Source organism: Pseudoflavonifractor phocaeensis (genome assembly GCF_021531375.1).
Lineage (GTDB): Bacteria > Bacillota > Clostridia > Oscillospirales > Oscillospiraceae > Lawsonibacter > Lawsonibacter phocaeensis_B.
Genome location: NZ_JADYTU010000012.1, coordinates 1 through 57,671, shown reverse-complemented (window position 1 = coordinate 57,671; position 57,671 = coordinate 1). Strand labels below are relative to the sequence as shown.

The 57,671-nt window shown below is 60.1% G+C and carries 50 protein-coding genes, 1 tRNA gene, 1 pseudogene and 1 other annotated feature (1 of these 53 running past the window's edge); of the genes and pseudogenes, 42 read left to right on the top strand and 10 right to left on the bottom strand.

Annotation, left to right across the window (positions count from 1 at the left end):
• The 27 genes and pseudogenes from I6E39_RS05980 to I6E39_RS05850 form a co-directional block, all read left to right on the top strand.
• Window positions 1-423: the 3' portion of a sodium ion-translocating decarboxylase subunit beta gene (locus tag I6E39_RS05980; RefSeq protein WP_235380697.1), read on the top strand. The gene continues 729 nt to the left of window position 1, outside the view; only the last 423 of its 1,152 coding nucleotides appear in the window; its start codon lies beyond the left edge, outside the window; the stop codon is at window positions 421-423.
• A 193-nt stretch (window positions 424-616) separates the two neighbouring features.
• A tRNA-Arg gene (locus I6E39_RS05975) sits at window positions 617-693 on the top strand.
• Window positions 694-776: 83 nt separating this feature from the next.
• On the top strand, window positions 777-1,628 hold the full coding sequence (locus tag I6E39_RS05970) for a radical SAM/SPASM domain-containing protein (RefSeq protein WP_235380696.1): 852 nt from the start codon (window positions 777-779) through the stop codon (window positions 1,626-1,628).
• A gap of 169 nt (window positions 1,629-1,797) precedes the next feature.
• Window positions 1,798-2,937 (top strand): galactose ABC transporter substrate-binding protein, encoded by a 1,140-nt coding sequence (locus tag I6E39_RS05965; protein ID WP_235380695.1) that lies wholly within the window; start codon window positions 1,798-1,800, stop codon window positions 2,935-2,937.
• A 163-nt stretch (window positions 2,938-3,100) separates the two neighbouring features.
• Window positions 3,101-4,600, top strand: coding sequence for a sugar ABC transporter ATP-binding protein (locus I6E39_RS05960; RefSeq protein WP_235380694.1), 1,500 nt, complete (start codon window positions 3,101-3,103; stop codon window positions 4,598-4,600).
• A 15-nt stretch (window positions 4,601-4,615) separates the two neighbouring features.
• Window positions 4,616-5,671 (top strand): galactose/methyl galactoside ABC transporter permease MglC, encoded by a 1,056-nt coding sequence (locus tag I6E39_RS05955; protein ID WP_235380693.1) that lies wholly within the window; start codon window positions 4,616-4,618, stop codon window positions 5,669-5,671.
• 125 nt (window positions 5,672-5,796) lie between these two features.
• Window positions 5,797-7,404 (top strand): response regulator, encoded by a 1,608-nt coding sequence (locus tag I6E39_RS05950; RefSeq protein ID WP_235380692.1) that lies wholly within the window; start codon window positions 5,797-5,799, stop codon window positions 7,402-7,404.
• Between the two features lie 81 nt (window positions 7,405-7,485).
• On the top strand, window positions 7,486-9,303 hold the full coding sequence (locus I6E39_RS05945) for a sensor histidine kinase (RefSeq protein WP_235380691.1): 1,818 nt from the start codon (window positions 7,486-7,488) through the stop codon (window positions 9,301-9,303).
• On the top strand, window positions 9,300-10,256 hold the full coding sequence (locus tag I6E39_RS05940) for a sugar ABC transporter substrate-binding protein (RefSeq protein ID WP_235380690.1): 957 nt from the start codon (window positions 9,300-9,302) through the stop codon (window positions 10,254-10,256). The genes I6E39_RS05945 and I6E39_RS05940 overlap by 4 nt, the downstream gene beginning before the upstream one ends.
• On the top strand, window positions 10,213-11,280 hold the full coding sequence (locus I6E39_RS05935) for a galactose ABC transporter substrate-binding protein (protein ID WP_235380689.1): 1,068 nt from the start codon (window positions 10,213-10,215) through the stop codon (window positions 11,278-11,280). Before I6E39_RS05940 ends, I6E39_RS05935 begins: the two co-directional genes overlap by 44 nt.
• Before the next feature lie 145 nt (window positions 11,281-11,425).
• Window positions 11,426-12,463 (top strand): LacI family DNA-binding transcriptional regulator, encoded by a 1,038-nt coding sequence (locus tag I6E39_RS05930; protein WP_235380688.1) that lies wholly within the window; start codon window positions 11,426-11,428, stop codon window positions 12,461-12,463.
• 129 nt (window positions 12,464-12,592) lie between these two features.
• Entirely contained in the window at window positions 12,593-13,894 is a 1,302-nt protein-coding gene (locus I6E39_RS05925) for a galactokinase (protein WP_235380687.1), read from the top strand.
• A gap of 90 nt (window positions 13,895-13,984) precedes the next feature.
• Entirely contained in the window at window positions 13,985-15,475 is a 1,491-nt protein-coding gene (gene galT, locus I6E39_RS05920) for a UDP-glucose--hexose-1-phosphate uridylyltransferase (protein ID WP_235380686.1), read from the top strand.
• A gap of 429 nt (window positions 15,476-15,904) precedes the next feature.
• Complete coding sequence (gene aroF / locus I6E39_RS05915) at window positions 15,905-16,924, top strand: 3-deoxy-7-phosphoheptulonate synthase (protein WP_235380685.1); 1,020 nt, start codon at window positions 15,905-15,907, stop codon at window positions 16,922-16,924.
• 33 nt (window positions 16,925-16,957) lie between these two features.
• Window positions 16,958-18,016, top strand: a complete 1,059-nt coding sequence (gene aroB / locus I6E39_RS05910) for a 3-dehydroquinate synthase (RefSeq protein ID WP_235380684.1) — start codon at window positions 16,958-16,960, stop codon at window positions 18,014-18,016.
• On the top strand, window positions 18,013-19,266 hold the full coding sequence (locus tag I6E39_RS05905; protein ID WP_235380683.1) for a 3-phosphoshikimate 1-carboxyvinyltransferase: 1,254 nt from the start codon (window positions 18,013-18,015) through the stop codon (window positions 19,264-19,266). Before aroB ends, I6E39_RS05905 begins: the two co-directional genes overlap by 4 nt.
• A complete protein-coding gene (gene aroC / locus I6E39_RS05900) occupies window positions 19,247-20,350 on the top strand; it encodes a chorismate synthase (RefSeq protein ID WP_235380682.1) in 1,104 nt (367 codons plus the stop codon). The genes I6E39_RS05905 and aroC overlap by 20 nt, the downstream gene beginning before the upstream one ends.
• 30 nt (window positions 20,351-20,380) lie before the next feature.
• A complete protein-coding gene (gene pheA / locus I6E39_RS05895) occupies window positions 20,381-21,532 on the top strand; it encodes a prephenate dehydratase (RefSeq protein ID WP_235380681.1) in 1,152 nt (383 codons plus the stop codon).
• A 2-nt stretch (window positions 21,533-21,534) separates the two neighbouring features.
• Complete coding sequence (locus I6E39_RS05890) at window positions 21,535-22,767, top strand: shikimate kinase (protein WP_235380680.1); 1,233 nt, start codon at window positions 21,535-21,537, stop codon at window positions 22,765-22,767.
• A complete protein-coding gene (aroQ, locus tag I6E39_RS05885) occupies window positions 22,764-23,195 on the top strand; it encodes a type II 3-dehydroquinate dehydratase (protein ID WP_235380679.1) in 432 nt (143 codons plus the stop codon). The genes I6E39_RS05890 and aroQ overlap by 4 nt, the downstream gene beginning before the upstream one ends.
• A 111-nt stretch (window positions 23,196-23,306) precedes the next feature.
• Window positions 23,307-24,689, top strand: coding sequence for an MATE family efflux transporter (locus tag I6E39_RS05880; RefSeq protein WP_235380678.1), 1,383 nt, complete (start codon window positions 23,307-23,309; stop codon window positions 24,687-24,689).
• Window positions 24,690-24,885: 196 nt separating this feature from the next.
• Window positions 24,886-27,255: an endonuclease MutS2 gene (locus I6E39_RS05875; RefSeq protein WP_235380677.1), complete on the top strand. Its 2,370-nt coding sequence runs from the start codon at window positions 24,886-24,888 to the stop codon at window positions 27,253-27,255.
• 260 nt (window positions 27,256-27,515) lie between these two features.
• Window positions 27,516-27,779: an HPr family phosphocarrier protein gene (locus I6E39_RS05870; protein ID WP_023347782.1), complete on the top strand. Its 264-nt coding sequence runs from the start codon at window positions 27,516-27,518 to the stop codon at window positions 27,777-27,779.
• Between the two features lie 78 nt (window positions 27,780-27,857).
• Window positions 27,858-29,678 carry an excinuclease ABC subunit UvrC gene (gene uvrC / locus I6E39_RS05865; RefSeq protein ID WP_235380676.1) on the top strand — a complete coding sequence of 607 codons (1,821 nt, stop codon included), beginning with the start codon at window positions 27,858-27,860 and terminating at the stop codon, window positions 29,676-29,678.
• A gap of 716 nt (window positions 29,679-30,394) precedes the next feature.
• A pseudogene (gene rsmD / locus I6E39_RS05860) lies at window positions 30,395-30,958 on the top strand (16S rRNA (guanine(966)-N(2))-methyltransferase RsmD); the annotation flags it as partial.
• The gene (gene coaD, locus I6E39_RS05855) at window positions 30,955-31,452 is read left to right on the top strand and encodes a pantetheine-phosphate adenylyltransferase (protein WP_235380674.1); all 498 of its coding nucleotides are present in this window, start codon (window positions 30,955-30,957) and stop codon (window positions 31,450-31,452) included. The pseudogene rsmD and the gene coaD, both read left to right, overlap by 4 nt.
• Window positions 31,453-31,455: 3 nt before the next feature.
• Window positions 31,456-31,983: a hypothetical protein gene (locus tag I6E39_RS05850; protein WP_235380673.1), complete on the top strand. Its 528-nt coding sequence runs from the start codon at window positions 31,456-31,458 to the stop codon at window positions 31,981-31,983.
• A gap of 104 nt (window positions 31,984-32,087) precedes the next feature.
• On the opposite strand, the gene I6E39_RS05845 is transcribed toward I6E39_RS05850, so the two are convergent.
• Together I6E39_RS05845 and I6E39_RS05840 are read right to left on the bottom strand one after the other, a co-directional pair.
• Window positions 32,088-33,221 carry an aldo/keto reductase gene (locus I6E39_RS05845; protein WP_235380672.1) on the bottom strand — a complete coding sequence of 378 codons (1,134 nt, stop codon included), beginning with the start codon at window positions 33,219-33,221 and terminating at the stop codon, window positions 32,088-32,090.
• A gap of 3 nt (window positions 33,222-33,224) precedes the next feature.
• Complete coding sequence (locus I6E39_RS05840) at window positions 33,225-33,638, bottom strand: DUF3842 family protein (protein WP_235380671.1); 414 nt, start codon at window positions 33,636-33,638, stop codon at window positions 33,225-33,227.
• A gap of 126 nt (window positions 33,639-33,764) precedes the next feature.
• On the opposite strand from I6E39_RS05840, the gene I6E39_RS05835 reads away from it, so the two are divergent.
• On the top strand, window positions 33,765-34,010 hold the full coding sequence (locus tag I6E39_RS05835) for a hypothetical protein (protein ID WP_235380670.1): 246 nt from the start codon (window positions 33,765-33,767) through the stop codon (window positions 34,008-34,010).
• Here the strand turns inward: I6E39_RS05835 and I6E39_RS05830 are convergent.
• Window positions 34,000-34,851 (bottom strand): patatin-like phospholipase family protein, encoded by an 852-nt coding sequence (locus I6E39_RS05830; RefSeq protein WP_235380669.1) that lies wholly within the window; start codon window positions 34,849-34,851, stop codon window positions 34,000-34,002. The genes I6E39_RS05835 and I6E39_RS05830 overlap by 11 nt on opposite strands.
• 150 nt (window positions 34,852-35,001) lie before the next feature.
• Here I6E39_RS05830 and cysK point away from each other — a divergent pair, with 150 nt between their 5' ends.
• From cysK to I6E39_RS05815, 3 genes are all read left to right on the top strand, one after another.
• Complete coding sequence (gene cysK, locus I6E39_RS05825; RefSeq protein ID WP_235380668.1) at window positions 35,002-35,934, top strand: cysteine synthase A; 933 nt, start codon at window positions 35,002-35,004, stop codon at window positions 35,932-35,934.
• A 12-nt stretch (window positions 35,935-35,946) separates the two neighbouring features.
• Window positions 35,947-36,429 (top strand): GNAT family N-acetyltransferase, encoded by a 483-nt coding sequence (locus I6E39_RS05820; protein ID WP_235380667.1) that lies wholly within the window; start codon window positions 35,947-35,949, stop codon window positions 36,427-36,429.
• Window positions 36,430-36,506: 77 nt separating this feature from the next.
• A complete protein-coding gene (locus I6E39_RS05815) occupies window positions 36,507-37,826 on the top strand; it encodes an Ig-like domain-containing protein (RefSeq protein WP_235380666.1) in 1,320 nt (439 codons plus the stop codon).
• 76 nt (window positions 37,827-37,902) lie between these two features.
• Here the strand turns inward: I6E39_RS05815 and I6E39_RS05810 are convergent, their stop codons facing one another.
• The 5 genes from I6E39_RS05810 to I6E39_RS05790 form a co-directional block, all read right to left on the bottom strand.
• Entirely contained in the window at window positions 37,903-38,943 is a 1,041-nt protein-coding gene (locus tag I6E39_RS05810) for a uridine kinase family protein (RefSeq protein WP_235380665.1), read from the bottom strand.
• 3 nt (window positions 38,944-38,946) lie between these two features.
• Window positions 38,947-39,486: an ECF transporter S component gene (locus I6E39_RS05805; RefSeq protein ID WP_235380664.1), complete on the bottom strand. Its 540-nt coding sequence runs from the start codon at window positions 39,484-39,486 to the stop codon at window positions 38,947-38,949.
• 994 nt (window positions 39,487-40,480) lie between these two features.
• On the bottom strand, window positions 40,481-42,865 hold the full coding sequence (locus tag I6E39_RS05800) for a phosphoketolase family protein (protein ID WP_235380699.1): 2,385 nt from the start codon (window positions 42,863-42,865) through the stop codon (window positions 40,481-40,483).
• Window positions 42,866-43,182: 317 nt separating this feature from the next.
• Window positions 43,183-44,871 (bottom strand): 2-isopropylmalate synthase, encoded by a 1,689-nt coding sequence (gene leuA / locus I6E39_RS05795; RefSeq protein ID WP_235380663.1) that lies wholly within the window; start codon window positions 44,869-44,871, stop codon window positions 43,183-43,185.
• A 104-nt stretch (window positions 44,872-44,975) separates the two neighbouring features.
• Window positions 44,976-45,220: a binding site (T-box leader), on the bottom strand.
• Window positions 45,221-45,381: 161 nt separating this feature from the next.
• A complete protein-coding gene (locus I6E39_RS05790; protein WP_235380662.1) occupies window positions 45,382-45,573 on the bottom strand; it encodes a hypothetical protein in 192 nt (63 codons plus the stop codon).
• A gap of 1,237 nt (window positions 45,574-46,810) precedes the next feature.
• Here I6E39_RS05790 and I6E39_RS05785 point away from each other — a divergent pair.
• Window positions 46,811-48,031 (top strand): MFS transporter, encoded by a 1,221-nt coding sequence (locus I6E39_RS05785; protein WP_002584949.1) that lies wholly within the window; start codon window positions 46,811-46,813, stop codon window positions 48,029-48,031.
• 80 nt (window positions 48,032-48,111) lie between these two features.
• Here I6E39_RS05785 and I6E39_RS05780 read toward each other — a convergent pair whose 3' ends face one another.
• On the bottom strand, window positions 48,112-48,912 hold the full coding sequence (locus I6E39_RS05780; RefSeq protein ID WP_002575858.1) for a helix-turn-helix domain-containing protein: 801 nt from the start codon (window positions 48,910-48,912) through the stop codon (window positions 48,112-48,114).
• Window positions 48,913-48,990: 78 nt separating this feature from the next.
• Entirely contained in the window at window positions 48,991-49,254 is a 264-nt protein-coding gene (locus I6E39_RS05775) for a hypothetical protein (protein WP_002575859.1), read from the bottom strand.
• Between the two features lie 228 nt (window positions 49,255-49,482).
• Here I6E39_RS05775 and I6E39_RS05770 point away from each other — a divergent pair, with 228 nt between their 5' ends.
• From I6E39_RS05770 to I6E39_RS05730, 10 genes are all read left to right on the top strand, one after another.
• Window positions 49,483-49,896, top strand: a complete 414-nt coding sequence (locus I6E39_RS05770; protein ID WP_002575860.1) for a cysteine-rich VLP domain-containing protein — start codon at window positions 49,483-49,485, stop codon at window positions 49,894-49,896.
• Between the two features lie 111 nt (window positions 49,897-50,007).
• Window positions 50,008-50,403: a replication initiator protein A gene (locus I6E39_RS05765; RefSeq protein ID WP_002575861.1), complete on the top strand. Its 396-nt coding sequence runs from the start codon at window positions 50,008-50,010 to the stop codon at window positions 50,401-50,403.
• 173 nt (window positions 50,404-50,576) lie between these two features.
• On the top strand, window positions 50,577-51,521 hold the full coding sequence (gene mobV / locus I6E39_RS05760; RefSeq protein ID WP_002575862.1) for a MobV family relaxase: 945 nt from the start codon (window positions 50,577-50,579) through the stop codon (window positions 51,519-51,521).
• Between the two features lie 4 nt (window positions 51,522-51,525).
• Window positions 51,526-51,717, top strand: a complete 192-nt coding sequence (locus I6E39_RS05755; protein WP_321118048.1) for a hypothetical protein — start codon at window positions 51,526-51,528, stop codon at window positions 51,715-51,717.
• Between the two features lie 94 nt (window positions 51,718-51,811).
• Window positions 51,812-53,323 carry a recombinase family protein gene (locus I6E39_RS05750; protein ID WP_002575864.1) on the top strand — a complete coding sequence of 504 codons (1,512 nt, stop codon included), beginning with the start codon at window positions 51,812-51,814 and terminating at the stop codon, window positions 53,321-53,323.
• A 583-nt stretch (window positions 53,324-53,906) separates the two neighbouring features.
• The gene (locus I6E39_RS05745) at window positions 53,907-54,455 is read left to right on the top strand and encodes a hypothetical protein (RefSeq protein ID WP_235380661.1); all 549 of its coding nucleotides are present in this window, start codon (window positions 53,907-53,909) and stop codon (window positions 54,453-54,455) included.
• 42 nt (window positions 54,456-54,497) lie between these two features.
• Window positions 54,498-54,683 (top strand): spore coat protein, encoded by a 186-nt coding sequence (locus tag I6E39_RS05740; RefSeq protein ID WP_235380660.1) that lies wholly within the window; start codon window positions 54,498-54,500, stop codon window positions 54,681-54,683.
• 17 nt (window positions 54,684-54,700) lie between these two features.
• Complete coding sequence (locus I6E39_RS05735) at window positions 54,701-54,958, top strand: spore coat protein (protein WP_235380659.1); 258 nt, start codon at window positions 54,701-54,703, stop codon at window positions 54,956-54,958.
• Between the two features lie 377 nt (window positions 54,959-55,335).
• Complete coding sequence (locus I6E39_RS11075) at window positions 55,336-55,464, top strand: hypothetical protein (RefSeq protein WP_268842208.1); 129 nt, start codon at window positions 55,336-55,338, stop codon at window positions 55,462-55,464.
• Window positions 55,465-55,996: 532 nt separating this feature from the next.
• Window positions 55,997-57,671: pyruvate carboxylase subunit B (locus I6E39_RS05730; protein ID WP_235380658.1), on the top strand; the 1,675-nt coding region annotated here is incomplete at its 3' end.

The following is a 57,671-nucleotide window of genomic DNA, read 5'->3' as shown; positions in this document are numbered from 1 at the left end:
GGCAACCTGTTCCGTGAGAGCGGCGTCACCGAGCGTCTGTCCGACACTGCCCAGAACGCTCTGATCAACATCGTGACCATCCCCCTGGGTCTGTCCGTTGGCTTTAAGGCCACCTACGACAAGTTCCTGACCTTTGAGACCATCTCCATCATCGGCCTGGGCCTGCTGGCTTTCTGCCTGTCCACTGCCGGCGGTCTGCTGCTGGGCGACCTGATGTATGTTCTGAGCAAGGGCAAGATCAATCCTCTGATTGGCTCCGCCGGCGTTTCCGCCGTGCCTATGGCTGCCCGTGTGGCCCAGACCGTTGGTCAGAAGGAGAACCCCTCCAACTTCCTGCTCATGCACGCCATGGGTCCCAACGTGGCCGGTGTTATCGGTTCCGCTGTGGCTGCCGGCTTCATGATCAAGGTCTTTGGCGGCTGATCCATACTTATGGTTCAAGAATACGGTGTGCCTGCTTGTGCCGGCACACCGTATTTTTCGTTCAAAAGCAGGAAAATGATAGAGTTCAGGCCCGCTCCAAAAAAATTCAAAAAATTTGAAAATTCCTCTTGCTTTTTTCTTGAGGCCATGCTATACTAACCAAGCTGTTAAGAGAAATACCTCTTTTCGGTATGCGGCTGTAGCTCAGTTGGATAGAGTGACTGGCTACGAACCAGTAGGTCGGGGGTTCGAATCCCTTCAGCCGTACCACGTCGCCGTGAACGTTGATCGTTCGCGGCGACGTTTTTTTATGTTCTGAGATCCGTGGTTTTGGAGCAGGGAGGGCGAACCCTTTGAAGCAGCTGAAAAAAGTCTATCTGGAGATCACCAACCGATGTAACCTGAGTTGCTCCTTCTGTGCGGGGACAAAGCGAACCCAGGGCTTCCTGACGCCGGAGCAGTTCTGGACCCTGGCAGAGAAAATTCGTCCCTATACGGAATACCTCTACCTCCACCTGATGGGAGAGCCTCTGCTCCACCCCCAGCTGGGAGAGATTCTGGACTGCGCGGGGCAGCTGGGCTTTCAAGTGATGATCACCACCAACGGAACCTTGTTGTCCCGGCGGCGGGAACTGCTCTGCGCCAGCCTCGCGGTCCGGAGAGTCAGCATCTCCGTCCACTCCTTCGAGGGCAACGAGGGGGGCTGTCTGGAGGACTATTTGGACCAGTGCGTCTCCTTTGCACGGGCGGCGGCCGGAGCTGGGAAGCGGTGCGTCCTGCGCCTATGGAACCTGGACGGGGAGGATACCCGGGGCGCCAACGGGCAGAATTCGGCCATCCTAGAACGTCTGGCTCGGGAGTTTCCTCAGCCCTGGCAGGTCAACCCCCGTGGGACTACTCTGGCTGACCGAATCTATCTGGAGTGGGGGGAGCGGTTCGATTGGCCGGACCTCAGCGCTCCGGATGGGGGGGAGGAAGGCTTCTGCATGGGCCTGCGGGACCAGGTGGGCGTTCTGTTGGACGGGACGGTGGTGCCCTGCTGTCTGGACCACGAGGGGGACATTCCACTGGGGAACCTGTACCGCCAGACCTTGGAGGAGATTTTGAACGGCCCCCGGGCCAGGGAAATTTACGATGGATTTTCCCGCCGAAGGGCGGTGGAGGAGCTTTGCCGCCGGTGCGGCTACGCACGCCGGTTCCGGTGAGCAGTGGGATCTGAAAAAATATCCGCCCCATGGAAAGAGCATAGTTTTTTCCGGGTAGTTCGAAGATTTTTCTATCGTTTTTTTGCATCCCAGCGGCTAAAATAATATTTACCAGGCCATGTCCTGGAGAAGCAAAGGAAACCATTCAATTTTACTAGGAGGAACGATAATGAAGAAGAAACTTGCTCTTGCTCTGGCGGCCGTTATGATGATCGGCCTGTTTGCCGGCTGCGGCGGCAACAAGCAGCCCGCCGCCTCCGGCAGCAACGCAGGCTCCCAGTCCAGCGGCTCCGCCGTCCAGGCCGAGGAGCTGAACGTCGGCGTGTTCTACTATGACTTCTCCGACGTGTACATCTCCAGCGTCCGTGCCAGCATGGACGAGCAGCTGAACGCCATGGGCGTGAAGTTCACCAACTATGACGCCGCCGGCAGCCAGCCCTCCCAGACCGAGCAGGTCAACACCGCCATCACCGGCGGCACTAACCTGCTGATCGTCAACATCGTTGAGACCGCCACCTCCGACCCCGCCAAGGATATCGTGGACGCCGCCAAGGCTGCCGGCATCCCCGTTATCTTCTTCAACCGTGAGGTCGCCGACAACGACGTTATCAACAGCTATGACAAGTGCGCTTTCGTGGGCACCAACGCCCCCGACGCCGGCCATATGCAGGGCGAGATGATCGGCAACTACCTGCTGGAGAACTATGACACCGTGGACCTGAACGGCGACGGCACCATCTCCTACGTCATGTTCAAGGGCCAGGAGGGCAACGCCGAGGCCGAGGCCCGCACCCAGTTTGGCGTTGAGGACGCCGATGCCATCCTGACTGCCGCCGGCAAGCCCGCTCTGTCTTACTACGACGCCTCCGCCTCCACCAAGTACCTGGTGGATACCGCCGGCAAGTGGTCCGCTCAGGCCGCCAACGACTACATGGTCTCCCTGCTGGGTTCCTACAACGAGGATAACGGCAACATGGTCGAGGTGATCATCTGCAACAACGACGGTATGGCCGAGGGCGCCATCTCCGCGCTCCAGAACGTGGGCTACAACAACGGGGAAGGCACCACCATCATCCCCGTCTTCGGCGTGGACGCCACTGACTCCGCCAAGGCTCTGATCAAGGCCGGCAACATGACCGGTTCCATCAAGCAGGACGCCGTGGGTATGGCTACCACCATCATGACTCTGGTCCAGAACGTGAAGGACGGCGCTGAGCTGATGGCCAACACCGACAGCTTCACCGTGGACGCCGACGTGGCCAAGATCCGTGTGCCTTACGCCATGTATGACGCCAACACTCAGGACTAAGCCTGACAGACAAAGCTGAAAAGGCCCCCTGACATACGAAACAACAGTCAAGCGGGGCTGCCCTTATGGCAGCCCCGCTTGTCCCTGTGTGAAACCTCCGCTTTTGTTTTGCCCGCCGGGCAGTATGAAAGCGGTGGTTTCACCAAGCGAGAGGAGGAAGTATATGGAACAGCCGGCTCTGCTGGAAATGCGCAGCATCAGCAAGGAATTCCCCGGCGTGAAGGCCCTGGACAACGTGAACCTCACCGTCCGGGCCGGCACCGTCCACGCCCTGATGGGAGAAAACGGCGCGGGCAAGTCCACTTTGATGAAGTGCCTCTTCGGCATCTATAACAAGGATGGCGGCACCATCACGCTGGACGGCAAAGAGATCAATTTCAAAAGCTCCAAGGAGGCCCTGGAAAACGGTGTGGCCATGGTGCACCAGGAGCTGAACCAGGCCCTGACCCGCACGGTCAAGGACAACCTGTGGCTGGGCCGCTATCCCAAGGTGGGCGGCTTTATGGTCAGCGAGCGGATCATGGATCAGAAGACCAGGGAGATCTTCGACACTCTGGAGGTCAATGTCAACCCCAAGGCCATCATGTCCACCTTGCCCGTCTCCCAGCGGCAGATGGTGGAGATCGCCAAGGCCGTCAGCTACGACGCCAAGATCGTGGTCTTTGACGAGCCCACCTCCTCCCTTACCGAGGCGGAGGTGGAGCACCTGTTCCGCATCATCAATATGCTGAAGGCCAAAGGCTGCGGTATCATCTACATATCCCATAAAATGGAGGAGATCCTCCGGATCAGTGACGACGTGACCATCATGCGGGACGGCCAGTGGGTGGCCACCAAGGCGGCCAAGGATCTGACCATGGAGGAGATCATCAAGCTGATGGTGGGCCGGGAACTGACCAACCGCTTCCCGGAGAAGACCAACGAGCCCGGAGACGTCATCCTGGACGTCCAGCACATGAACGGCAAGTACACCCGACTGAAGGAAGTCACCTTCCAGCTGCGCAAGGGCGAGGTACTGGGCATCGCGGGACTGGACGGCTCCGGCCGTACTGAGGTGCTGGAGAATCTGTTCGGCGTCATGACCCGGGGCGGCGGCACCATCACCCTCCACGGGAGAGAGATCCAGAACCGCACCCCCCAGGAGTCCATCAAGAACGGCTTCGCACTTCTGACGGAGGAGCGCCGGGCCACCGGCATCTTCGGCATCCGGGACATCCGGGAGAACACGGTGATCTCCAACCTGAAAAATTGCCTGATGGGCGGCATTTGCCTCAACGACAAGAAGATGAAAGAGGACACCGACTGGGCGATCCAGGCCATGCACATTAAGACCCCCAGCCAGAAGACCCAGATCCGCTCCCTGTCCGGCGGCAACCAGCAGAAGGTCATCATCGGCCGCTGGCTGCTCACCAAGCCGGAGGTCCTGCTGCTGGACGAGCCTACCCGCGGCATCGACGTGGGCGCCAAGTACGAGATCTATCAGCTCATCAACGACCTGGCCAAGGAGGGCAAGGGCGTGATCATGGTCTCCTCCGAAATGCCCGAGCTGCTGGGTGTGTGTGACCGGATTCTGGTCATGTCCGGCGGCCAGCTGGCCGGCGAGGTAGACGCCAAAAATACCAGCCAGGAGGAGATCCTCACCCTGGCGGCCAAGTATGTGTAAAGAGGAGGAACTTCCATGAGTAATGAATCCAAGGCCCTTGCCGCCAAGTCCAAAAGACTGGACGCCAAGCAGGTGGGCAACGTCCTGCTGAACAACGCGCTGATCATCATCATGCTGCTGGTGGCCGCCTATGTGGCCGTCACCCAGCCTTCCTTCCTGAGCCCCCGGTCCCTGGTGAACCTGCTGTCCCTGACGGCGGCCTACCTGCCCGTGGCTCTGGGTATCGGCGGCTGTATCGTCCTCACCGGTACCGACCTGAGCGCCGGCCGCGCCGTGGGCATCACCGCCTGCGTCTCTGCCTCTCTGCTCCAGGCCAGCGATGCCGCCAATAAGATGTGGCCCAATATCGGCACCCTGCCCATCCCCGTGGTCATCCTGATTTCCGTGGGTCTGGGCGCTCTCATCGGCTGCTTCAATGGCTTCTTCGTGGCCAAGTTCAAGCTCCACCCCTTCATCGTCACCCTGGCTACTCAGCTCATTCTGTATACCACTCTGCTGCTCTATGTCCAGCAGGGCAACAACAAGGGCATGGCCATCTCCTCCCTGGACCAGGGCTACCGTGATTTCGTAGCCGGCTCCATTATCCAGAAGCTGGGCGGTCCCAACATTCCCAACTACGTCATTTACGCCCTGCTTCTCACCGCTCTGATGTGGTTCATCTGGAATAAGACCACCTTCGGCAAGAACATGTTCGCCCTGGGCGCCAACGAGGAGGCCGCCCGGGTCTCCGGCGTCAATGTGCTCAAGACCACCATCATGGTCTTTGCCCTGGCCGGCGCCATGTATGGCTGGGCCGGCTTCGTGGAGTCCGCCCGTATCGCCTCCAACACCGCCAACACCGGCGTCAACTACGAGCTGGACGCCATCGCCGCCTGCGTCATCGGCGGCGTGTCCTTCGTAGGCGGCATTGGTAAGATCAGCGGTATCGTCATCGGCGTGCTGATGCTCCGCCTGATCTTTGTGGCTCTGCCTCTGGTGGGCATGGACCAGAACCTGCAGTACCTCATTAAGGGCGGCATCATTCTCTTTGCCTGCGCTCTTGATATGCGGAAGTATCTGGTCAAAAAGTAAACAGGGACCCACGAACGCAAATGGTATTTTGGGGCGTCCGTCCGCCGGGAGGCGGGCGGACGCCCTGTTTTCAATTTGTGAAGACTGTGTTATACTGATCCTGACTTGGGAAGGAGGAGATGGCATTGGAGCCCTACCGCGTGCTGCTGGCCGATGACGAGGAAGAGATCCGTGTGGGCATCAGCCGAAAGATCGACTGGGCCGGCCTGGGCTTTGTCCTGGTAGGGGAGGCGGAGAACGGGGCGGAGGCCCTGGAATTGGCGGAACAGCTCAGACCCGATGTGGTGCTGACCGACATCAAGATGCCCTTTATGGACGGTCTGGAGCTGTGTCGGCGGCTGAAGCAGGCCATCCCCGCGGCCAAGCTGGTGGTCTTTTCTGGCTTTGACGACTTTGAGTATGCCCGGCAGGCCATCGGCATGAATGTCTTTGAGTATATCCTGAAGCCCATTAACGCACCGGAGCTCAATGAGGTGCTGAACAGGCTGAAGGCCCAGTTGGACCAGCAGCGGCTGGAGCGCCGGGATATGGAGACCCTCCGGCGCCGGTATGAGGAGAGCCTTCCCATCCTGCGGGAGATGTTTTATACCCGGCTGTTGGACGGACGGATTCGGCCGGACCAGGTCCAGGACCGGGCGGCCCGGTATGAGATCGGACTGCCCCAGGGGATCTGGGTGGCGGCCCTGGTCCTGGTGGACGCCCCCAGAGGGGACGAGGAGGCGGAGCGGGACGAACTGCTGCTGCTGTCGGTCCGGGCTTTCTTCCAAGAAAACTTCGAATGGAAGGACTGCAGCCTGCGGGTGATCCTGTACAACGACTCTGTCGCACTGCTGGCCCACCTGCCGGGGCGGGACCGGATCTACCCCCTGCTGGAGGAGCTGGAGCGCCTGTGCGCCCTGTCACACAGCTATCTGGGGATGACGCTGACAGTGGGGATCGGTCTGCCCTGCGACGGGCCGGAGGGCCTGCACGCCTCGGTGGAGGGGGCGCGCTCTGCCCTGGATTACCGGGTGCTCATGGGAGGAGACCGGGTCATCTACATCGGCGACCTGGAGCCAGACTGCACCGCCCGCCTCTCCTTTGAGGAGGAGGACCAGCGGGCTCTGGCCACGGCGGTGAAGCTGGGCAGTGAAGAGCAGGTGAAGCAGGTGGTCCGGAGTCTGATGGCCCGGGTCCGGGAGGCGCGCCTGTCACTGTCCCAGTGCCACCTGTTTTTTCTGGAGATGGTGACCTGCCTCATCAAGCTGGCCCGTTCCAGCGGGGCGGAGCTGACGGAGGTGTTCGGCGCAGGCTTTACCGGCGCGGTGTCCATCACTGACTTCGGATCTCTGGAGGAACTGGAGCAGTGGCTGGTCAGCGGCTGTCTGAAGCTGCGGGACGTGCTGGGCCGCCAGCGGACGGATTCCGCCTGGAAAACGGTGGAGGAGGCCAAGAGCTATATCAACGAGAATTACCGGAACAGCGAGCTGAGTGTGGAAGCCCTCTGTTCCCATCTCCACCTTTCACCTACCTATTTCTCCACCCTGTTCAAGCGGGAGACGGGGATGAGTTTTACCGCCTATGTGACCGAGGTGCGAATGAGTCAGGCGGCCCACTTGCTCCAGAGCACCGGGGAAAAGACCTACCTGATCGCGGAAAAGACGGGATATACCGATCCCAATTACTTCAGTTATGTGTTCAAACGCCACTTTGGCATGACCCCGTCCAAGTTCCGGGCGGGGAAGGGGCAGTAAGGGCCCTGGAGACGGCTATAGCCGTTTTCTGCCTTTCCGAAAGGAGGGCGGAGAAACGATCTTCGGAAGGGAGGGACGGGAATGCGGGCTTTTTTTAAAGGGTTCGTGGGCAAAGTAGCGGACCGCTACCGGAAGATGAGCATTCAAATGGTGATCTCCCTCTCCTTTACTGCCGTGGCGGTGGTGGGGATGGTGTTCATGGGACTGAGTCTCTATCTGCGCTTTTACACCACGGCGGAAACTTTGGCGGAGGACAACAGCCTGCGTGTTCTGGCCCAGGTGAACCTGAACCTGGAGCGCTATCTTCACCGCATGATGCGGATCTCCGATACCATGTACTACCGGGTCATCAAGAATACCGATCTGGCGGAGGGAACCTTTATCGACGGAATGGAACTGCTCTATGAGGAGAACCGGGATTCCCTGGTGTCCATCGCCGTGTTTGACAAACAGGGCGGCTCGGTATCCGCGGTGCCTCTGGCCGGGCTGAAGACCTCCGCCGCACCCCAGACCAGCGGCTGGTTCCAGTCGGCCATGGCGAAGATGGAAAATCTCCACTTTTCCACGCCCCATATTCAAAACATCTTTGACGACCCGGATTACCGCTACCGCTGGGTGGTTTCCCTCAGCCGCTATGTCCAGCTCACCCGGGACGGCGTCACGGAGAGTGGAGTGCTCCTGGTGGATATGAGCTTTTCCGGGATCGAGCAGGTATGCCAAGGAGTGGAACTGGCCAATGGGGGTTATCTCTATTTGATCGACAGCGACGGGGAGCTGATCTACCACCCCCGTCAGCAGCTGATCTATGCCGGACTGCTGGAGGAGAACAACCTGCAGGCCGCGGGCTACCGGGACGGGACGTGCCGGGAGAAGTTTCAGGGGCAGATGCGCCAGGTCACGGTGAAGACGGTGGGCTATACCGGATGGAAGCTGGTGGGCGTGGTGCCTGCCGAGGAGCTGGGGGCCACCTCCCGGCAGACCTTCCTGTTTGGCTTGGCACTGCTGCTGTTTTCCGTATTTCTGATGGCCTTTCTCAACTTCCGGATCTCAGCCCACATCTCCGATCCCATCCGCCGGCTGGAGCAGGCGGTCAAGGAGCTGGAGGCGGGGACGGAGAACGTGGAGATCGAGGAGGGGGGCTGCTATGAGATCCAGCGCCTGGGCCACTCCATCCGCTCCATGGTCTCCACCCTGCACCATCTGATGGACGACATCATCCAGCAGGAGGGGCAGAAGCGCCGCTCGGAGCTGGAGGTCCTCCAGTCCCAGATCAATCCCCATTTCCTCTATAACACCCTGGATTCGGTGATCTGGATGACCGAGGCGGGGCGGTATGACGAGGCCATCCAAATGGTCACCTCTCTGGCCCGGCTGTTCCGGATCTCTCTGAGCCGGGGCAAGCGCATCATCCCCCTGGCCGACGAGCTGGAGCACGCCCGCCACTATATGACCATCCAGCAGATCCGCTTCAAGAACAAGTTTACCACCCAGATCTCCGCTGAGCCGGGGACAGAGGGGCTGTACACCTTGAAACTGATCGTGCAGCCCATCCTGGAAAACGCCATCTACCACGGCATGGCCGCGGCGGAGGACGATGGCCTCATCACCGTCACCGCCAGGCGGGAGGGGGAGACGCTGCTCATTGAAGTGGCGGACAACGGCATGGGGATGCGGCCCGAGGTGGCGGCCTCCCTGCTGGATGAGGACCGGCCTGACGTCCGGACCACCGGCTCCGGTATCGGAGTCCGTAACGTCCACCGACGGATCCAGCTGACCTTCGGCGCCCAGTACGGCTTGACCATCCTCAGCGAGCCGGACGAGGGGACCACAGTCCAGATCCGCCTGCCCGCCCTGGACGAGACGGGGCTGGCCCTCTACGAGAGGGAGGTCATGGGATGAAACACACGAGTAGGAACGCATGGATCCAACTGGCCATCCTGGTCGCTCTGGGTGGTGCGGTGATCCTGACCCTGATCCTGCCGCAGCTGTCCGACCGTCAGGCCGCGGACCCACCTCTGGAGCTGTCTGTGGTGGTACGGGAGTCGGACAGCTCCCTGTGGAGCAACGCCCGTCTGGGCATGGAGCAGGCGGCGGGGGAGCTGCTGGCCGAATTGCGCTTTTTGGTGCTGACTACCTCCAATGACAGCCAGGAGCAGATGGACCTGCTGCGCCGGGAGTGTGAGAGAGGCGCGGACGCACTGGTGGTGGTCCCCGCCGCCCCGGAGGAGCTGTCCCAAAATCTGCGGGACCTGACCGGACAGTGTCCGGTGATCTGCCTGGAGTCCCAAGTTGAGGGGACGGCGCTGACCGTGGCCCCGGACAACCGGGCCCTGGGGCAGGCGCTGGCCCGGGCGCTGCTGGAGGACTGGACAGGCGGCGCGGTGCTGCTGCTGAACACAGCCCCGGAGAGCGAGGGCGTGCTGGCCCGGCTGGATGCGGCCAAGGAGGTCTTGGAGCAGGCCGGTGTACCTGTCCAGTGCCGGCAAGCGCGGGCGGAGGGCATGATGGCGGTGTTGGACGGCTTGGTCCGGGAGTCCGAAACGGGCTGGATCATGGCCTTTGAGCCTGCGGCCACCCAGGGAGCCGCCCGGGCCAAGGAGGAACAGGACTTGAAGCAGCCCCTGTACGGGGTGAGCGTGACCACCGACGTGGCGGCCTGGCTGGAGCGTGGAACCGTGACCGCCGCAGCGGCCTGGAGCGATTATGCCGCCGGCTATCTCGCGGTGGAGAGCGCCGTCCGCACGGCACGGAAGGAGCGCGTTGAAATGGAACCGCTGCCATTTTCTGTGGTGCGGGGGGAGGATATCTATGATCCGGACAATCAAAAACTGCTGTTCCCGGTGGCGCCTTAAGGGCAGAGCCGCCTCATTGCTGCTGGCAGTCCTGCTGCTGGCGGCTTTGACGGGCTGCCGCGCCGGAGAGGACAGAAAAAACAGCGCCCTCCGGGTGGGTGTGGCCCTCTACACGCAGGACGACACCTTTATTTCCACCATTGTCCAGGACCTGGAACGGATGGTCCAGGAGGCGGAGAGTGAAAAAGACCTGAAGATCAACCTGTTCACCGCGGATGGCCGGAGCAACCAGACCACCCAGCTGGAGCAGGTAGACCGTTTTCTGGCCAAGGGCTGCGACGTACTTTGCGTCAACGTCGTGGACCGGACGGCGGCAGCCGTCATCGTGGACAAGGCGGAAGAGGCGGGGGTGCCCTTGATCTTCTTCAACCGGCAGCCGGTGGCAGAGGACATTCAGCGCTGGGAGCGGATCTACTATGTGGGAGCCAGCGCCCAGGAGGGAGGGACCATCCAGGGACAGATCGTTCTGGACGCCTGGACAGAGGACCAGGAGAAGCTGGACCGAAACGGAGACGGTGTGCTCCAGTATGTGATGTTGGAAGGTGAGCCGGGGCACCAGGACACCCTGCTGCGCACGGAGTATTCTGTCAAGGCACTGACAGACGCCGGAGTGGAAGTGGAGAAGCTGGCCAGCGACACCGCCAACTGGAACCGGGGCCAGGCGGCCGCCAAAACGGCCCAGTGGCTGACGGAATTTGCCGGTCAAATCGAAGTGGTTTTTGCCAATAACGACGACATGGCTCTGGGGGCCATCGACGCGTTCCACGAGGCGGGGCTGGAGCTTCCCATGGTGGTGGGTGTGGACGCGACGGCCCCGGCGCTGGAGGCGGTGAAGACCGGGGAGCTGTCAGGCACCGTTCTCAACGACGCCCAGGGCATCGCCCGGGCCATGCTGGATCTGGTGCTGGAGCTGACCGCGGGCCGGGACCCGGCGGATACCATGGACATCGTGGAGGACCACTATATCTGGCTGCCCTACCAGCGGGTAACGCTGGAAAACTGGGAGGATGTTCGGAAGCGCTGAGGCAGGACATGCCGGACCATTTTCGCGGCGCGGTTTGCGGCGCGGACATGAAAAAGCGATGGAGAAGCTTCCGCGTCCCTTGACAAAAGGGTAGCTGGCATATATTGTACCGTTCATATTTAGTAATAATTACGGAGGCAACACCATGGCGACTTTGAAGGAGCTGGCTGACCGCACCGGCTATTCCCCGGCCACCATTTCCCGGATCCTCAACGGGGACCCCTCCCTCTCGGTGACGCCGGAGGCCCGGCGGAAGGTGCTGGAGGAGGCGGGGCGGCTGAACTATTCGGCGACCCGCAGCCGCAGGGGGCGGACGCCCAAGGGGCTGCTCCGGGTAGGGGTGGCGGAGATGCTCACCCCGGCCCAGCAGTTGGAGGACCCCTATTATCTGTATCTCAGCGGTTTTGTCCGCCAGGGTTGTCTGGACCGGAAGTATACCTGTCTGCCCCTGGAGAGCCGCGGCGAAGGCTTTTTTGCGCCTGAGGGAGAGCGTCTGGACGGCATCGTGGCCATCGGTCTGTTCACGCCCGGTCAGGTGGAGTCTCTGGCAGGACTGAGCGGAAACGTGGTCTTTCTGGATTCCTCTCCCTTCGAGAGCCGCTTTGACTCCGTGGTCCTGGGCTATGAGCTGGGTATCTCTCTGGCGCTGGAGCATCTGACAGCACTGGGTCACCGGCGGATCGGCTTTGTGGGGCCGGCTTATAAGCTGGATGACCGGCGGCAGCGGGCGCCCGAGGTGCGCCGCCAGTTTTTCCTGCGGCTCATGGCGGAACGGGGACTGCTGGACCGGGCTCTGATGCTGGACTGCCCCATGGAGACTGAGGCCGCCGCCCGGGCGGTGGAAGGGTTCCTGGCCTCGGGTGCGCCCCGGCCCACCGCCTTTCTCTGTGCCAATGAGGAGAGCGCTATCGGAGTCCTCCGGGCTCTCAGCGAAGGGGGGCTGTCGGTGCCCGGGGACCTGTCGGTGGTCTCCTTCAATGATACGCCCCGGTCCGCACTGGTGGACCCTCCGCTGACCTCCGTGTCCACTCATGTGGAGGAGATGGCACGGACCGCGCTGCGGCTGCTGGCGGAGCGGGCCGCCCTTCCGGGCAGAGAGCCGGTGCGGACGCTGCCCTTGAAGGTGGTGGTGCCGCCCTCCCTGGCGGTCCGGAAGAGCAGCGGGCCGGTGCATGAGGGGTAAAAATGGACAGAACGGATGGGCGGATTCTATGCACTGCGACAAAGTTTTCCGTTCCTGAAAATTGGGATTGAATTTTTACTAAAAATTAAATATACTTGACCACAAGAAACATACATGAGGTGACACGATATGAGCTCCTGTGAAATGCTGTTACAGGCCCTGCGGGCCGGAGAACATGACCGGACCCTGGCCGGACTGTATGCCCTGGACGGCGCTCAGAGCAGCCTGGACAGTGCCCGGGAACGGGCGATCCATGTTGTGGAGCGCTTTCAGACCTGTTTTGCTCCCGATGACAACGTTCAAGTTGCCCTGTTCAGCGGCCCCGGCCGCACTGAGATCGGCGGCAACCATACCGACCACCAGCACGGCCATGTGCTGTGCGGCAGCGTAGATCTGGACATGCTGGCCTGCGCGGCGGCCAATGGCCTGCGGGTGATCCGTATCTTCTCCGAGGGCTATCCCGCGCTCAAGGTTGACCTGGACCGCCTCTTCCCTCAGGAGGGAGAGGTCAACACCTCCGCCGCCCTGGTGCGCGGAGTGGCTGCCAAAGTCCAGGAGCTGGGTTACCCTGTGACCGGCTTTGACGCCTATATGACCTCCACCGTCCTGTCCGGCTCCGGCCTGTCCTCCTCCGCCGCCTACGAGGTGTTGGTGGGCAACATTCTGAACCGGTTCTGCTGCGGGGGAGCGCTGGACCCTGTTCAAATCGCCAAGATCGGCCAGTACGCCGAGAACGTCTTTTTCGGCAAGCCCTGCGGCCTGATGGATCAGATGGGCTCCTCCGTGGGCGGGGCCGTGGCCATCGACTTTGCCGACCCCGCTGCTCCGGTGGTGAAGAAGGTTAACTTTGATTTCTCCGCAGCCGGCCATGCCCTGTGCATCGTGGACACCGGCTCCTGCCACGCCGACCTTACCGACGACTACGCCGACATTCCCCGGGAAATGGGGGCGGTGGCTGCCCACCTTGGAAAGACGCACCTGCGTGACGTGCCGGAGGAGGAATTCCGGGCCAACCTTCCCTCGCTGCGGGTGCGGTGCGGCGACCGGGCGGTCCTCCGGGCCATCCACTACTACGACGACGACCGCCGGGCGGTCCAGGAGGCCCAGGCGCTGGAGGCGGGAGACTTTGACAGGTTCCTGGCCCTGGTCAACGCCTCCGGGCTCTCCTCCGCCCTCCATCTGCAGAACGTCTGGTCCGTTGCAGATCCCCGGCAGCAGGCCATTCCCATGGCCTTGGCGGTGGGACGGGAGCTGCTGGACGGCACCGGAGCCATCCGGGTCCACGGCGGCGGCTTCGCCGGCACCATCCAGGCCTTTGTTCCCAACGAGAAGCTGACCGCCTTCAAGGCGGGCATGGAGGCTCTGCTGGGCCCCGGCAAGTGCCACATCCTCCACATCCGTCCCCAGGGCGGCTGTGTGGTCATCCCCTGACATCGGCGCCCATCCCTGCGCCCGGGACCGGTCATCAGACAAGTCCCGGAATGATCCGGGCCAACGGCCCATCTCATGAGGTGAATTACTATGATCGACGCTGCCATTTCCAAGCTGGCCGCCTATGCTCTGCGGACCGGCCTGATCCAGGAAAGCGAGTATGCCTGGGCCGTCAATACCATTCTGGACGTACTGAAGCTGGACGGCTATACCGACCCCGGCCAGGACTGGGGGGACATTGAACTGGCTCCCGTTCTGGAGGAGCTGCTGGACGACGCCCACGCCCGGGGCGTGCTGGCCGAGGATTCCGTGGTCTACCGGGACCTGTTCGACACCGAGCTCATGGGCCGCCTGACCCCCCGTCCTGCCCAGGTCATTGAAAAGTTCCAGACCCTGTACCGGGAGGACCCCCAAAAGGCCACCGACTGGTACTACCAGTTCAGCCAGGACACCAACTATATCCGCCGGGACCGGATCGCCAAGGATATGCAGTGGAAGACGGAGACGGAGTACGGGGAGCTGGATATCACCATCAACCTGTCCAAGCCGGAGAAGGACCCCAAGGCCATTGCCGCCGCCCGGAACCTGCCCGCCTCCAATTATCCCCGGTGCCAGCTATGCGCCGAGAATGAGGGCTACGCCGGCCGGGTGAACCACCCTGCCCGGCAGAACCACCGGGTCGTCCCCATCACCATCAACGGCTCCCCCTGGTTTTTGCAGTACTCCCCTTATGTGTATTACAACGAGCACTGCATCTGCCTGAACAGCGTCCATACCCCCATGAAGATCGACCGGGCCTGCTTCGGCAAGCTGCTGGACTTTGTGCGCCAGTTCCCCCACTACTTTGTGGGCTCCAATGCCGACCTGCCCATCGTGGGCGGCTCTATCTTGGCCCACGACCACTTCCAGGGCGGACGCTACACCTTTGCCATGGAGCGGACCCCCATCGAGACCCCCTTCACCTTCCGGGGCTTCGAGGACGTGGAGGCCGGCATCGTCAAATGGCCCATGTCGGTGGTGCGTATCGCCGGGGCGGACCCGGACCAGCTGGTGGAGCTGGCCGACCGTATTCTCACCGCCTGGCGGGGCTATACCGACGAGGAGGCCGTCGTCTATGCCGAGACCGACGGTACCCCCCACAACACCATCACCCCCATTGCCCGGATGCGGGACGGAAAGTTTGAACTGGATCTGGTCCTGCGGAACAACCTGACCACCGAGGAGCACCCCCTTGGCCTGTACCACCCCCATGCTGAGCTCCACCACATCAAGAAGGAGAACATCGGACTCATCGAGGTCATGGGGCTGGCCGTCCTCCCGGCCCGGCTGAAGGAGGAACTGGCCGCTGTGGCCGACGCTTTGGTCACCGGGGCCGATCTGCGGGCCAGTGAGCTGACGGAAAAGCATGCCGATTGGGCGGAGGCCTTCCGGAGCAAGTATGACATTACCCGGGACAACGCTCTGGACGTCGTCCAGAAGGAGACCGGCCTGGTCTTTGCCAAGGTGCTGGAGCACGCCGGCGTCTACAAGCGGAACGCAGAGGGCAAAAAGGCTTTCCTGCGGTTCCTGAATACCATCTGATCCTCGTGTCCGTCCCCCCGTTCCTTTGGAACGGGGGGCGGTTTTTGGTCCGAAGCCCGTCGGTATCCCGGACTGGCCCCGGTGGAACGGGAACGGAAAGCGGCAAGAAATTACCGTCCCATCCGAAATAAATTCATGAAAAAAGTAGTTGACATGAAAAAAATGTGGTGCTATGATTTCCCTAGAATTTTTGAAGCGCGAAGGAGTCCCATACCGATGAAGAACCTGTTTGCGGCTTTCTTTTATTGCTACTTTTACTTTTTTAGCTTTAGTGCTGACAAGGTAAAAGTGCTTTTTGCTGCAAATCATGGCGTGACCACCTTTGCATAAGGAAAAAGGGATCATTTCAAAGCCTGCGGTGAAAACACTTCACCGCAGGCTTTTTTGTTGGGTTTGGGAAGACAGCGGAGTGAGAAAGGAACGATGAAAATGATTATCATTGTCAAGCAAGATGCCAAAGAAGAGCGTGTCCAGGATCTGATCCACTGGATCGAGTCGCAGAACCTGCGTACCCATGTCTCCAACGGAGATTACACCACCATCATCGGCGTCATCGGCGACACCACCAAGCTGGACGACGATCTGATCACCGGACTGGATATCGTCCAGGGCGTCAAGCATGTGTCCGAGCCTTACAAGAGCGCCAACCGGAAGTTCCATCCCCTGGATTCCGTGATCGAGGTGGGCGAGCAGAAGCTGAAGGTGGGGCACGGAAACTTCGCCCTCATTGCGGGTCCCTGTTCGGTGGAGAGCGAGGAGCAGATCATCTCCGTGGCCAAGAGCGTCAAGGCCGCCGGAGCCACCATGCTCCGGGGCGGCGCCTTCAAGCCCCGCACCTCCCCCTATGACTTCCAGGGTCTGAAGGCCGACGGCATTGAGCTGCTGCTGGAGGCCAAGCGGGAGACCGGCCTGCCCATTGTCACCGAGATCATGAACGCCAACCATCTGCCCCTGTTCGAGGATGTGGATGTGATCCAGGTGGGTGCGCGAAACATGCAGAATTTCGAACTGTTGAAGGAGCTGGGCCGCACCAACAAGCCCATTCTCATCAAGCGGGGCCTGGCCAACACCATCAAGGAGCTGCTGATGAGCGCCGAGTATGTCATGTCCGGCGGCAACGAGAACATTATCCTCTGCGAGCGGGGCGTCCGCACCTTTGAGACGGCCACCCGGAATACTCTGGACCTGTCCGCCGTCCCCGTCCTCCACGAGCTGACCCACCTGCCCGTCATCGTGGACCCCAGCCACGCTACCGGCGTGGCCCGGTATGTCAAGCCCATGGCCATGGCCGCCGCCGCCTGCGGGGCCGACGGCCTCATCATCGAGGTCCACAACGATCCGCCCCACGCCAAATGCGACGGCGCCCAGTCCCTCCGTCCCGAGCAGTTCGAGGACGTGGCCAAGGCCGTCCGGGCTGTCCGGGCCGCCGCCCTGGAGTGCAACGGCTGACCAGCCTGGTGGAAAAAGGAAGGTGCTTCGACCATGAAATCTATCACAGTAAAGGCCTCACGGACCTATGAGGTGAAGATCGGCGCCGGGCTTTTGGCTCAGGCGGGCGAGTTGTCCGCCCCGCTGATCCGGGGCCGGGATGCGGTCATCGTGTCCGACAGCAATGTGTGGCCCCTCTACGGCCAGACGGTCCAGGCCAGTCTGGAGCGGGCCGGCTTCCGGGTGGACCATTTCGTCTTCCCGGCGGGAGAGGCCTCCAAGAATCCCCAGACGCTGGTGGAGCTGCTCACCTTCCTGGCCCGGAAGGGGCTGACCCGTTCCGACGCGGTCTTCGCCTTGGGCGGCGGCGTTACCGGGGATATGGCGGGACTGGCCGCCGCCTTGTACCTGCGGGGGGTGTCCTGTGTCCAACTGCCCACCTCGCTGCTGTCCATGGTGGATTCCTCGGTGGGAGGCAAGACCGCCGTGGACCTGCCCGAGGGGAAGAACTTGGTGGGCACCTTCACCCAGCCCCATTTGGTGCTGTGTGACACCGACGCGCTGAAGACCCTATCTCCCGCCGTGGAGGCGGAGGGCTGGGCGGAGATCATCAAGTACGGCATGATCCGAAGCCAGGAGCTGCTGGACTTTTTGTCCAGCCATCCCGCCGGCGCCGACATTGAGTGGGTCATCGCCTACTGCCTGACCATCAAGCGGGACGTGGTGGCCGCAGACGAGCGGGACAACGCCCTGCGCCAGGTGCTGAACTTCGGCCACACCATCGGTCACGCCATTGAACGCTGCGGCGGCTATTCCATCTATCACGGAGAGGGTGTGGCCATGGGCATGGCCATCATGACCCGGGCCTGTGTGCGGATGGGCCGCTGTCCGGCGGAGTGCCGGACGGTGCTGGAGAACCTGCTGGACAAGTACCATCTGCCCAAGACCTGTTCCATGAAGAAGGAGGACCTGCTGGAGGCGGCCCGGGCGGACAAGAAGCGCCGGGGCGACGCCATCACCCTGATCCAGCCTGACCGCCTGGGCAGCTGTATCCTCCATAAGACCGACTACAGCGAGCTGGCCCAGGTGCTGGACCTGGGGATGGAACTGTGAGCGCCGTGGTCATCCGTCCCCGGCTCCTCCGCGGGACCGTGACGCCGCCCCCCAGCAAGAGCCAGGCCCACCGGCTCATCATCTGCGCCGCCCTGGCCCGGGGGACCAGTACCATCCGAAATGTGGCGTTCTCTCAGGACGTGGAGGCCACCCTTCGCTGTATGGAGGTCCTGGGGGCCTCCTGGGAGCGGTTGGGGGAGGGGGACATCCGGGTCACCGGGATCGGGGGCATGACTCCCCACGGTCCCACGGGAGAAGAGCTGCCCCGCTTCGACTGCGGGGAGTCCGGCTCCACCCTCCGGTTCCTGATCCCCATCGCCTTGGCCGTGGCCGGAGGCGGCGTGTTCACCGGCCGGGGACGGCTGATGGAGCGGCCCCAGAAGCCCTACTTTGATATGTTTGAGGAGAAGGGCATTTTCTATGAGCAGAAGGATGGCGTTCTCACCCTTCGGGGCCGGCTCGAGCCGGGGGAGTTCCGTCTCCCGGGCAACGTGTCCAGCCAGTTTTTTACCGGGCTGCTGTTTGCCCTTCCGCTACTGGGCGGTCCCTCCACCGTCATCCCAACCACGGAGATTGAAAGCTGGGACTATATCCTGATGACCGCCGACGCGCTGATGGGAGCGGGGATGGCTGCGGCAGAGCCGTGGGAAAAACGAAACGCCTTTTCTATTACGCCATTTGCGTATACGCCCTTTGACCGGACGGTGGAGGCCGACTGGTCCCAGGCGGGCTTCTGGTATGCGGCCCGTGTTCTGGGGAACCCGGTGAAGGCAGAAGGGCTGAATGAAAACTCCACCCAGGGGGACCGGGTGGCAGCGGCGTACAGCGCCCGGCTGGCCGAGCCCGGAGACGTGGACATCGACGTGTCCCAGTGCCCCGATCTGGTTCCCCCTCTGGCCGCCATGGCGGCCGTGCGGAGCGGTACCACCCGGATCGTCAACGCCGCCCGGCTCCGGGTCAAGGAGAGCGACCGCCTGGCCACCGTCACCGCCGCTCTCAATGCCCTGGGCGCCAGGGTGGAGGAGCAGCGGGACGGCCTGACCATCCACGGCCTGGAGCGTCTGGAGGGCGGCACCGCCATCGACTGCTGCAACGACCACCGGATCGCCATGATGGCGGCGGTCGCCGCCACCCGGTGCGAAAAGCCGGTCACCCTGCTGGGGGCCGACTGTGTGAAAAAATCCTATCCCAACTTTTGGGAGCATTACCGTATGCTGGGAGGCGACATTGATGTCCTCGTATCTGGGTAAAAATCTTCATGTCTCCATTTTTGGCCAGTCCCACTCGGAGGCTATCGGCGTTTCCGTGGACGGCCTGCCCGCCGGCGAGCAGGTGGACCTGGAGGAGCTGGACCGCTTTCTGCAGCGCCGTGCTCCCGGACGCAGTGATACCTCCACTCCCCGGAAGGAGGCGGATAAGCCCCGGATCCTCTGCGGTCTGGTGGATGGCGTCACCTGCGGCGCGCCGCTGGCCGCGGTCATTGAGAATACCAACACCCGGTCCCGGGACTATGACCGGCTGAAGGACGTGCCCCGGCCCGGCCACGCCGACTACACCGCCCAGGTGCGGTACGGCGGGTTTCAGGATGTGAGGGGGGGAGGCCATTTCTCCGGCCGTCTCACAGCCCCTCTGTGTGTGGCCGGTGGGATCGCCCTGCAGATCCTGGCCCGCCGGGGCATCCAGGTGGCCGCCCACATCCTGAGCGTGGCAGAGATAGCCGACCGGCCCTTTGATCCCATGGGAGAGCAAGGAGAAGTCCTTGACAGAGTGAGAAGAGCGCCTTTCCCGGTTTTGGAGGAAAAAGCGGGGGAGCGGATGCGCAAGGCCATCCTGGAGGCCCGGGAACAACGGGACTCCGTGGGGGGCGTGGTGGAGTGCATCGCCGCCGGTCTGCCCGCCGGACTGGGCGACCCCATGTTCGGCGGGATGGAAAGCCGTCTGGCCGCCGCCCTCTTTGGGATCCCGGCGGTGAAGGGCGTGGAATTCGGCGCCGGCTTTGGAGCGGCGCGGATGAAGGGTTCGGAGCATAACGACCCCTACCAGCTGCGGGATGGCCGGATCACGACCCTGACCAACCACGCCGGCGGTATCCTGGGCGGGATTACCAATGGGATGCCCCTGGTGTTCCGCTGTGCCTTTAAGCCCACTCCCTCCATTGCCCGGGAACAGGACAGCGTGTCGCTGTCCCGGCTGGAGCCGGAGAAGCTGTCGGTGGAGGGCCGCCACGACCCCTGCATCGTCCCCCGGGCGGTGCCGGTGGTAGAGGCCGCCGCCGCATTGGTCCTGCTGGACGTCCTGCTGGACAGTCCCGCCCGACTGAACGATCAAATTTAAAAAGTGAATCATGTCTAGGAGGTAAGACTCATGAGCAAAAATCTGGAAGAGCTTCGCGGTCAGATCGATGAGATCGACCAGCAGATGGTGGAACTGTTCAAGGCCCGGATGGAGGCCGCCAGTCAGGTGGCGGAGTATAAAAAAGAGAAGGGGCTCCCTGTGCTGGATGCCGGCCGGGAGCGGGCGCTTCTGGGCAAGATCGCCGACCAGGCGGGAGAAGAACTGGCCGACTATGCCCAGTCCATGTACCGGACCATCCTGTCCGCCAGCCGCTCCTATCAGAACGGCAAGATCGGCCTGGGCTCCAAGGTCTACAACGGCATCCGGGAGGCCATAAGCGCCACGCCCAATCTCTTCCCCCAGCGGCCCACCGTGGCCTGTCAGGGTGTGGAGGGGGCCTATTCCCAGATTGCCTGTGACCGGCTGTTCAAGTCCCCCACCATCATGTACTTCCAGACCTTTGACCATGTGTTCAAAGCGGTGGAGAGCGGCATGTGCCAATACGGCATCCTGCCCATCGAGAACAGCACTGCCGGCTCTGTCAAGGCGGTGTACGATCTGATGCTCAGCCACAACTTCTCCATCGTCCGCTCTGCCCGGCTGAAGATCTGCCACAACCTGCTGACCAAGCACGGCACCCGGCTGGAGGATATCAAGGAGGTCTTCTCCCATGAGCAGGCCATCAACCAGTGCGCCGACTATCTGGCCGGCCTGAAGGGTGTGAAGGTCACTGTCGTGGAGAACACCGCCATGGCCTCCAAGATGGTGGCCGAGTCCGAACGCACCGACGTGGCCGCTCTGTCCTCCCGGTTCTGCGCCGAGCTGTACGGTCTGAAGATCCTCCAGGAGAACGTCCAGGACCAGGACAACAACTACACCCGCTTTATCTGCATCTCCAAGCGCCCGGAGATCTACCCTGGAGCCGACCGCACCTCCCTGATGATGATCCTGCCCCACAAGCCCGGCTCCCTGTACAACGTGCTGGCCAAGTTCTACGCTCTGAACATCAACCTCCAGAAGCTGGAGAGCCGCCCCCTGCCCGGCCGGGAGTTCGAGTTCATGTTCTACTTTGACATCGAGGCCTCGGTCTATGCGCCCGAGGTGGAGCGGCTGTTCCGGGACCTGGAGGCGGAAAGCGAGCAGCTGCGGTATCTGGGTACCTATAACGAGGTCATCTGCTGACCATGGCGGAGCGGAGATATTACGGCCTCATCGGGGAGAAGCTGGGCCACAGCTTTTCCCCCGCCATCCACGGCAAGCTGGCCGGCTACGAATACCGCCTGATCGAGCTGGTGCCGGAGGAGCTGGGCCCCTTCCTCCGGTCGGGGCAGTTTGGCGGGCTGAATGTGACCATTCCCTATAAAAAAGCGGTGATCCCCTACTGCGACGAGCTGACTCCCCAGGCCAGGCGGATCGGCAGCGTGAATACCATCCTCCGCCGTCCGGACGGGACCCTCCTGGGCCACAACACCGACTACGACGGCTTTGCCTACCTGCTCCGCTCTGCCGGAGCGGAGGTGGCGGGGAAGAAGGCTCTGGTGCTGGGTACCGGCGGAGCCTCCCTCACCGTGCATACCGTGCTCAAGGACCTGGGCGTGGGGGAGAGCGTGGCCATCTCCAGGAGCGGCCCGGACAACTATACCAATCTGGACCGCCACGCCGACGCCCGGATCATCGTCAACGCCACCCCGGTGGGCATGTATCCCAACACGGGAACGTCCCCGGTGGACCTGTCCCTGTTTCCGTCGCTGGAGGGTGTCTTTGACCTGATCTACAACCCGGCCAAGACCCAGTTCCTGCTGGACGGGGAGAAGCGGGGGCTGCTGTGGGCCAACGGCCTTGGGATGCTGGTGGCCCAGGCCAAGGCGGCGGCGGAGCTCTTTCTGGGCCGTCCCATCCCCGATGAGAGGGTGGCGGACATTACCCGGGAAATGGAGCGGGACACCCGCAATCTGCTGCTGATCGGTATGCCGGGCTGCGGTAAAACCACAGTGGGCCAGGCCCTGGCCAACCGCCTGGGCCGGAAGCTGGTGGACACCGATGCCCTGGTGGAGGAAGCGGCGGGCTGCACCATTCCGGAGCTCTTTGCCCGGGAGGGAGAGGAGGCCTTCCGGCGCCTGGAGCATGAGATCCTGTGCCGGGTGGGACGGGAGTCCGGACTGGTCATCGCCACCGGCGGCGGCGCGGTCACCCGGCCAGAGAATCTGGACCCCATGCGGCAAAATTCCACCGTCATTTTCCTGCGCAGGCCGCTGGACCAGCTCCCCATAGAGGGACGGCCCATCTCCCAGGCCAACAGCCTGGAGGAGCTTTACCGCCGCCGCCTTCCCCTGTACCAGCAGGCGGCGGACTGGGCGGTGGACAACGTCAGTCTGGACGACACTGTGACGGAGATCATAAGGAGGCTGGAGCAATGAAGCTGTTGGTGATCAATGGTCCGAATTTGAATATGCTGGGCATCCGGGAGCCGGATATCTATGGGAAACAGGACTACCAGGCCCTGGTGTCGCTGATCCGGGAGACCTGCCGGGAGCTGAACGTCCAGGTAGAGCTCTATCAATCCAACCATGAGGGGGACATCGTGGACCGGATCCAGGCGGCCTACGGTACCATGGATGCCATCGTGATCAACCCGGCGGCCTACACCCACACCAGTGTGGCCATTCTGGACGCCCTGAAGGCGGTGGGCCTGCCGGCCGTGGAGGTCCATCTCTCCGATGTGAGCACCCGGGAGCAGTTCCGCCAGATCTCCTACGCCGGTATGGCATGTGAAAAGACCGTTATGGGCAAGGGCTTTCAGGGTTATGTGGAGGCCATTGGGTATCTGGCGGAGAAATATGGATGACCCCAAAGGGACCGGAAGAATGTTCGGTCCCTTTTCTTTGCCCGCAAAGCTGTTATCCCGGCGCAAGATGTGTTACAATCATGCAGGTATCCTTTGCGTGAGGAGGTGGGAATGTTGGCTCAGATGAAAAATGACTTTTCACAAGGGAGCATTTCCGGGAATATACTGTCTCTGGCTCTGCCCATGACGGCGGCCCAGCTGGTCAACGTGCTGTACAGCGTGGTGGACCGCATCTATCTGGGCCGGCTGCCCGGGAGCGGCCACCTGGCGCTCACCGGCCTTGGCATCACCATCCCCATTGTGTCTATCATCATGGGACTGGCCAACCTGTGCGGCACCGGCGGCGCTCCGCTGTGCTCCATCTGCCGGGGGCAGGGAGATGAGGAAGAGGCGGAGTATATCATGGGAAACTCCTTTACGCTCTTAATCGCCCTAGGCCTGACAGCTACCGCCTTCTTCATGGTCCTGAAGCGGCCCATTCTCTATCTCTTCGGCGCCAGTGACGCCACCTTTCCCTATGCCGACGACTACATGACCATCTACCTGTGCGGCACCCTCTTTGTGATGGTCAGTCTTGGCATGAACCCCTTCATCAGCAGCCAGGGCTTTGGATCCACCGGCATGATGACGGTGGTCATTGGGGCGGTTATCAACATCATTCTGGACCCCGTCTTGATTTTTGTGCTGCACATGGGAGTCAAGGGGGCGGCTCTGGCCACCGTCGTGGCTCAGGGGATCTCGGCCCTCTGGGTACTGCGGTTTCTCACCGGACGCAGGGCCATCCTGAGGCTGCGGCGGTCCTGTCTGCGGTTGGACGGCAGGAGAACGCGGCGCATCGTGGCGCTTGGCCTGTCCGGCTTCTGCATGAACATGACCAACAGCCTGGTCCAGGTGGTATGCAACGCCACCCTCCAAAGCTACGGCGGCGACCTGTATGTGGGGATCATGACCATTATCAACTCCCTGCGTGAGGTGTTCTTCATGCCCGTTCACGGCTTGGCCAACGGCTCCCAGCCGGTTGCCGGGTACAACTACGGGGCGGGAAAGTACAGCCGGGTCCGGGAGTCCATCCGGTTCAGCTGCGGGCTGACGGTAGCCTATGCCGGGATATTCTGGGCGGTGGCTATGGCCTGTCCCGGACTGCTGATCCGGATCTTCAACGACGAGCCCGAGGTCATCGCAGCGGGTATCCCTGCCCTGCGGATCTACTTCGCCCTGTTTATCCCCATGTCCCTCCAGTCGGCGGGACAGGCGGTCTTTGTGGGCCTGGGCCGGTCCAAGCAAGCGGTGTTTTTCTCCCTGCTGCGAAAGGCCGTCATCAACGCGCCCCTGACGGTGATCCTGCCCATTTGGATGGGCACCACAGGCGTCTTTGTGGCCGAGTCGGTGTCCCAGCTGGTGGGCGGTCTGGCCTGTTTCCTCACTATGTATTTCACCGTATACCGCCCGCTGGGCAGGGTGGAGGACGGCGCGCCGCTGTCCGCCCGGCTGTGAGGACACAATGGAAAAAAGCGCGAAGAGAACGCAGGAGGACGGACGTATCCTTGGCTGGGGGAAAATCTCGGCGCAGGGTGTGCATTGCGCGTAATGCGTAAGAGGTAACGTACCAGCTCCGCCTCTTGCCAAAGTGGGCGCTTTGTGCGACAATAGGGGCATACTAAGACCGATTTCCTCAATAGGAGTTTTTGCCATGAGCGAATTGTTTGAAAAATCCATTCAGATCCTGGAGCTGCCCCGGGTGCTGGAGCGGCTTGCCGACTGCGCCGTCACCGACGAGGGCCGGGAGCGGTGTCTGGCCCTGCGGCCCATGACCGACCTGGACGATGTGGAGCGGGCCCAGAAGGAGACCTCTGCCGCCGTCAAAATGCTGATTCTCCGGGGAACCCCCGGCTTTTCCGGCATCCGTCCGGTGGCGGCCAGCCTCCAGCGGGCGGACATGGGGGGCAGCCTGAATACCCGGGAGCTGCTGGACATCGCCGCCGTCCTGCGTGCGGCCCGCACCGCCGGGGAATACGGGGCGGGGGAGGAGAAAAACGCCATCTCCCATCTCTTCCGGGCTCTGACCCCCAATAAGTTCCTGGAGGAGACGATCACCAGCTCCATCCTGGGGGAGGATGAGATCGCCGACTCCGCCAGCGGCGAACTGGCCTCCATCCGCCGCCATATGCGGGCCACCGAGGCCAAGGTTCGGGACATCCTGCAAAAAATCATCTCCTCCAACCAGTCCAAGTACCTCCAGGAGTCCATCATCACCATCCGCTCTGACCGCTATGTGGTGCCGGTGAAGTCGGAGCATAAAAACGATATCCCCGGCCTGGTCCACGATGTGTCCTCCTCGGGCTCTACCTTCTTCATCGAGCCTATGGGGGTGGTCAAGGCCAATAACGAGCTGCGGGAACTGCTGGCCAAGGAGAAGAAGGAAATCGAGCGCATCCTGGCCCAGATGTCCGCCGACTGCGCGGCCCACAAGGAGGACATTTTGGAGGACTACCGGCTGCTGGTGTGGCTGGACGAGGTTTTTGCCCGGGCCAAGCTGTCTCTGAAGCTGGAATGTACGGAACCCAGACTGTCTGACAAGTATTTACACCTGCGGGGGGCGCGGCACCCGCTGCTGGACCGGAAGAAGGCGGTGGCCAACGATCTGGAGCTGGGGGAGCGGTTCGACACCCTGGTCATCACCGGCCCCAACACCGGCGGCAAGACGGTGACGCTGAAGACCATGGGTCTGATCACCCTCATGGCCCAGTGCGGCCTCCATATCCCCGCCAAGGACGATTCCACCGTCCGGGTATTTGAACGGGTGCTGGCCGACATCGGCGACGAGCAGTCCATCGCCCAGTCCCTGTCCACCTTCTCCTCCCATATGACCAACATCGTGGGCATTCTGGAGGAGGCCGACCAGGACACCCTGATCCTTTTCGACGAGCTGGGGGCGGGCACCGATCCGGTGGAGGGTGCCGCCCTGGCCGCCGCCATCATCGAGTCGGCCCGGGGTCTGGGTGCCCGAGTGGCCGCCACCACCCACTATGCGGAATTAAAGGTGTACGCCATGACCACGCCGGGGGTGGAGAACGCCTCCTGCGAGTTCAACGTGGACACCCTGGCCCCCACCTACCGGCTGGTGCTGGGCATTCCCGGCAAGTCCAACGCCTTCGCCATTTCCCGCCGGCTGGGTCTGCCCGAGTATATCATCGACAAGGCCGCCGCCCGGCTGGACGCGGAGAACGTCCGCTTTGAGGATGTGCTGACCCGCCTGGACCAGCAGCGCCAGGAGATGGAGAAGGAGCGGGCCGAGGCCAAGCGGCTGAAGCTGGAGATGGAACAGTCTGCCTCCAAGGCCCGGGAGTACCGGAAAAAGCTGGAGGAGGAGCGGTCCAAGGTGGTGGAGAAGGCCCAGGCCGAGGCCCGGGCCATCATCCAGGAGGCCCGGGCGGCCAGCGACCTGGCCATCGCCGAGCTGAAGGACATGAAGAAGCGCCAGGACAAGCTGGACTGGCAGCAGGTCAACGACAGCCGGGCGGAGTCCCGGCGGCTGCTCAACGAGGCGGAGCGGAACATCGGCGGTCCCGCCCAGGAGGTGGAGGCGCCTCCGCCCACCCGGCCTGCCGTGGCCGGAGATACGGTGGAGCTGGTCTCCATGGGGACGAAGGCTACCGTCCTGTCGGTGAACAAGGACGGGGTGCTCCAGCTCCAGGCCGGTATCCTGAAGATCACCGCCAAGCAGGAGGAGGTCCGGGTGGTGGAGGGAGCCGGCAAGGCCCAGAAGGAGGCCCGGCGCATCATCACCCAGGCCCAGCACACCCTGCGTACCGCCGCCGCCCCCAGCCAGATCGACCTGCGGGGCATGATGACGGACGAGGCCATCGCCGTGCTGGAAGGGTTTCTGGATACCGCCATGATGGGCAAGCTGGAGACGGTGACCATCATCCACGGCAAGGGCACCGGCGCCGTCCGCAAGGCGGTCCGGGACTACTGCAGGCGCAGCCGGTATGTAAAGTCCTTCCGGCCCGGCCGCTACGGTGAGGGCGAGGATGGCGTCACCGTGGCGGAGCTGCGGTGACAGGTTCCGGCATCAAAACCGATTTTTGCCGGAGAAAAATAGCGACTTTGCTTTATCGCCTTTGTGCCGAAAAAGTCCCTGAAAATGGAACTGGCGTCGAAAAAGGCCGGGGCTTTTCAATAAAATATAAAAAATTCGAAATTCGCCCGGTAATTTTTGGTTAAAACCAGGGTAATATTTGTGAAAAATATCATTGACGGAGACGGGTTAAATCTGGTATGCTAATGTCACACCAAAACGACGAGGCGGAGGTACAGCTTATGTATAGTCAGGAAGCAGTCGTGAACAACCAGGTCGGTCTGCATGCCAGACCCGCTACCTTCTTCATCCAGAAGGCCAACGAGTTCAAGAGCTCCATCTGGGTCGAAAAGGAAGAGCGCAAGGTCAACGCCAAGAGTCTGCTGGGCGTGCTGTCCCTGGGGATTGTAAAGGGCACTCCTATTAAGCTGATCGCGGATGGTCCTGATGAGAAGGAAGCGGTCGAGGCCCTGTACAAGATGATTTCTTCTGATTTTTCCGAGTAAGCGATTACCAGCAAAAGGCGCCGCAACGCGGCGCCTTTTTTGACGTTACCCCCGGAACCGGGAGGAAGGAGAGGTCCCGTGACCTTTGACGAACTGAAGGAAAAGGCACACAGCCTGCCCCTGAAGCCGGGGGTCTATATCATGCAGGACGCCAAAAATACGGTGATCTACGTGGGCAAGGCCAAGGCGCTGAAAAACCGGGTGTCCCAGTACTTCCAGGACTCGGCCAGCCACACGGAGAAGACGCGGGCCATGGTGTCCCAGATCGACCATTTCGACGTCATCATCGCCGACAGCGAGTTTGAGGCGCTGGTGCTGGAGTGTTCTCTCATCAAGCGCCACCAGCCCCGGTATAATATCCTGCTGAAGGACGGAAAGGGTTACCCCTATATCCGCCTGTCCAACGAGCCATACCCTAAATTCTCTCTGGCCAGCAAGGCCGCGGAGGACGGGGCACGGTACTTCGGCCCCTACGCCAGCCGCCACAACACCCAGGCCATCATCGACGCCCTTCGGACCGCACTGCGGCTGCCCTCCTGCAACAAGAAGTTCCCCCGGGACATCGGCAAGGAGCGGCCCTGCCTCAACTTCCACATGGGCAAGTGCGACGGCTACTGCCGCAGCGACGAGATGAAGGAGCAGCACGACCAGGCCATGCTCCAGGCAGTCTCTCTGCTGGAAGGCCGCTTCAAGGAGGTCCAGTCCGACCTGACCGCCGAGATGGAGCAGGCAGCGGAGGAGCTGCGCTTCGAGCGAGCCGCGGAGCTTCGGGACCGCTTGCGGGCTATCGAGCTGCTGGGCAAGCGGCAGAAAGTCATCGCCGGGTCCCTGGCCGACACCGACGTGACCGGGTTTTTCCGGGGGACGGCCAAGAGCTGCTTTGTGGTCCTCCACTATATGGAGGGGGAACTGGCCGCCAAGGACTTTGACCTCTTTGAGTCCCCGGTGGAGGAGGACGAGGAAGCGGTGTTGTCCTTCCTGATGCGGGAATACTATGTGGGCCGGACCCGGCTGCCCAAGCAGATCCTGCTGCCCTGCGAGCTGCCTGACCAGGTGCCCCTGACCCGGATGCTGTCTGAGCAGGTGGGGAGCCGGGTGGAGCTGGTCACGCCCCAGCGGGGGGCCAAGATGGACCTGATCAAGCTGGCCAACCAGAATGCCCGGGAGGAGGTGGAGCGGGCCACCACCCGGGAGGAGCGGCAGAATAAGCTGCTGGAGGCTCTGGGCCGGATGCTGGGGCTGGAGCAGCCGCCCCGCCGCATGGAATCCTACGATATCTCCAACCAGGGGGCCAGCGACATCGTGGCCTCCATGGTGGTCTATGTGGACGGAAAACCGCTGAAGCGGGACTACCGCCGGTTCAAGCTGAAGGACATGACGGGCCCAGACGACTACGCTTCCATGGAGCAGGTCCTGACCCGCCGGTTCCGCCGGTATCTGGACGGAGACGAGAAATTTTCCGACAAACCCGATCTGCTCCTGATCGACGGCGGCCATGAGCATGTGAAGGTGGCCGCCCGGGTGCTGGAATCCATGAATCTGAGTATCCCGGCCTACGGCATGGTGAAGGACGACCGGCACCGGACCAGGGCGCTGGTCCATCCCGACGGCCGGGAGATTGGCATCCAGGCCATCCCGGCGGTCTTTGCCCTCATTGGCCAGATCCAGGAGGAGACGCACCGCTTTGCCATCGAGTACCACCGCCAGCTCCAGGCGGGACATGTAAAAACCTCTGTTCTGGACCAAATACCTGGAGTGGGGGAGGTCCGCCGCACACAGCTGCTGAAGCATTTCAAAAGCGTCAAGGCCATCCGGGCCGCCTCTCTGGAGCAGCTTCGGGAGGTCGTGCCCCAAAATACAGCCCAGGCGGTGTATCAGTATTTTCATTCAGAACCGTAAATTTTAGTTTACCGTTGGAGTGTTTTGAAAGGATTCCGCTCTGCGGAGCGAGTTTCTTTCTGAACGATCAGAAAGAAACCAAAGAATCGCCGGGGGCGGCCACGCGCAATTTCATTGCGCTATCCGCGCCGCCCCCGGACCCCCATTATAAGAGTTCTGCGGCCTTTCGCTGATCGCAGCCAGCAAAATATGAGAGCGCTCACACCGCCTTTTGCTTCGCAAAATGGAGAAGATTTTACGGGGGGATAAGCAATACAGCCCGCCTCGATGGCGGCAAAGACTGTCAACAGTTGCTTCTTACCCACCTGGCCTGCCGGGGCCGCCCGAGTGTGCCCCGTTCTTGAAATAGTCTGGCATAAACGAGAAGGCTGGCAGGTATGGGCGAAGCGCCCCGAGATTGTTAACCCAGAGGCGCGCTTTTAGTCGGGAGAAGCAGGCACCAATTTCACTGTTGCAGAGCGGCAGCGGGCGGGGGTGTGAGAGGTATCCTGGCTTTTGCCCGCGCCGAACAGTATTCTGCATATTCTTTGATGGCTCCCCATGGGGACCGGGGCCGAAGCCCCGGAGATTTTTTGGGTACTTTTGTATCTCTACAAAAGTACCTCGCCCGGGGGCGAAATACTCCTTCGTCCTAACTCCCGTCCGCCCGCTGGCGAAATCCTCAGATAAACTAAAATTTACCATCAACTTTTAAAACTTATGAAAAGAGAGGATCAAGGACCATGCGCGTGATTTCCGGAACGGCTCGGGGCCGTCGGTTAAAGGAACTCCAGGGGATGGATACCCGCCCTACCACCGACAAGGTGAAGGAGTCCATCTTTAATATCATCCAATTTGAGATCGAGGGACGGCGGGTGCTGGACCTGTTCGGCGGTACCGGCCAGCTGGGCATTGAGGCTCTGTCCCGGGGGGCAGAGCGCTGTACCTTTGTGGACCAGCGCCGGGAGGCTGTGGCCCTGATCCGGGACAACGTGAAGGCCTGCGGTTTTTCCGAGCACGCCCGCGTGGTCCAGGGGGATGCGCTGTCCTTTCTGGCCTCCTGCCATGAGAAATTTGACGTGATCTTCCTGGACCCTCCCTACCATTCGGATCTGCTGGAGAAGAGCATCGAAGCCATCACAAGGTTTGACATTCTTGGGGAACATGGTATAATGGTTTGCGAAAGTGCCGCGGACCGGGAACTTCCCCCGCTGGCCCTCCCCTATGAACAGGGGAGAGAGTACCGGTACGGAAAGATCAAGCTGACGATCTGCCGCCGGGCTGGGAGTGAGAGAACATGAGCATTGCCATCTATCCCGGCAGCTTTGACCCGGTGACCCTGGGCCATTTGAACATCATCAAGCGGGCCGCCGCCTGCTTTGACAAGCTGATCGTCTGTGTGATGGTCAACTCCAAAAAGCAGGGGATGTTTACCCCGGAGGAGCGGGTGGAGCTGCTGCGCCGCTCCACCGAGCGGTTCCATAATGTGGAAGTGGACTTCTCCGACGAGCTGCTGGCGGCCTATGCCAAGCGGCGCCGGGCCCATGTGGTGGTCAAGGGACTGCGGGCGGTGTCCGATTTCGAGCAGGAGGTCCAGATGGCGGTCATCAACCGCAAGCTGAACCCCCGGTTGGAGACCATGTTCCTGGCCTCCAGCGAAAAATATACATATCTCAGTTCCACCATCGTCAAGGAGATGGCGCGCTACGGGGCTGACCTGGCGGACTTTGTGCCCCGGGAGATCGTAGACGACGTCAATCGCCGCATGGGAGAACTGCAGGGAAAGGAAGGGTAATCAATGGCAAGCGGTGTGGAAGAGCTGCTGGACATGCTCTTTGAAATGATCGACGAGGCGAAGAACGCCCCCTTCTCCAATGATAAGTGCATCATTGAGCGGGACCGCGCGCTGGATCTGATCGACGATATACGCAGCCAGTTCCCCATGGAGCTGAGCGAGGCGAGAAAGATGATGGCCAACCGGGCCGAACTGGTGGCCTCCGCCAAGCGGGAGGCCGAGTCGATCCGCAAGGCCGCGGAGGATAAGGCCCGGCAGCTGCTGGCGGAGGACACCATCACCCTCCAGGCCAAGCAGCGGGCCAACGAGATGATGCAGCAGGCGGAGGAGCGCAGCCGGGAGCTGAAGCGTTCCGCCAACGAGTACTGCGAGGACGCCCTGCGCCGCACCGAGGAGGCTGTGGCCGAGGCCTATGACGAGATCAAGCAGTCCCGGGCCCGGTTCCGTGCCGCCGCCGGGGTGGCCTCCGCCCCCGCCGCCGGGACCACCGGCTCCCGTCCCATCTATGACGCGGCCGCCGACGAGGACTAAACGGCAGTAAGGTATGAGATACGGCAGCGCCCCTGAACATCGTTCAGGGGCGCTGTTTTTTATGCAATGGCGGCGGCCGGGCTCCGAAGCGCCTGGACAGCAGGCTATGGGGTCAAAAATCCCTCCACCTCTCCGGTAAGGCGGGCCAGGTGCTCCCGGATGGGAATGTGCTGGGGGCACAGTTCTTCGCAGCGGCCGCAGGAGACGCACTGGTCCCCTCTGGCCCCGGGCTCCAGCTCCCGCCAAGCCCGCTTGGTCAGACGGAGGTTGCCGTACATGGCCATGTTGTTCCAAATTTGAAAGTTTTTAGGAATATCCACGCCCTTAGGGCAGGGGAGGCAATACCGGCAGCCAGTGCAGCCGTTTCTCAGGCGGCTGCGGAGCAGCCGGGCGGTCTCTTCCACCGCCTGGTTTTCTTCCACATCCAGGGGGCGGAAATGGGAAAAGGTACTCAGGTTGTCCTCCAACTGCTCCGGGGTGGACATGCCGCTGAGGACCACCGCCACGCCCGGCTGGCTGGCCACCCAGCGCATGGCCCAGGAGGCGGCGGAAGCCTCCGGGTCCAGGGCCCGCAGGGACGCCGTGACTTCCTCCGGTAGCTGGGCCAGAGAACCGCCCTTCACCGGTTCCATCACGACCACCGGCACGCCTTTGCTCCGGGCCAACTCCAGCCCCTGAAGTCCCGCCTGGTGGTGGGTGTCCATGTAGTTCAGCTGGATCTGGCAGAAATCCCAGTCCCGGTGGTTCAGAATCTTCGCAAAGGCTTCATATTCGTCATGAAAGGAGAAGCCCAGCCGGCGCAGCCTACCCTGGCGCTGATACTCCTCCAGAAGGGAGAGAATGTCCAGCTCCAGCATCCGCTTCCAGGTCCTGCGGCTCAGACTGTGAAGGAGATAGAAGTCCACATGGTCCGTCTGCAGCCGCTCCAACTGCCGTTCGAACAGCTCCGCCGCCTGCTCCCGGCTGGTGATCTCCCAGCAGGGCAGCTTGGTGGCCAGATAATAGCGGTCCCGGGGATACTGGGACAGGACCCGGCCCAAGAAGGGCTCGCTCTCCCCGTTGTGGTAAGGCCAGGCGGTGTCATAGTAGGTGATCCCCGCCTCCATGGCCCGGCGGATCAGGGCCTCCGCCCGCGCCTGGTCAATGCTCCCGGTCTCCCGGTCCAACGGGAAGCGCATACATCCGTAGCCCAGCAGGGAGGGCCGGGCCCCTGTCCGTTCTATACTGCGATATTCCATGGCTCACTCCTTCTCCAAGGCTTCCGCCATCTGCTCCACAGCCTGGGACACATAGACCGGCAGGGGCTGATCCTTTACACCAGCTACTACCACCCCGCAGCTGTTCATGGGCACCAGGAATTTCCTGGCCCGGCAGCCGCCCACCGCCTCGGCCATGGCGGGGGTCACCTCGCCCAGAATGGCGTGGGCAACCACGATGCCTACCGGGCCCAGCACCGCGTCGGCGTCCATCACGCCCCGGATCACCGGGTTTTCTCCCGTGGCGCCGAAATCAGCACCCGCCTTGAGCATGGTGGCGGTGGCGATGCTGTTGGTCCCAAGCGCATAGACCTGGGCCTGGGGCAGACGGGTCTTGATGCCCTCCACCAGCAGCTTTCCCAGACGGCCACCCTGGCCGTCCACAACAACGATTTTCATAAAAATTCCTCACTTTGATCCGGATGCTTTTATCCTACCACACAGGGCTTCGTTTGAAAAGGGCAAAGGAGGCGCGGAAAAACCACCCGCCGGATCTCCGCATAAGATGACCCGGGGGTGGTATTCTTGTGTTCCTTATTTGACCGTGACAGCCGGGAGCTGTTGGTGCTGGCGGTGGCCCTGTCCGTGCTGCTGGCCCAGGACCAGGACGAGGCCGCCATCGGGAAGATGGCCGCCTTTTTTACCATTGTGGGGGACACACTGGCCCTCTTCGTCCTCCAGCCCAATTTGTTCCGGGACTGCCGGTCCCTGTGTCTCCCGGAGTCCCGGCAGACAGACGAGGAGGAAAAGGAAGAGACGGTCAGCGGCTGAAAAAGGCCCGGATCTCCTCCATCCGGTCCATGGCAGCCTGATAGCCCTTGGCCCACAGCAGGCGCAGTTTCTCCGGGTTCCGCTCGGTGCGGGACACCCCCATGGTGGAATCCGGAGCGATGACAAGCAGCTTGCCCTGGCGCTCCAGATCAAAGATCTGCTCCCGGTCCTCGTTATAGCGCTGGGCCCGGTCCTCCATGGCGGCCACAAAGTTGGGGTACTCCCGGTAGGTCTTGCGGATCAGGGGCATCAGCCTCTCCTGCTTCCGCACATAATCCCTGGGGTGGGTCATGACCACCATCACCCGGTCACAGCCTTGGTCCATGGCCCGCCGCCAGGGAATGGAGTCGGCGATGCCCCCGTCCAGATAGGGCTGACCGTTCAGGTGGTAGATGGGGAACATCAGGGGCATGGCGCAGGTGGCCTGGAGGAGCTGGGAATTCCGGTCCAGCCGGGGCACTTCCATATAGTCCGCCTTCCCGGTGTTCAGGTTGGTGACCACCGCCTCCACCTGGCCGGGGTAGGCGGCGAAGGCGTCGTAATCAAAGGGGATCAGCTCATTGGGAATGGTATCATAGGCAAACTTCAGTCCAAAATAGCTGCGGTTGCTCTTGTCCGCCAGATTGTTCATCCCCATGTAGCGGTGGTCAGAGGCGTAGGTGGTGACCACCTCCAGATTTCGCCTGGGCTGGCGGGAGAGATAACTCACCCCGTAGGCAATGCCCGCCGAGACGCCGATCAGGTAGTCGGGCATGATGTTACCCTCCAGCAGGCCGTCGCACACGCCGCTGGAAAAGATCGCGCGGAGGGCCCCGCCCTCCAGAACAATTCCTGTTTTCATAGATTCGCCCTCATTGACTCAAGATTTTGAGATTTTTATATTATACCCCGTTCCTGCCCTTTTTGCAATCGGATTGACAGAAGGGTCCCTGGGGGATATGATAGGTCCATTGATTCCCGAAAAGAATTTTTCGAAAGGACGATGGATCGTATGGCCTGTTTTTGCACCAGTATAGAAGAACTGATCGGAAATACCCCCTTGCTCCGGCTGGACCGATATGGGAAGGCGCATAACTTTACAGCGACTGTGCTGGCTAAGCTGGAGTACCTAAATCCCGCCGGCTCGGCAAAGGACCGGGTGGGCCTGTCTCTGATCGCCGACGCGGAGGCCAGGGGACTGCTGAAGCCCGGCGCCACCATCATCGAGCCCACCTCGGGCAACACCGGCATCGGCTTGGCCTGTGTGGCCGCCGCCCGGGGCTACAAGGTCATCCTCACCATGCCCGACACCATGAGCGCCGAACGCCGCGCCATGCTGGCGGCCTACGGGGCCCAGCTGGTGCTGACCCCCGGCGCCCAGGGGATGCAGGGGGCGGTGGACAAGGCTCGGGAACTGGCCGCCTCCATCCCCGACAGCTTTATCCCCGGCCAGTTTGACAACCCCGCCAACCCGGAGGCCCACTACCGCACCACCGGACCTGAAATCTGGCGGGACACCGACGGGGCTGTGGACATCTTTGTGGCCACCGTGGGCACCGGCGGCACCCTGTCAGGCACCGGCCGCTACCTCAAGGAGCAAAATCCCAAGGTCCGGGTGGTGGCGGTGGAGCCCGACGCCTCGCCCCTCCTCTCTGGAGGCCAGGCGGGCCCCCACCAGATTCAGGGCATAGGAGCCAACTTCATTCCCCAGACCCTGGACCGCTCCATCTATGACCAGGTGATCCGGGTCAAGGACGAGAACGCCTTTGAGGCCGGCCGCCAGCTGGTCCTGACGGAGGGCGTCCTGGCCGGCGTGTCCTCGGGAGCCGCCCTGTGGGCGGCGGAGCAGCTGGCCCGTGAGCCGGAGAACCGGGGCAAGACCATCGTGGTCCTTCTCCCCGATTCCGGGGACCGGTACTTGTCCTCGCCCATGTTCCAGCGGTAAGGAGGGGCAGCCGTGATGATCCGTACCGCTACCACCGCCGATCTGGAAGCACTGACCCAGGTGGAGGCGGCCTGTTTCCCGCCCGCCGAAGCGGCCACCCGGGAGGAATTCCGGGCACGTCTGGCCGTCTATCCGGACCACTTCTGGCTCCTCTATGACCGGGGGCGGCTGGTCAGCTTTGTCAACGGTATGGTCACCGACGAGGCGGACCTGCGGGACGAGATGTATCAGGACGCATCCCTCCACCGGGAGGACGGGGCCTGGCAGATGATCTTCGGGGTCAACACCATCCCGGAGGCACGCCGTCAGGGCTATGCCATGGAGCTGCTCCGCCGGGTCGTCCATGACGCCAGGGCTCAGGGCAGGGAAGGACTGGTGCTGACCTGTAAGGCGGCTCTGCTGGATTACTACGCCAGACTGGGCTTTGTCAGCGAGGGGGTCTCCCGTTCCGTCCACGGCGGGGCTGTCTGGTACCAGATGCGGCTGCGCTTCTGAACCGGACCGGGCGCCGCATAATTTAGGGGGAAAGAAAGAACACTAGGGGTACATTACTCAATGAATGGAGGTATCCCATGAAACGTTCTCTCTCCTTACGCCGGGGGCTGGCTCCGTTGCTGGTCCTGGCTTTGGCCTGCACCCTGATCTCCCCCGCCTCCGCCTTTTTCTGGAACAGGAATCCGGACGTCCCCTATGTGAGCGACTTCTCCAAAAACGGACTGGTGGGCGCCATCATCCCCTTTGAGGCGGAAGATTTTGTGGTCAACACCGACAACAAGGCCACCCTGAACAGTATCACCATCAACACGCTGCCCGATCCCGGGGCCGGTACGCTGGTCATCGGCGGCCAGCCCCTGGAGGTGGGCTCGGTGGTGGACAGCACCGCACTGGGCGGGCTCCGGTTCCAGTCGTCCCAGAAGCCCACCGTCACCACCACCACCTTTACCTTCACACCCTCCTTCTCCTCCGGCCAGGACAGTAAGACCACCACCGTCACCCTGTACCTGCTCACCGAGGAGAATCAGGCCCCCATCGCCCGGAACATGGACCTGTCCACCTACAAGAATATTGCCATCACCGGCTATTTTGACGCCGTAGACGGGGAAGGCGATCTCCTCACCTTCGAGCTGACCTCCAATCCCGCCCGGGGCGCCGTCACCGTGGCCGAGGACGGCTCCAGCCAGTTTGTTTACACCCCCTACGAGAACAAGACGGGCAGCGACTCCTTCACCTATGTGGCGGTGGACCCTGCCGGCAACATCTCCTCCGAGGCCAAGGTCACCGTCCGGATCGAAAAGCCGGATACCAAGGTGACCTACGCCGATCTGGAGGGTCACAGCGCCCATAAGGCCGCCATCCGCCTGGCGGAAGAGGGGATCTATGTGGGCCAGTATATGGACGGCCGCTACTTCTTTGAACCGGACGAGCCGGTGAGCCGGGCCCAGTTCCTGACCATGGCCATGGCGGTGTCCGGACTGGAGCCCATGGAGGGGGTCACCCTCACCGGCTTCGCCGACGACAGCGCCATCCCCACCTGGGCCAAGGGCTCCGTCTCCGCCGCGCTGAAGGCGGGGACCATCCAAGGCTCCCGGGATGACAGCGGCGCGCCCGTCTTTGGCGCGGACCAGCCCGTCACCTGCGGCGAGGCCACGGTGATGCTGGACCGGCTGCTGAACATCGCCGACGTGCCCGCTGAGGTATTCTTCTCCGGCGGCGAGTCCCATTGGGCCGCCCAGGCCGCCGCCAATCTGACGGCCTCCGGTATCCTCCCGTCGGGCGGCGTCAGCTCCGCGGCGCTGTCCGACTCTCTGACCCGGGGCGAAGCGGCGGAACTGCTGGACGGAGCCCTGGATGTGATGGCCGCCCGGGAGGCGGGCAGCTGGCTTCCCTGGTGAACCTATTGCCGTCCGTCGGACGATTCCAATGTAAATGCGAATAAGCAAGGCCCCCGGCACAGCCGGGGGCCTTGTTTTACGGATAAATCAACTGACAGCACTCCTTCACCCGGCAGGCCCGGAAGTAGCGGTCCTCCATGGGGATCCACTGCTGCTCAAAGCGGGCCAGGCACCCGGGGCCGCCCCGCTGGGCCAGCCGCTGAAGCCGAACCTCCCAGGGGGCCTCCACCCAGATCCGGAGATGATAGCGGTCCCGCAGATCGGAGCGCAGGGCGTAACTGCCCTCTACCACCGTCAGGGGCGCTGGCCCCAGGCGAATCTCCGGGCCGAAGTTTCCGGTGTGGCACTGCCAGGGCCGGTAGCGGGCCGTCTCTCCCCGGCACAGAGGGGAGAGGACCTCACAATCAAAGCGCTCATAGTCCACATTTCCGCCGGGCTGAGCCAGCCGCTCTGCCGTCCGCTGTTCAGGACGGAGGAAGAAGTCGTCCATGTGGACCAGGGGACAGCGGTAGATCTTTGCCAGAGCCGCCCCCAGAGTGGACTTTCCCGAGGCACAGGGGCCGTCGATGGCTACCCGGAGCCGGGGCTGCTCTGCCATCCCACGGTCAATGGCGGACAGAATGGGAATCAGATTGACATAAGATTCTGACACCACCCGGTAGGCGGGGCGGAAGGCCCGCCGGTAGGCCTCGCTGTGGCTCACTGCCGGGCAGCCCTGGGACCGGTATTGGGCCAGAAAGGCGTCCGCCGCGTCCCGGGGAAAGGGAAGTGTGTACACCAAATCAAGGCCGCTTTCCAGACCGGATCGGTCGGGGAACGTCTCCCGGGCGGTCAGCACAAAGAGACGGTTGAGGGTGTTGGGGGATAGGCTTTTTGCTTTACAAGCCACGAGATTCAACCGAAACAGGCCGTTCCCCAGAGGCTCGGCCAAGGGGAGGGCGGGATCCGCCTCCACCTGGTCCCACTCCGCCTTCAGACGGGCCAGAGCCGCCCCCTCGTCATCGACCAGATGGCCCGGCCCCATGTGGCTCTGGTAGAGAAATTTCACGGCGTCCCGGACCTCCATGCCCGGATGGTTGTCATAATGCTCCTTCAGGAGCTCCGCCAGAGTTCCCATAACTTACGCCGCCTGAGAGACCAGCTTGGCCTTCTGGAGGGCCAGGACGATGACGGGGATGGCCACCAGCTGGAGGATAATGCCGGGGATGGCGTTGGTGAAGGCACCGGCTACAAAGGCGGCGAAGGTAAAGCCCTGGCCCTTCAGCAGGAGGACGGACATGACCGCGCCCCAGACTACCCGGCCGCAGAGCATGGCGCCGATAAGAGAGGCGTAGATGCCGCCCAGAGTTTTGGGCAAGCGGCGGTACAGGAAGCCGGACATAAAGCCGTAGGCGGCCAGTTCAAAGGCCATGGAGACAGCGGTGGGGAAGGGCGGGGGCATTCCCAGAATAGCGGAGCGCATCAGCGGGGCGATGAAGCCCACGGCGGCGCCCCAGGGCCCGCCGCACAGGAAGCCGCACAGAAGGACCGGCAGGTGCATGGGCAGCAGCATGGAGCCGAATTGGGGGATGTTGCCGGTAAAGTTGGGCAGGATGTAGGCCAGGGCCAGCATCAGGGCGGCCAGCACCATGTTTTTGGTGGTATCATTCTGTTTTGACATGGAATCCTCTCCTTGTAAATGTGTTCGAAAAAATACCGCAAGGGCAGACTCCGTCCTTCTGGACGGAATATACCTTCGCGGTATTGTACTTCGATCGTATGGGTGCCTGGAAACCTGGTGCCGGATTCATTCCAGCGGTTAAATACATTATAACATGGACGGCAGGGGCGGTCAATGGCTTTTTGATCGCCTCAGCCAGCAGGCTAAATTTTAGTTTATCGTTGGAGTGTTTTGAAAAGGATTCCGCTCTGCGGAGCGGGTTTCTTTCTGAACGATCAGAAAGAAACCAACGGCCCAGGCCGCCTTCTCTTGCCCCTGCGGGGCAATTCACCTTGAGAATCGCCGGGGGCGGCCACGCGCAATTTTATTGCGCTATCCGCGCCGCCCCCGGACCCCCATTGGGAGAGCAGGCGGCCTTGCGCTGATCGCAGCCAGCAAAATATGAGAGCGCTCACACCGCCATTTGCTTCGCAAAATGGAGAAGATTTTACGGGGGATAAGCGATATAGCCCGCCACGGTGGCGGCAAAGACTGCCAGCAGTTGCTTCTTACCCACCTAGCCCGCTGGGGCCGCCCGATGGTACCTCGGATCAGCAGAGGCTTGGTGCAGAACGGCAGGCTCGCAATCCTTGCAGGGGCACCCCGCGATTGTTAACTCAGAGGCGCGATCAAATCAAAGGATGCGGGGACCAATTTCATAGATTGGAGCGGCAGCGGGCGGAGTTCAGAAAAGTATCCTGTCTTTTGCCCGCGCCGAACAGTATTTTGCATATTCTTTGATGGATCCCCACGGGGTCCGGGGCCGAAGCCCCGGAGAACTTTGGGTACTTTCCTTCTCTGGAAAGTACCGCGCCGCAGGCTTGACAAGCCATCGCCTTGCACCAAGCTATCGTATAAGAAAGACTATAGACTAAAATTTACAACACGCTTCATACACATAGAATTGCGACTTTAAGCAAGGAAAGAGTGGTCGCGTTTGGGGACAAAACGCACCTCAGTAGATCCCTTTGCCGTCATTCCATTTCCACTCCCGGACCTCGGGCAGGTCCTGGCCGTGGGTGGTGATGTACTGCCGGTGCTCCACCAGCTTGTCCTTCATTTCCTGGATGAGGTAGGAGGCGCTGTTGCCCAGCTGGGGCAGCCGCTTCACCGTGTCCATGACCAGGTGGAAGCGGTCAATGTCATTGCGTACCCGCATGTCGAAGGGGGTGGTGATGGTACCCTCCTCCTTGTAGCCCCGGACGTGGAGCTTCTTGTTGTGCCGGCGGTAGGTCAGCTCGTGGACCAGGGTGGGGTAGCCGTGGAAGGCGAAGATGATGGGGGCGCCGGTGGTGAACAGGGCGTCATAGTCCTCGTCGGTGAGGCCGTGGGGGTGCTCGGTGTGGGGCTGGAGCTTCATCAGGTCCACCACGTTGATGACCCGGATCTTCAGATCGGGCAGGTAGTGGCGCAGGATCGTGACGGCGGCCAGAGTCTCCAGGGTGGGGGTGTCGCCGCAGCAGGCCAGCACCGCGTCGGGCTCGTGGCCCTGGTCGTTGGAGGCCCACTGCCAGATGCCGATGCCGTGGGTGCAGTGCTTGATGGCCTGGTCCATGCTGAGCCACTGGGGCCGGGGCAGCTTGGAGGCGATGATGACGTTGATGTAGTTGCGGCTCTTGATGCAGTGGTCGAAGCAGCTGAGCAGACAGTTGGCGTCGGGGGGCAGGTAGAGGCGGACCACATCGGCCTTCTTGTTGGCCACATGGTCCAGGAAGCCCGGGTCCTGGTGGGTAAAGCCGTTGTGGTCCTGCTGCCACACGTTGGAGGCCAGTACATAGTTCAGCGAGGCGATGGAGGGCCGCCAGGGGAGCTGGCTGCACACCTTCAGCCATTTGGCGTGCTGGGACACCATGGAGTCCACGGTGCGGATGAAGGCCTCATAGCTGTTGAAGAAGCCGTGCCGGCCGGTAAGGAGGTAGCCCTCCAGCCAGCCCTGGCACAGGTGCTCGGACAAAGCGGCGTCCATGACCCGGCCGTCATGGGAGAGGCAGGAGTCGGCGCGCTGGTCGATGTCATCGGACCAGCGGCGGCCCGTGACCTCAAAGACCTGGGACAGGCGGTTGGAGGCCGCCTCGTCGGGGGAGAAAATGCGGAAGTTCCGGGCCTTCAGATTCTGCTCCATCAGATCACGGACATAGCCGCCCAGAGCGGCCATGTCCTCGGCCTCCACAGCGCCGGGCTGGGGGACGGCCAGAGCGTATTCCTGAAAGTCGGGGGTGCGCAGGTCCCGGAGGAGCTGACCGCCGTTGGCGTGGGGATTGGCGCCCATGCGCTGAACGCCCTTGGGGGCTATCTCCTGGAGCAGGGGGACCGGCGCGCCGTGCTCGTCGAAAAGCTCCTCGGGCCGATAGCTGCGAAGCCAGCGCTCCAGCTCCTGGACCCGGCCGGGCTTGCCGTCCCGGACGGGGATGGGGGCGGTGTGGGAGCGCCAGCTGCCCTCCACCTGGTTGCCGTCCACCTCTTTGGGACCGGTCCAGCCCTTGGGGGAGCGAAGCACGATCATGGGCCAGCGGGGCCGGGCAGCGTCGCCGGAGGTGCGGGCGTACTCCTGGATGCGCTGGATCTCCCGGACCGCCCAGTCCAGGGCGGCGGCCATTTTCTGGTGCATGATCTTGGGCTCGCTGCCTTCCACGAAACGGGGCTCCCAGCCACAGCCCTTGAAGAACATCTCTAGCTCCTCATGGGAGATGCGGGAAAAAACAGTGGGGTTGGACACCTTGAAGCCGTTCAGATTGAGGATGGGCAGCACAGCTCCGTCGGTGATGGGATTGAGGAATTTGTTGGAGTGCCAGGCGGCGGCCAGGGGCGCGGTCTCCGCCTCGCCGTCGCCCACCACGCAGGCGGCGATGAGGCTGGGGTTGTCCATGACGGCGCCGAAGGCGTGGGCCAGGGAGTAGCCCAGTTCCCCACCCTCATTGATGGAGCCGGGGGTCTCCGGACCGGTGTGGCAGGGGATGCCGCCGGGGAAGGAGAACTGGCGGAACAGCCGCTTCATGCCGGAGGTGTCCTGGCTGATGTTGGGGTACACCTCGCTGTAAGAGCCGTCCAGATAGTCTTGGGCAACGATGGCGTTGCCGCCGTGGCCGGGGCCGCAGATGTAGATCATATCCAGATCATATTTGACGATGGCCCGGTTCAGGTGGGTGTAGATAAAGTTCTGTCCCGGACAGGTGCCCCAGTGGCCCACGATGTTCTGCTTGATGTGGGAGAGCTGAAGAGGCTCCCGAAGCAGGGGGTTGTCCAGCAGATAGAGCTGGCAGGCGGACAGGTAGTTGGCGGCACGCCACCAGGCGTCGACGGCGTGGAGCTGTTCCTTGGTGAGAGGGTCCTTTTTCGACATGCGCGCCGGGGCCTTGGCCGCGGCCTTGGGGGCGGGATCGGAGATCTTGGGCATGGGACTGCCTCCTTGGGTTAGGATGGACCTGGTTCGAACCAGGGAAGACACGAACATATAAAATAAGTATACTCTAAACAAGATAAAAGTCAATTAAAAAAGGACGTAAGACAGGTAATAAGTAGCACAGCGGACGTAAAATGCGGGATAGGACCTGCTTTTGCATCAGTAAGATAGGACTAATGCATTTATTAAGAGAAAAATAGTCATAAAAATCTCCGGCCTTAAGAGAAAGACCGGAGATTTTGAAGTTAGGCCCGGATTCAGTGGCTGCGCTTTGCCCGGTTGATGGCGGACAGGATGGCGCGCAGGGGGGCCAGGTTGATGTTGTGGGACAGGCCGACGCCCCAGTATTTCTTGCCGTCCCGCTGATCCTGGAGCAGGATGTAGGCCGCGCCCTGGGAATCGGAGCCGTCGGTGATGGCGTGGGAGGCGTAGTCCAGGAAGGTGAAGCGGGCCATCTTCTCGTCCTTGATGGCGTTGAAGAAGGCGTCGATGGGGCCGTTGCCTTCGCCGGAGACCTTGAAGATGGTGTCGGTGTGCTGGAGCGTGCCCCAGAAGGTAACGTGGGAGTGGCCCTCGCTGTCCACACTCTCCTGGAAGGCGTGCTTGAGCAGCTTGTAGGGCTCCTTGGCCTCGATGTACTCCTGGTGGAACAGCTCGTTAATGCGCTCGGGGGAGATCTCCTTGCCCACCTTGTCAGTCTCATGCTGGATAATGGCGCCGAACTCGGGATGCATGGCCTTGGGCAGGTCGAAGCCGAAGTTGTGCTCCATGATGTAGGCGGCGCCGCCCTTGCCGGACTGGGAGTTAATGCGGATGATGGGCTCGTACTCCCGGCCCACGTCGGCGGGGTCAATGGGCAGATAGGGGATCTCCCAGAAGTCGGAGTTGGACTCCTTCATGTACTGGGTGCCCTTGTTGATGGCGTCCTGGTGGCTGCCGGAGAAGGCGGTAAAGACCAGCTTGCCGGCGTAAGGCTGCCGGTCGCCCACGGGCATCTTGGTGCAGCGCTCAAACATCTCCTTGACCTTGTTGATGTTGGAGAAGTCCAGCTCGGGGTCCACGCCCTGGGTGTACATGTTCATGGCCAGGGTGACGATGTCCACGTTGCCGGTGCGCTCGCCGTTGCCGAAGAGGGTGGCCTCCACCCGGTCGGCGCCGGCCAGCAGGCCCATTTCGGCGGTGGCCACGCCGCAGCCCCGGTCGTTGTGGGGGTGGAGGGAGATGATGGCGTTCCGCCGGCCGGGGATCTTCTTGCAGAAGTACTCCAACATGTCGGCGAACTGGTTGGGCATGCAGTTCTCCACGGTGGTGGGCAGGTTCAGGATGACCTTGTTCTCCGGGGTGGCGTGGAGGTGCTCCAGCACCGCCTGGCAGATCTCCACAGCGTAGTCCATCTCGGTGCCCATAAAGGACTCGGGGGAGTACTCAAAGCGGAGATTCATGCCCTCCTCAATGAGGGGACGGGACATCTCATAGATCAGGTCGGCGGCATCGGTGGCGATTTTGGTGATGCCGTCGGTGTCCATGTGGAAGACCACCTTCCGCTGGAGGGTGGAGGTGGAGTTGTAGAAGTGGAGGATCACGTTCTTGGCGCCGCGGATGGCCTCAAAGGTCTTTTTGATGAGGTGCTCCCGGGCCTGGACCAGCACCTGGATGGTCACGTCGTCGGGGATATGCCCTCCCTCAATCAGCTCACGGCAGATCTCGTACTCGGTCTCGCTGGCGGAAGGGAAGCCGATCTCGATCTCCTTGATGCCGATGTCCACAAGGGTGTGGAAGTATTCCAGCTTTTCCTGAAGGTTCATGGGGTCCACCAGAGCCTGGTTGCCGTCCCGCAGGTCCACGGAACACCAGATGGGGGCCTTGGAGATGACCTTGTCGGGCCAGGTGCGGCCCACGATCTTCTGGGGCTGGAAGGGAATGTACTTTTTGTAACCGGGATTCATAGTAAAGTCCTCCTCATTCAGGCAAACTGCCTTTGTTTGCTCCGCCGTGGTTGGCGGCGGGCGGGTCGGAGCAGGGGATAGAAAAACGCCCCTGACTCGGAAAAGTCAGGGGCGAGAAAATCATCACGCGGTACCACCCTGGTTCAGCCGCCCGTTTCCGGCACGGCCCTCAAAGCCTCCAACAAGGCCTCGGCCGGTAACGGGGCCAGACGTCCTGTTCTACTGAAAGAGGTTCAAACAGGCTGCTCAGGGACCAGTTATACACAGCGGAGTCACGCGCCGGTTCGCACCAACCACCGGCTCTCTGAGGGGGACGTTCCGCCGTCTTTATTCCCTTCATCGCATTTGTTTGTTGTAGATTTTAGCCGAAGGGGGTGGGTTTGTCAAGGGGGAATTTTACGGGATCGCCACGGCGAGGACGAGTCGGCCATGCGTACATCCCGCGGCGTGACAAGGAGGAATTGCAAAATCGGCAATGGAAAAACGCCCTCCAGGGAGAGCGGTAAATGCTTATTCCTTTGGAGCGGTGCTGGCCCAGATGGACCACGACAGGGAAAGAAAAAATGCAACAACGTTCATTGCGGTCAACCACGTTTCGAAAAACGGCATTAGACTGGTCAAGCCGAGCACGGCTGTCATAAGCCAAAGAATCCCACACAGGGAATGAGATTCCTTTTGAAATTCTTTTACGATGTCCCTCATGTTTACTTCCACCTTTTTGCGATGAAGATCATACCTTTTTCGATTTATGTTGATTGAAACCTGTTTTATCAAACGGTCGTCATTTTCGCAGAGAAGTGCAGCCCAATTCCGTGCGTCCTCAAATTAAACAAAGGCGGCCCTGCTTCTATGGAAACTCGGCAAGCTGAGGTTTTTGCTTACTGCTTAGGTCAGTTTACAAGGAACTACACGCAGACCGTGAAACGGGCTGCTGACAACAAACGGCGCTATGCTCCCGGCTGGGTGCATAGCACCTGTTTGTTGCGGGGGTTTCCAAAGGGGGCAGCGCCCCATTTGGCACACGACTTTGCGGAGCAAAGTGTAGTGTGTTATACGCTCTGTCGGCGTTGCCCTGAAAATACCGTTGCCGCCGGGGAGGGCAAGGGCATTTGACGCGGCAGGAAAGCAGGGCTTTGTTTGGGGCTGGTAAGCCGGAAACAAAGGGCTGATTTCAGCAGCAGACAGGGCGTATTATGAAAGCCCCCGTCCCTCGTCCTCCGCCCCCGGCCTATGGGACAAAAAGTCCCAAAGCTCTGGACACCGTGACCAGATGTGTGGCCACACTCCGGGAAAAGTAGCAGGACGGCAGGAAACCGTCAAGGCTGAAATGAATGGGCTGACGCCCGGCCTTGACCGTTCCCCGCCGCCCCGCTGGATGGGTGGACAAGGTGGCCAATCCCTAAAAGTGTTTGGCCGCACTCGTTCATTTTGGGGCCTTTCTTCTCCCAAAATTGAAATGGGCGGGAAAGCCCTAAAATGGCTTTCCCGCCTTGATTACCCATTAGCAAAGACGGGCGAGACTGTCAACGGCGGCGCTGAAAGCGCCGTTCATCTTGACCGTTGACTGGCTCGCCTGGCTTTGCTACTGCCCGTAAGAGATGGAAAAACAAGATGGAAAACAAGGTTAAAAATGGTTGACAAGTCTATCGGATGTGTGTTATACTGTGCGACAGTTTGAGATTGGAAGGAGGCTTACGTGTGTTAATTTGTGTACGCTAATAAGCAATAAAAAGTAGAAGTACCTTTCCACATGATGGTGGGCTTTTTTTGCGTGCGTATGCAAAGGAACACGTAGGTTTGACACGAGCAGTCTTTGAACTGTATCGTGGTGTTTTTTCGTGCTTTGTTGTTATGCAGGCGTCTGCCCTCTCTGTGGGACAACGCCTGCTTTTTATTGCAGAAACAAAGGAACAATGCAATAAAAAAGGAGGTTCGCATTATGACCCAAAACAACAATTCATGGAGAAAAACTTATTTTACACTTCTTGCCGGACAAGCAATATCCTTTATTAGCAGCGGTATTTTGCAAATGGCCATTATCTTTTATTTGGTTGCGAAAACTAATTCTGCAATCATATTGACGGCGGCAACACTGATTGGATTTTTGCCGCAAGCCTGTTTAGGCCCGTTTGCAGGTGCTTTTGTTGACCGGCACAGCCGTAAAAGCGTAATGATTGGTGCGGATTTGATAATTGCCGCCGCTGGCGGTATTCTGGCGCTGGTGGCGTTTTACATGGAATTGCCCGTATGGTCTATTATGGTTGTCCTGTTAATCCGAAGTGCGGGAACTGCTTTTCATTCTCCAGCATTCAGCGCAGCAACACCTATGATTGTGCCAAAAGAGGAACTTACAAAATGCGCTGGTTACACGCAGACCATGCAAGCAGTAAGTGCGATTATCAGTCCAGCTGCCGCAGCGTTTTTATATGCTGTTTGGCCTCTTAATGCAATTATATTGTTAGATATTGTGGGTGCAATCCTTGCCTGTGTGACTGTTGCGATTTCGTCCATACCAACGCCTGAACTATGTCCAGAAACGAAAAGACAACAGTTTTTACAGGATATGAAAGAGGGGTATGTGGTATTAAAGCAAAACAGGGGCCTCTTTGCTCTGCTCTGGATTGGTGTAATTTATATGTTCTTTTATATGCCAATCAGTACGCTTTTTCCTCTCATCTGTATGTCATACTTCAAAGGAACACCGGCCCATGCCTCTGCCGCTGAAATTGCTTTTGCGGTTGGTATGCTGCTTGGCGGAGTCATTCTGAGCATTTGGGGCGGTTTTAAGAAACGGCGGTACACCATCGGTCTTTCCGTTCTCCTGATGGGCGTTAGCAATATGCTCTCCGGGCTTTTGCCGCCAGACGCATTTCTTGTCTTTGTTGTGTGCTGTACTGTTATGGGAATTTCCGCTCCATTTTACGGTGTGCAAAATGCGATTTTTCAAGAAACGGTCAAACCAGAATATCTGGGGAGAGTTTTTTCTCTACTGACAAGCGCCGCTTCCCTCGCCATGCCGTTTGGCCTTGTCATTTCCGGGCCTCTGGCGGAGCGGCTGGGAGTTGAGAAATGGTTTGTCATTTGCGGAATTGGCATTATCATCGTTGCGCTTGCCGTATTTTTACTACCCGGTTTGAGAGAGATTGACAATACGCAATAATCAACTGCACCTTTTTCTATTACTAAACAAAATGCCTGGATGGTGGTTCTGAAAAACCAGAACCGCCGTTCAGGCATTTTTTATCTTCGTCCTCTCTGCGGTTTTGGATTCTTCAGCAAGTCGGATTTTTCCGCAATCTTTTTCAGCCACTTCCGTTCTTCTACTGACAGCTTCCTAAAATTCAGCTTGAGCCGTTTGCAGATAAACGCCAAGTACGCTTGTTCCGTGTCGCTGTCCTGGCTGACGATTTCACCAGCAGTTTCCAGCATTTCTTTTAGCGGGTTATCCTCTGGGACGCTGAAAAAATCGTCCTTGTGTGTTTCCCGCAGAGCAAGGGCAATCCCGTTTATGTCCCGTTGTATCACATAGCGGCAAAACTCGTCCTCATCAATATGGGCGGTGATAAGCTGTCTTAACTGCGTATCACTCATGCCAGGATTATGCTTTTTTATAACAGTTGCGCTCATCGTGTCCACTATGGCGTTTGCACCCTGCGCCTGTTTCAGTGCCGTTCCGTTCACATAGATTTCAAGGTCAGCCATCAGCCGGGGGAAATCCGGGTGCGCCGCCAGCTCACACAGCAGGGTATTGTCTATCCTCCCGCTTTTCAGCAGGTCAATCATTTCATCACTCAAACGCAGGTCTGCAAGATCGGCGTTTGGGTGATTTTTCATTTCAGACAGCCCCAGCAGATAATCAGCGGTCACACCGTAAAACTTCGCCAGCCGGATAAGGGCATAGTGGCTGATGTCCTTGAAGTCTTCCGTTTCGTAACTGCCCAGCGCAGACTTGGAAAGCCCGGTCTGCTCCGCAAGCTGCCCCAGCGTCAAGCCACGCTCCACACGTAGGTCTTTTAATCGCTCTTGTATGGATAAAGACATATTCACCCTCCTTGCTAGCTCAACGAAAGAGAAGCCGTTATGCTATGTACTATGCTCATAGCATAACGGCATAGGCATTTACAGTTTTATTTTACCATTTGCTACATCTTCACGAAATTTATCAACAAGCTTCGCTGTCAGCTTGGATTTACCGTAGTGTTCAAGTACAAAAGTACGATAACTTTTTCCATCTACAAGCACATCACTTTTTCTGGTCAACAACCAATTTCCGTTACCTCCTCCCTGTTCTCTAATATTCCAGTCTTTCCCATATCTTTTATAGATTTCATCTTTTTTACCTTGAACAGACATTGATTCGCTTGGAATATAAACAATTTGCATAATAGCTCCTCCTTTATTTTGTGCAAGAAGACCAGAAACCTGAATTTGTCTTTTATCTTTTTTTGATTATATCACAAATCCGAGAGCGTGGAAATAGGGAGTTTTTCAGGCTGATTTCCTACCTCTTGGATATACGGCACAGGCGGTCAAAAAGGTGTAGACTTGGGATAGTTCATCGATGGACAAGCACCTTGGAAACAGAACACGCCAAAGAAAACGGAGGGACGCATGAGCAAAAGACCCTATCAACACCTGCCGCCGCTGGAACACAGGCCGGACGGCTCCCCCTACCGCATAACCCCGCCCCAGAAGAGACGAGCCAGCGGCCTGATACGCCGGGAGTGCTGCAACTGCGAGGACGGAAACTGCCTTGCGCTGGACGATGGCGACACCTGCGCCTGTCCGCAGATGATTTCGTTCTCCGTCTGCTGCAAGTGGTTCCGCTGGGCGGTCTTGCCGCTGGACAGGACGCTGGAAGCGGAGATTTACCGGGACAGGGACTTGAAACGCTGTGCGGAGTGCGGCGGTGTGTTCGTCCCGAAGTCCAACCGGGGCAAATACTGCCCGGACTGCGCCGCCAGAGTTCACAGGCGGCAGAAAACAGAAAGTGAACGGAAAAGGAGGTCTGCTGTGGACAGTTAAGAGCGGGAAAAGCCTTGATTTGCAAGGCTCCGCAAGCCCTCAACCGGGGCGGCTGGTATCATTTATCATTCGCCCCGGAAAACGGGCCTCTAACCGTCCACAAAACACGCTATGACAAACACGATTTATATTCACCAGCCGGAAAAGGCGTTCAGTTTCACCCGGCTCCCCAATTTCCTTTTTGAAGCACCCACATTCCAGCCCTTGAGCAACGAAGCGAAGGTGCTGTATGCCTTTGTCCTGCGCCGGGCGGAGTTGTCCCGGAAGAACGGCTGGGCGGACGAGTACGGGCGGGTCTACCTGTACTACCCCATCTGCGAGGTGGTCGCTTTGCTCCGCTGCGGGCGGCAGAAAGCGGTCAACACCCTGCGGGAGTTGCAGTATGCGGGGCTGGTGGAAATCCAGAAACAGGGCTGTGGAAAACCCAACCGCATTTACCCGAAATCCTATGAAGCGGTTCCAAACACCGACTTCAAGAAATCCGGTTATGGTACGCCGGAGGGCTGAAAACCGTACTTGGCGAGTACGAAAATCAATCCTCTTGAAGTACGGAAATCTGACGGTATATAGAAATACAGAGATTAAAACCATCTATTTACATTCATTCCATTCCAATCCTATCAGAGATATTTTCGGCGGGAAAACCCGCCGGAAAGGAATGGAATGGGGAAAGGAGTTCAATGGCACAACACGCAATTTTGCGATTTGAGAAGCACAAGGGCCACCCGGCGGGGCCGCTGGAAGCCCACCATGAACGGAAAAAGGAGCAGTACGCCAGCAACCCGGACATTGACACCAGCCGGAGCAAGTACAATTTCCACATCGTCAAGCCGGATGGCCGCTACTACCATTTCATTCAGAGCCGCATCGAGCAGGCCAGATGCCGCACCCGCAAGGACAGCACTCGGTTTGTGGACACGCTGATTACCGCCAGCCCGGAGTTTTTCAAGGGCAAGTCCCCAAAGGAGATAGCGGCCTACTTCCAGAGGGCGGCGGACTTCCTCATTGACCGGGTGGGCCGGGAGAACATCGTTTCGGCTATGGTACACATGGATGAAAAAACGCCCCATCTGCACTTGGTCTTTGTGCCGCTGACAAAGGACAACCGCCTGTGCGCCAAAGAAATTATCGGCAACCGGGCCAATCTGACGAAGTGGCAGGACGATTTTCACGCCTGTATGGTGGAGCAGTACCCCGACCTGGAGCGTGGGGAAAGCGCCAGCAAGACGGGCCGGAAGCATATCCCCACCCGGCTGTTCAAACAGGCGGTCAACCTCTCCAAACAGGCGAGGGCCATTGAAGCGGTTCTCTCCGGCATTACCCCGCTGAACGCCGGAAAGAAGAAAGAGGAAGCCCTCTCCATGCTGAAAAAGTGGTTTCCGCAGATGGAGAACTTCTCCGGGCAACTGAAAAAATACAAGGTCACAATCAATGACTTGTTAGCGGAAAATGAAAAGCTGGAAGTCAGGGCAAAGGCCAGCGAAAAAGGCAAGATGAATGACACGATGGAACGGGCGAAGTTAAAAAGCGAACTGGACGATATGCGGCGGCTGGTTGACCGTATCCCGCCGGAGATTTTAGCGGAACTGAAACGGCAACAGCGGCAGCATGGAAAGGAAAGGTGATCTTATAAGTAATATCAGATACAAAAAGGAAATCGAAATCGTGACTTTTCAGGGAAAGGAAATCACACTGGAAAATCTCTCCCCGGTGTTCACGCCGGAACAGGAAGCAGCCAAACGCCGGGAACTGGAACAGCAGCTTTATGAGGTGTTCCGCAAGTACGCCGACAAGCGGGAGAGTGAGGAAGCCGGGACATAAGGTTTTCCAAACCCATCATTGATTTGCGGGGCTGCTGGCGGTATAATAGAACTGTCAGCAGCTCCGTTTCTTTTTTAAGAAAAGGAGCGACAATATGAACAATCGGATAGACGCAATCTATGCAAGACAATCGGTAGACAAAAAGGACAGCATTTCCATTGAAAGCCAGATTGAATTTTGCAAATACGAGTTGAAAGGCGGTAACTGCAAGGAATACACAGACAAAGGGTACAGCGGCAAGAACACAGACCGTCCGAAGTTTCAAGAACTGGTGCGGGACATCAAGCGGGGCTTGATTGCAAAGGTCGTGGTTTACAAGCTCGACCGTATCAGCCGTTCCATTCTGGACTTTGCCAACATGATGGAGCTGTTCCAGCAGTACAATGTGGAGTTTGTGTCCTCTACGGAAAAGTTTGATACCTCCACGCCGATGGGACGGGCCATGCTGAATATCTGTATCGTGTTCGCCCAGCTTGAACGGGAAACGATACAGAAGCGGGTAACGGACGCTTACTACTCCCGCAGTCAGCGGGGCTTTAAGATGGGCGGGAAAGCCCCTTACGGCTTCCATACGGAGCCTATCAAGATGGACGGTATCAACACAAAGAAGCTGGTGGTAAACCCGGAGGAAGCGGCCAATATCCGGCTGATGTTTGAGATGTACGCCCAGCCCACAACTTCCTACGGGGACATTACCCGGTACTTTGCCGAACAGGGGATTTTGTTCCATGGCAAAGAGCTGATACGCCCCACGCTGGCGCAGATGTTACGCAATCCTGTCTATGTGCAGGCAGACCTTGATGTGTACGAATTTTTCAAAAGTCAAGGTACAGTCATTGTCAATGACGTTGCCGATTTTACGGGCATGAACGGCTGCTATCTGTATCAAGGGCGAGATGTAAAGGCCAGCAAGAAAAACGACTTAAAAGACCAAATGCTGGTACTGGCTCCCCATGAGGGTATCGTCCCCTCCGACACCTGGCTGACCTGCCGCAAGAAGCTGATGAACAACATGAAAATCCAGTCTGCCCGGAAAGCCACCCACACATGGCTGGCAGGAAAAATCAAGTGCGGGAATTGCGGGTATGCTCTTATGAGTATCTACAATCCCTCCGGCAAACAGTATCTCCGCTGCACGAAACGGCTGGACAATAAAAGCTGTCCTGGCTGTGGGAAAATCATCACTTCGGAACTGGAAGCGGTTGTTTATCAGCAGATGGTAAAGAAGCTGGCAAGCTACAAGACGCTGACAGGAAAAAAGAAAGCGGCAAAGGCAAACCCGAAAATCACCGCCCTGCAAGTGGAACTTGCCCATGTAGACAGCGAGATTGAAAAGCTGGTGGACAGTCTGACGGGGGCAAACAATGTCCTGTTCTCCTATGTGAATGTGAAGATAGCGGAACTGGACGGGCGCAAGCAGGAACTTCTGGCAAGGATAGCGGAGTTGACTGTGGAGGCCATCAGCCCGGAACAGGTCAGCCAGATTTCCGGCTACCTCGATACCTGGGAGAATGTATCTTTTGATGACAAGCGGCGTGTGGTGGATTTGATGATCACCACCATAGCCGCCACAAGCGACAGCTTGAACATCACATGGAAAATCTGACTGGCGGCACCCCTCCCGTCAGATACCTACCCTGTGTAGTCCCTTGTAAACTGTACTTTGCCACTGGCGATGAAGCCGCTCTGTTTGGACGCCCTCATCCCCGTAGAGAGGAACTAACTCACGTTTCAAATTGGAAGCGGCGGAAGCGCCCGGCTTCCCACGATCAAAGGGAACGGTGTAAACGATGGTTTTTCCTTCCTTTCCAAGGGAGATGATCCTGACTTGGATTATCATGACAGCCAGAAGAATCACGCATGCCGCGCCCAAAATTACTGTTATGCTTTTTTCATGGGCACACCTTTTCACCATCCCGATTCATTGAAATTATTCTATCATCCCGGTATCGGATACGTCAACTTGACGAAGGATAAAACCGTCAGTCCTGATCTCAAACTGGACCGGAATATGGCCGTTTCTGCCGCATTGAGCAAAAATGGATCACGTTACGGCAGAAACCATTTCCCCCGTCATGAAAATGGCAGGAGACGTTGCCGGGCCGCTGAAAACGTTTGCCCGCCCTGTGAAACCTGTGTGGAATTCCCCGCCCACCGGCATAGAATAGGGGAAGAGGGGGCGGAGAGCGATGGAACAGAAACTGGAAATGAAGGGCGGCGGGACGCTGACCGTGTGCCGGGACGGGCCCAGGGTCCATCTGGAGGCTGTCCGTCCCGGAGACGGCCGTGGACTCTACAAGGCGTGGCTGCTGGGACAGCGGGGCGGCCGTTTTCTGCTGGGCACGCTGGCTCCGGAGGGGGGCGTCCTCCGGCTGAAACGGACCATCCCTCAGGGCGATCTGGAGCGGGCAGGGTGCTGGCCGGTGGCGGGGGCGGAAGCTCCGCTGGCCTTTCCCTTCGCCGGCGGGGAGCGCTGGTACTGTGAGGCGCACCCTGAGCGGCTGCTCCGGGATCCGGTCCTCCGAAGCCAGATCCGGGGACCCATGCTGTGCAGGAAAGAGCAGGGGGGCTTCCGGCTGGCAGCGCCCTTCCGCACGGATGGGCCGGTGGCGCTGGAGACCCTGTTCTGTCTGGCGCGGCTGGAGCGTCTGGAGGGCCGCGCCCATCTGGTCTGGAGCTTTGACCGGGAGGGCCGGCCCACTGTTCCGCATAAGACCGGGTCTTTTGGGCAAAACTGACCTTCAGTACGGGGGATGCCCCGCCATAAAGGAGGAACGTCTATGTCCAATCTGACCAGCAAGGAACTGGCCGGCCTGTCCGACCAGCTGGACTTCGAGAAGGTGCTGCACTGTAAGTACCTCTCCGCGGTCCAGGAGTGCCAGGACCAGGAACTGAAAAGCAAGTTCCAGAGCTGTGCCGACCAGCACATGCAGAACTACAAGACCCTGCTGAACCATCTGCGCTGAAGAGGAGGGAAAACAAAATGAACGACCAGGAGCGACTGACGGACTTTCTCTGCAGCGAGAAGAAGATGTCCGCCAACTATGACGCCTATGCCGCTGAGTGTGTCAGCACCAACCTGCGGGACGACTATCTGAAGATCTTCAACCAGGGTCACATGACCCAGACCGACCTGTTCAAACTGGCCCAGGCCAAGGGCTGGTACCAGGTGGAGCAGGCTCCGGCGAACAAGGTGAGCCAGGCCTACACCAAGTTTTCCAACCAGCAGCCCTCCAACTGAGCGGAACGCAAAGCCGGGGATGGGGATTCCGTCCCCGGTTTTGCACGTCTCGTATAAAAAACTTGCATGATACAAACAAATAGTACTTGACAAAATCTGACGTTAGGTTTACAATAATCAAATAAGGAAGGATAAGAGTCCTACCTTAAATATTTTAAAACTGCTGAGGAAAGAGGTGGCACAGGATGCGGTACGGTTATTATGTAACCCAGGGCGGCTATGTTGGCTGCAAGCGATCGGAACAGACTGTGCGTGAACGAAAGGCCTGAGTGCAGGCCGGTGAATTCTGAACACGATTCTTTCCTCCATCGTTTGCAGTGCGGACGGTGGTATTTTTATACCCATTTGAACGGAAGCATCGAAAGGAGTGGAACAGCATGACGATGATAAAGCGCGAGGTAAACAATATCTGGTCCCGGGTACGGCCCGACGTGGATATTGACGATCTGATCTTTGATTATGAAAACACCCATGCCCGCGAGGATGAGCCGTGCAGTGACCGGTGACGGGGCGGCCGCGGCCCGTGTCTGAAGCGGATATGGATGGGGATTGAGCGCCGCAGCGGGATATTGCCGTTCCGCTGCGGCGTGAAACTGTTGATAAAGCCCGCCGGACCGAAGGTTCGGAGGGAAGAATTGAAGAATTGGTGGAAAGGGGACCGTCAGGGTCCCCTTTTTCCGTGCATGACAGACTGGAGCACAAAACATAGTTCGTGTTTTGTGCTGGAAACAGCCGGACAAAGAGACGTTCCCGGCGGACTGGCGCCGCGGCAGAGCATGGTTGTTCTGTCGCGGCATTTTTGATGTGGTGCGGGCGGAAAAGAGGGATGGGACCCGGGGGAACCAGGCAAGAAAAGATAACATAGGGCAGAAAAAAGCAACGATTCTTCCGACCAGGGGACTTGCTTTATGAGGAAAGATATACTAAAATGATAACAAGTGCCTTTGCGGCGATCCGGTGGATGCCGCTGCCAGAAGGGGCGCACCCTTTTTTGTGAAACATGCTTTATAATATAGAGCAATACGGAGGTCGATTGACATGAGAAAAGTTCAGTTTACCGAGACTGTGCTGCGTGACGCGAACCAGTCGCTGATCGCTACCCGTCTGCCGTACAGCAAGTTTGAGTCTATCCTGGAGACCATGGACCAGGCCGGCTTCTACTCTGCTGAGGTCTGGGGCGGCGCCACCTTCGACGTCTGCCTGCGTTATCTGCAGGAAGATCCCTGGGAGCGTCTGCGCAAGATCCGCGCCAAGATGCCCAACACCAAGCTCCAGATGCTGCTGCGCGGCCAGAATATCCTGGGCTATAAGCACTATCCCGATGATGTTGTCCGCAAGTTTGTGGAGTACTCCGTGAAAAACGGTATTGATATCATCCGTATTTTCGACGCCCTGAACGACGTGCGGAACCTGGAAGTGGCCATTGACGAGACCAACAAGCAGGGCGCCCACGCTTCCGGCACCATCTGCTTCACCACCAGCCCCGTCCACACGCTGGAGAAGAACGTCCAGATGGTCAAGGATCTGAAGAGCATGGGCGTTCAGTCCATCTGCATCAAGGATATGGCCGGTATCATGGGTCCCAAGGAGGCCTATGACCTGTCCGCCGCCATCAAGGACGCGGTGCCTGAGCTGCCCCTGGTCATCCACACCCACTGCACCACCGGCCTGGCCTTTATGACCTGCCTGAAGGCGGTGGAGGCCGGTGCCGACGTGCTGGATACTGCCATTTCCCCCATGTCCGGCGGCACCGCTCAGCCTGCCACCGAGACCCTGGCCTACGCTCTGCGCGGTCTGGGCTATCAGGTGGATCTGAACGATAAGGTCCTGATCCAGATGGCCGATTACTTCAAGGGCGTCCGCGCCGACTTCCTGAAGGACGGCACTCTGGACCCCATCTCCATGGCCACCGACACCCAGTGCCTGAACTACCAGATCCCGGGCGGCATGCTGTCCAACCTGATCTCCCAGCTGAAGATGATGAACGCCATCGACAAGCTGGACGAGGCTCTGGCCGAGACGCCCAAGGTCCGCGCCGACCTGGGCTATCCTCCTCTGGTCACCCCCACCAGCCAGATGGTCGGCTCTCAGGCCGTCCAGAACGTGCTGGCCGGCGAGCGCTACAAGGTGGTCGGCAAGGAGATCAAGGCCTACTGCCGCGGCGAGTACGGCCGTACGCCCGCCCCCATTGATCCCGTGATCCAAAAGAAGATTTTGGGCGACACCCCCGTGGTCGAGGGCCGTTTCGCTGATTCTCTGGCGCCTGAGTTCGAGAAGACCAAGAAGGAACTGGGCGATAAGGCAAAGTGTGACGAAGATGTTCTGTCCTATATCGCATTCCCCCAGGTTGCCATGGCCTTCTTTGAGGACCGTGCCACCGGGTTTAAGAAGAAGGAGGCTGCCCCCGTGAAAAACACTGCTCCCGCCGCCCCCGCCGCTAAGGCTGAGGTGTCCCCTGTCCCCGCGTGGCAGGGCCATGTTTACTATCCCAACGTCCCTGCTCCTGAAGTGCCCGGCTACACCACCCGTACCATCCAGCCCTTCGCCGCCACCTATCAACCCCCTCACCTGAAGATGCCCGTCCCCGGCGGCGACCTGACCGGCAGCTTCACCGTCACCATCGACGGCAAGCCCTTCCAGGTGTCCGTGGAGAAGGCTGACGGCCCCGCCGCTCCTGTGGCCCCCGTAGCCGCCGCCCCCGTGGCTGCTGCTC

What these genes read in the sequence shown, in the direction of transcription:
- I6E39_RS05965 (WP_235380695.1), top strand. Translation starts at nt 1,798, where the DNA reads ATGAAGAAGAAACTTGCTCTTGCTCTGGCGGCCGTTATGATGATCGGC.
- I6E39_RS05960 (WP_235380694.1), top strand. Translation starts at nt 3,101, where the DNA reads ATGGAACAGCCGGCTCTGCTGGAAATGCGCAGCATCAGCAAGGAATTC.
- I6E39_RS05955 (WP_235380693.1), top strand. Translation starts at nt 4,616, where the DNA reads ATGAGTAATGAATCCAAGGCCCTTGCCGCCAAGTCCAAAAGACTGGAC.
- I6E39_RS05945 (WP_235380691.1), top strand. Translation starts at nt 7,486, where the DNA reads ATGCGGGCTTTTTTTAAAGGGTTCGTGGGCAAAGTAGCGGACCGCTAC.
- I6E39_RS05940 (WP_235380690.1), top strand. Translation starts at nt 9,300, where the DNA reads ATGAAACACACGAGTAGGAACGCATGGATCCAACTGGCCATCCTGGTC.
- I6E39_RS05935 (WP_235380689.1), top strand. Translation starts at nt 10,213, where the DNA reads ATGATCCGGACAATCAAAAACTGCTGTTCCCGGTGGCGCCTTAAGGGC.
- I6E39_RS05930 (WP_235380688.1), top strand. Translation starts at nt 11,426, where the DNA reads ATGGCGACTTTGAAGGAGCTGGCTGACCGCACCGGCTATTCCCCGGCC.
- I6E39_RS05925 (WP_235380687.1), top strand. Translation starts at nt 12,593, where the DNA reads ATGAGCTCCTGTGAAATGCTGTTACAGGCCCTGCGGGCCGGAGAACAT.
- galT (WP_235380686.1), top strand. Translation starts at nt 13,985, where the DNA reads ATGATCGACGCTGCCATTTCCAAGCTGGCCGCCTATGCTCTGCGGACC.
- aroF (WP_235380685.1), top strand. Translation starts at nt 15,905, where the DNA reads ATGATTATCATTGTCAAGCAAGATGCCAAAGAAGAGCGTGTCCAGGAT.
- aroB (WP_235380684.1), top strand. Translation starts at nt 16,958, where the DNA reads ATGAAATCTATCACAGTAAAGGCCTCACGGACCTATGAGGTGAAGATC.
- aroC (WP_235380682.1), top strand. Translation starts at nt 19,247, where the DNA reads ATGTCCTCGTATCTGGGTAAAAATCTTCATGTCTCCATTTTTGGCCAG.
- pheA (WP_235380681.1), top strand. Translation starts at nt 20,381, where the DNA reads ATGAGCAAAAATCTGGAAGAGCTTCGCGGTCAGATCGATGAGATCGAC.
- I6E39_RS05890 (WP_235380680.1), top strand. Translation starts at nt 21,535, where the DNA reads ATGGCGGAGCGGAGATATTACGGCCTCATCGGGGAGAAGCTGGGCCAC.
- aroQ (WP_235380679.1), top strand. Translation starts at nt 22,764, where the DNA reads ATGAAGCTGTTGGTGATCAATGGTCCGAATTTGAATATGCTGGGCATC.
- I6E39_RS05880 (WP_235380678.1), top strand. Translation starts at nt 23,307, where the DNA reads ATGTTGGCTCAGATGAAAAATGACTTTTCACAAGGGAGCATTTCCGGG.
- I6E39_RS05875 (WP_235380677.1), top strand. Translation starts at nt 24,886, where the DNA reads ATGAGCGAATTGTTTGAAAAATCCATTCAGATCCTGGAGCTGCCCCGG.
- I6E39_RS05870 (WP_023347782.1), top strand. Translation starts at nt 27,516, where the DNA reads ATGTATAGTCAGGAAGCAGTCGTGAACAACCAGGTCGGTCTGCATGCC.
- coaD (WP_235380674.1), top strand. Translation starts at nt 30,955, where the DNA reads ATGAGCATTGCCATCTATCCCGGCAGCTTTGACCCGGTGACCCTGGGC.
- I6E39_RS05850 (WP_235380673.1), top strand. Translation starts at nt 31,456, where the DNA reads ATGGCAAGCGGTGTGGAAGAGCTGCTGGACATGCTCTTTGAAATGATC.
- I6E39_RS05845 (WP_235380672.1), bottom strand. Translation starts at nt 33,221, where the DNA reads ATGGAATATCGCAGTATAGAACGGACAGGGGCCCGGCCCTCCCTGCTG.
- I6E39_RS05840 (WP_235380671.1), bottom strand. Translation starts at nt 33,638, where the DNA reads ATGAAAATCGTTGTTGTGGACGGCCAGGGTGGCCGTCTGGGAAAGCTG.
- I6E39_RS05830 (WP_235380669.1), bottom strand. Translation starts at nt 34,851, where the DNA reads ATGAAAACAGGAATTGTTCTGGAGGGCGGGGCCCTCCGCGCGATCTTT.
- cysK (WP_235380668.1), top strand. Translation starts at nt 35,002, where the DNA reads ATGGCCTGTTTTTGCACCAGTATAGAAGAACTGATCGGAAATACCCCC.
- I6E39_RS05815 (WP_235380666.1), top strand. Translation starts at nt 36,507, where the DNA reads ATGAAACGTTCTCTCTCCTTACGCCGGGGGCTGGCTCCGTTGCTGGTC.
- I6E39_RS05810 (WP_235380665.1), bottom strand. Translation starts at nt 38,943, where the DNA reads ATGGGAACTCTGGCGGAGCTCCTGAAGGAGCATTATGACAACCATCCG.
- I6E39_RS05805 (WP_235380664.1), bottom strand. Translation starts at nt 39,486, where the DNA reads ATGTCAAAACAGAATGATACCACCAAAAACATGGTGCTGGCCGCCCTG.
- I6E39_RS05800 (WP_235380699.1), bottom strand. Translation starts at nt 42,865, where the DNA reads ATGTCGAAAAAGGACCCTCTCACCAAGGAACAGCTCCACGCCGTCGAC.
- leuA (WP_235380663.1), bottom strand. Translation starts at nt 44,871, where the DNA reads ATGAATCCCGGTTACAAAAAGTACATTCCCTTCCAGCCCCAGAAGATC.
- I6E39_RS05790 (WP_235380662.1), bottom strand. Translation starts at nt 45,573, where the DNA reads ATGAGGGACATCGTAAAAGAATTTCAAAAGGAATCTCATTCCCTGTGT.
- I6E39_RS05785 (WP_002584949.1), top strand. Translation starts at nt 46,811, where the DNA reads ATGACCCAAAACAACAATTCATGGAGAAAAACTTATTTTACACTTCTT.
- I6E39_RS05780 (WP_002575858.1), bottom strand. Translation starts at nt 48,912, where the DNA reads ATGTCTTTATCCATACAAGAGCGATTAAAAGACCTACGTGTGGAGCGT.
- I6E39_RS05775 (WP_002575859.1), bottom strand. Translation starts at nt 49,254, where the DNA reads ATGCAAATTGTTTATATTCCAAGCGAATCAATGTCTGTTCAAGGTAAA.
- I6E39_RS05770 (WP_002575860.1), top strand. Translation starts at nt 49,483, where the DNA reads ATGAGCAAAAGACCCTATCAACACCTGCCGCCGCTGGAACACAGGCCG.
- I6E39_RS05765 (WP_002575861.1), top strand. Translation starts at nt 50,008, where the DNA reads ATGACAAACACGATTTATATTCACCAGCCGGAAAAGGCGTTCAGTTTC.
- mobV (WP_002575862.1), top strand. Translation starts at nt 50,577, where the DNA reads ATGGCACAACACGCAATTTTGCGATTTGAGAAGCACAAGGGCCACCCG.
- I6E39_RS05750 (WP_002575864.1), top strand. Translation starts at nt 51,812, where the DNA reads ATGAACAATCGGATAGACGCAATCTATGCAAGACAATCGGTAGACAAA.
- I6E39_RS05745 (WP_235380661.1), top strand. Translation starts at nt 53,907, where the DNA reads ATGGAACAGAAACTGGAAATGAAGGGCGGCGGGACGCTGACCGTGTGC.
- I6E39_RS05740 (WP_235380660.1), top strand. Translation starts at nt 54,498, where the DNA reads ATGTCCAATCTGACCAGCAAGGAACTGGCCGGCCTGTCCGACCAGCTG.
- I6E39_RS05735 (WP_235380659.1), top strand. Translation starts at nt 54,701, where the DNA reads ATGAACGACCAGGAGCGACTGACGGACTTTCTCTGCAGCGAGAAGAAG.
- I6E39_RS11075 (WP_268842208.1), top strand. Translation starts at nt 55,336, where the DNA reads ATGACGATGATAAAGCGCGAGGTAAACAATATCTGGTCCCGGGTACGG.